The sequence below is a fragment of the Haloferax mucosum ATCC BAA-1512 genome (genome assembly GCF_000337815.1).
Taxonomy (GTDB): domain Archaea; phylum Halobacteriota; class Halobacteria; order Halobacteriales; family Haloferacaceae; genus Haloferax; species Haloferax mucosum.
This window is the reverse complement of the sequence record NZ_AOLN01000010.1, coordinates 173,015-221,793: the sequence shown is the minus strand read 5'-3', so window position 1 is coordinate 221,793 and position 48,779 is coordinate 173,015. Positions and strand designations below refer to the sequence as shown.

Annotated in this window: 44 protein-coding genes; 25 read left to right on the top strand and 19 right to left on the bottom strand. The window is 57.8% G+C overall.

What is annotated here, in order from left to right; translation table 11 throughout:
• Positions 1 to 350: 350 nt before the first annotated feature.
• A complete protein-coding gene (locus C440_RS06640) occupies positions 351 to 1,043 on the top strand; it encodes a metal-dependent transcriptional regulator (RefSeq protein WP_152417850.1) in 693 nt (230 codons plus the stop codon).
• Between the two features lie 214 nt (positions 1,044 to 1,257).
• On the top strand, positions 1,258 to 2,031 hold the full coding sequence (locus C440_RS06635; protein WP_008319536.1) for a hypothetical protein: 774 nt from the start codon (positions 1,258 to 1,260) through the stop codon (positions 2,029 to 2,031).
• Positions 2,032 to 2,225: 194 nt separating this feature from the next.
• Here C440_RS06635 and C440_RS06630 read toward each other — a convergent pair whose 3' ends face one another.
• The 5 genes from C440_RS06630 to C440_RS06610 all read right to left on the bottom strand — a co-directional run bounded on the left by C440_RS06630 (position 2,226) and on the right by C440_RS06610 (position 7,800).
• The gene (locus C440_RS06630; protein WP_008319535.1) at positions 2,226 to 2,738 is read right to left on the bottom strand and encodes a DUF7519 family protein; all 513 of its coding nucleotides are present in this window, start codon (positions 2,736 to 2,738) and stop codon (positions 2,226 to 2,228) included.
• Positions 2,728 to 4,875: a DUF7269 family protein gene (locus C440_RS06625; protein ID WP_008319533.1), complete on the bottom strand. Its 2,148-nt coding sequence runs from the start codon at positions 4,873 to 4,875 to the stop codon at positions 2,728 to 2,730. Before C440_RS06625 ends, C440_RS06630 begins: the two co-directional genes overlap by 11 nt.
• Positions 4,872 to 5,717, bottom strand: coding sequence for a DUF4129 domain-containing protein (locus tag C440_RS06620; RefSeq protein ID WP_008319531.1), 846 nt, complete (start codon positions 5,715 to 5,717; stop codon positions 4,872 to 4,874). The genes C440_RS06625 and C440_RS06620 overlap by 4 nt, the downstream gene beginning before the upstream one ends.
• Positions 5,718 to 5,877: 160 nt before the next feature.
• Positions 5,878 to 6,450 carry a hypothetical protein gene (locus C440_RS06615; RefSeq protein ID WP_008319529.1) on the bottom strand — a complete coding sequence of 191 codons (573 nt, stop codon included), beginning with the start codon at positions 6,448 to 6,450 and terminating at the stop codon, positions 5,878 to 5,880.
• Positions 6,451 to 6,576: 126 nt separating this feature from the next.
• A complete protein-coding gene (locus C440_RS06610) occupies positions 6,577 to 7,800 on the bottom strand; it encodes a hypothetical protein (RefSeq protein ID WP_008319527.1) in 1,224 nt (407 codons plus the stop codon).
• A gap of 967 nt (positions 7,801 to 8,767) precedes the next feature.
• On the opposite strand from C440_RS06610, the gene C440_RS06605 reads away from it, so the two are divergent.
• Together C440_RS06605 and C440_RS06600 are read left to right on the top strand one after the other, a co-directional pair.
• Positions 8,768 to 9,784, top strand: a complete 1,017-nt coding sequence (locus C440_RS06605) for an ABC transporter ATP-binding protein (protein ID WP_008319525.1) — start codon at positions 8,768 to 8,770, stop codon at positions 9,782 to 9,784.
• Entirely contained in the window at positions 9,777 to 10,559 is a 783-nt protein-coding gene (locus tag C440_RS06600; protein ID WP_008319523.1) for an ABC transporter permease family protein, read from the top strand. Before C440_RS06605 ends, C440_RS06600 begins: the two co-directional genes overlap by 8 nt.
• A gap of 131 nt (positions 10,560 to 10,690) precedes the next feature.
• On the opposite strand, the gene C440_RS17345 is transcribed toward C440_RS06600, so the two are convergent.
• Complete coding sequence (locus tag C440_RS17345; RefSeq protein ID WP_152417849.1) at positions 10,691 to 11,119, bottom strand: hypothetical protein; 429 nt, start codon at positions 11,117 to 11,119, stop codon at positions 10,691 to 10,693.
• Positions 11,120 to 11,374: 255 nt separating this feature from the next.
• On the opposite strand from C440_RS17345, the gene C440_RS06595 reads away from it, so the two are divergent.
• From C440_RS06595 to C440_RS06585, 3 genes are all read left to right on the top strand, one after another.
• Positions 11,375 to 12,706, top strand: coding sequence for a hypothetical protein (locus C440_RS06595; protein ID WP_008319522.1), 1,332 nt, complete (start codon positions 11,375 to 11,377; stop codon positions 12,704 to 12,706).
• Positions 12,707 to 12,814: 108 nt separating this feature from the next.
• On the top strand, positions 12,815 to 13,144 hold the full coding sequence (locus C440_RS06590; RefSeq protein WP_008319520.1) for a DUF7521 family protein: 330 nt from the start codon (positions 12,815 to 12,817) through the stop codon (positions 13,142 to 13,144).
• A 105-nt stretch (positions 13,145 to 13,249) separates the two neighbouring features.
• Positions 13,250 to 13,957: a hypothetical protein gene (locus C440_RS06585; protein ID WP_008319518.1), complete on the top strand. Its 708-nt coding sequence runs from the start codon at positions 13,250 to 13,252 to the stop codon at positions 13,955 to 13,957.
• Here C440_RS06585 and C440_RS17340 read toward each other — a convergent pair.
• A complete protein-coding gene (locus C440_RS17340; RefSeq protein ID WP_161605919.1) occupies positions 13,954 to 14,841 on the bottom strand; it encodes a hypothetical protein in 888 nt (295 codons plus the stop codon). The two genes, C440_RS06585 and C440_RS17340, sit on opposite strands and share 4 nt — an antisense overlap.
• 74 nt (positions 14,842 to 14,915) lie before the next feature.
• On the bottom strand, positions 14,916 to 15,101 hold the full coding sequence (locus C440_RS06575; protein WP_008319515.1) for a hypothetical protein: 186 nt from the start codon (positions 15,099 to 15,101) through the stop codon (positions 14,916 to 14,918).
• An 89-nt stretch (positions 15,102 to 15,190) separates the two neighbouring features.
• Between C440_RS06575 and C440_RS17495 the strand changes: the two genes are divergently transcribed.
• The 7 genes from C440_RS17495 (at position 15,191) to C440_RS06545 (ending at position 22,190) form a co-directional block, all read left to right on the top strand.
• The gene (locus C440_RS17495) at positions 15,191 to 15,361 is read left to right on the top strand and encodes a hypothetical protein (protein ID WP_161605918.1); all 171 of its coding nucleotides are present in this window, start codon (positions 15,191 to 15,193) and stop codon (positions 15,359 to 15,361) included.
• A gap of 492 nt (positions 15,362 to 15,853) precedes the next feature.
• The gene (locus C440_RS06570; protein WP_152417847.1) at positions 15,854 to 17,383 is read left to right on the top strand and encodes an ABC transporter substrate-binding protein; all 1,530 of its coding nucleotides are present in this window, start codon (positions 15,854 to 15,856) and stop codon (positions 17,381 to 17,383) included.
• A gap of 76 nt (positions 17,384 to 17,459) precedes the next feature.
• A complete protein-coding gene (gene nikB, locus C440_RS06565) occupies positions 17,460 to 18,410 on the top strand; it encodes a nickel ABC transporter permease (protein WP_049915461.1) in 951 nt (316 codons plus the stop codon).
• A 59-nt stretch (positions 18,411 to 18,469) separates the two neighbouring features.
• The gene (gene nikC, locus C440_RS06560; protein WP_008319508.1) at positions 18,470 to 19,294 is read left to right on the top strand and encodes a nickel transporter permease; all 825 of its coding nucleotides are present in this window, start codon (positions 18,470 to 18,472) and stop codon (positions 19,292 to 19,294) included.
• A complete protein-coding gene (locus C440_RS06555) occupies positions 19,291 to 20,436 on the top strand; it encodes an ABC transporter ATP-binding protein (RefSeq protein ID WP_008319506.1) in 1,146 nt (381 codons plus the stop codon). Before nikC ends, C440_RS06555 begins: the two co-directional genes overlap by 4 nt.
• Complete coding sequence (locus C440_RS06550) at positions 20,433 to 21,611, top strand: oligopeptide/dipeptide ABC transporter ATP-binding protein (RefSeq protein ID WP_008319504.1); 1,179 nt, start codon at positions 20,433 to 20,435, stop codon at positions 21,609 to 21,611. Before C440_RS06555 ends, C440_RS06550 begins: the two co-directional genes overlap by 4 nt.
• A 48-nt stretch (positions 21,612 to 21,659) precedes the next feature.
• A complete protein-coding gene (locus C440_RS06545) occupies positions 21,660 to 22,190 on the top strand; it encodes a hypothetical protein (RefSeq protein ID WP_049915453.1) in 531 nt (176 codons plus the stop codon).
• 22 nt (positions 22,191 to 22,212) lie between these two features.
• On the opposite strand, the gene C440_RS06540 is transcribed toward C440_RS06545, so the two are convergent.
• Positions 22,213 to 23,154: a hypothetical protein gene (locus tag C440_RS06540; RefSeq protein ID WP_008319499.1), complete on the bottom strand. Its 942-nt coding sequence runs from the start codon at positions 23,152 to 23,154 to the stop codon at positions 22,213 to 22,215.
• A complete protein-coding gene (locus C440_RS06535) occupies positions 23,151 to 24,416 on the bottom strand; it encodes a PQQ-binding-like beta-propeller repeat protein (protein ID WP_083894001.1) in 1,266 nt (421 codons plus the stop codon). The genes C440_RS06540 and C440_RS06535 overlap by 4 nt, the downstream gene beginning before the upstream one ends.
• A gap of 129 nt (positions 24,417 to 24,545) precedes the next feature.
• On the opposite strand from C440_RS06535, the gene C440_RS06530 reads away from it, so the two are divergent.
• The 3 genes from C440_RS06530 to C440_RS06520 are packed head-to-tail and all read left to right on the top strand — an operon-like array spanning position 24,546 to position 26,754.
• Positions 24,546 to 25,430 (top strand): ABC transporter permease subunit, encoded by an 885-nt coding sequence (locus C440_RS06530; RefSeq protein ID WP_008319496.1) that lies wholly within the window; start codon positions 24,546 to 24,548, stop codon positions 25,428 to 25,430.
• Positions 25,427 to 26,182, top strand: a complete 756-nt coding sequence (locus C440_RS06525; RefSeq protein WP_008319494.1) for an ABC transporter ATP-binding protein — start codon at positions 25,427 to 25,429, stop codon at positions 26,180 to 26,182. The genes C440_RS06530 and C440_RS06525 overlap by 4 nt, the downstream gene beginning before the upstream one ends.
• Positions 26,179 to 26,754: a hypothetical protein gene (locus C440_RS06520; protein ID WP_008319492.1), complete on the top strand. Its 576-nt coding sequence runs from the start codon at positions 26,179 to 26,181 to the stop codon at positions 26,752 to 26,754. The genes C440_RS06525 and C440_RS06520 overlap by 4 nt, the downstream gene beginning before the upstream one ends.
• A 68-nt stretch (positions 26,755 to 26,822) precedes the next feature.
• Here C440_RS06520 and C440_RS06515 read toward each other — a convergent pair whose 3' ends face one another.
• The 3 genes from C440_RS06515 to C440_RS06510 form a co-directional block, all read right to left on the bottom strand.
• Complete coding sequence (locus C440_RS06515; RefSeq protein ID WP_008319490.1) at positions 26,823 to 28,397, bottom strand: pyridoxal phosphate-dependent decarboxylase family protein; 1,575 nt, start codon at positions 28,395 to 28,397, stop codon at positions 26,823 to 26,825.
• Between the two features lie 235 nt (positions 28,398 to 28,632).
• Complete coding sequence (locus C440_RS17695) at positions 28,633 to 28,809, bottom strand: hypothetical protein (protein ID WP_008319487.1); 177 nt, start codon at positions 28,807 to 28,809, stop codon at positions 28,633 to 28,635.
• A gap of 479 nt (positions 28,810 to 29,288) precedes the next feature.
• A complete protein-coding gene (locus tag C440_RS06510) occupies positions 29,289 to 29,813 on the bottom strand; it encodes a hypothetical protein (protein ID WP_008319486.1) in 525 nt (174 codons plus the stop codon).
• Between the two features lie 142 nt (positions 29,814 to 29,955).
• Between C440_RS06510 and C440_RS06505 the strand changes: the two genes are divergently transcribed.
• The 4 genes from C440_RS06505 to C440_RS06490 all read left to right on the top strand — a co-directional run bounded on the left by C440_RS06505 (position 29,956) and on the right by C440_RS06490 (position 33,371).
• The gene (locus C440_RS06505; protein ID WP_008319484.1) at positions 29,956 to 31,350 is read left to right on the top strand and encodes an ATP-binding protein; all 1,395 of its coding nucleotides are present in this window, start codon (positions 29,956 to 29,958) and stop codon (positions 31,348 to 31,350) included.
• A 69-nt stretch (positions 31,351 to 31,419) separates the two neighbouring features.
• Entirely contained in the window at positions 31,420 to 32,106 is a 687-nt protein-coding gene (locus C440_RS06500) for a helix-turn-helix domain-containing protein (protein WP_008319482.1), read from the top strand.
• An 86-nt stretch (positions 32,107 to 32,192) separates the two neighbouring features.
• Complete coding sequence (locus C440_RS06495) at positions 32,193 to 32,990, top strand: alpha/beta fold hydrolase (protein WP_008319479.1); 798 nt, start codon at positions 32,193 to 32,195, stop codon at positions 32,988 to 32,990.
• Positions 32,991 to 33,155: 165 nt separating this feature from the next.
• Positions 33,156 to 33,371: a hypothetical protein gene (locus C440_RS06490; protein ID WP_008319477.1), complete on the top strand. Its 216-nt coding sequence runs from the start codon at positions 33,156 to 33,158 to the stop codon at positions 33,369 to 33,371.
• Positions 33,372 to 33,880: 509 nt separating this feature from the next.
• On the opposite strand, the gene C440_RS06485 is transcribed toward C440_RS06490, so the two are convergent.
• From C440_RS06485 to C440_RS06470, 4 genes are all read right to left on the bottom strand, one after another.
• The gene (locus C440_RS06485) at positions 33,881 to 34,603 is read right to left on the bottom strand and encodes a hypothetical protein (protein ID WP_049915449.1); all 723 of its coding nucleotides are present in this window, start codon (positions 34,601 to 34,603) and stop codon (positions 33,881 to 33,883) included.
• Between the two features lie 2 nt (positions 34,604 to 34,605).
• Positions 34,606 to 36,546, bottom strand: a complete 1,941-nt coding sequence (locus tag C440_RS18040) for a hypothetical protein (protein WP_008319474.1) — start codon at positions 36,544 to 36,546, stop codon at positions 34,606 to 34,608.
• An 88-nt stretch (positions 36,547 to 36,634) separates the two neighbouring features.
• Positions 36,635 to 37,981 (bottom strand): hypothetical protein, encoded by a 1,347-nt coding sequence (locus C440_RS06475; protein WP_008319471.1) that lies wholly within the window; start codon positions 37,979 to 37,981, stop codon positions 36,635 to 36,637.
• Complete coding sequence (locus tag C440_RS06470; RefSeq protein ID WP_008319470.1) at positions 37,978 to 38,955, bottom strand: hypothetical protein; 978 nt, start codon at positions 38,953 to 38,955, stop codon at positions 37,978 to 37,980. Before C440_RS06470 ends, C440_RS06475 begins: the two co-directional genes overlap by 4 nt.
• Before the next feature lie 67 nt (positions 38,956 to 39,022).
• On the opposite strand from C440_RS06470, the gene C440_RS06465 reads away from it, so the two are divergent.
• The 3 genes from C440_RS06465 to C440_RS06455 all read left to right on the top strand — a co-directional run bounded on the left by C440_RS06465 (position 39,023) and on the right by C440_RS06455 (position 42,039).
• Positions 39,023 to 39,808, top strand: coding sequence for an ATP-dependent protease La (locus tag C440_RS06465; protein WP_193788393.1), 786 nt, complete (start codon positions 39,023 to 39,025; stop codon positions 39,806 to 39,808).
• A gap of 56 nt (positions 39,809 to 39,864) precedes the next feature.
• The gene (locus tag C440_RS06460) at positions 39,865 to 40,227 is read left to right on the top strand and encodes a hypothetical protein (RefSeq protein ID WP_206537075.1); all 363 of its coding nucleotides are present in this window, start codon (positions 39,865 to 39,867) and stop codon (positions 40,225 to 40,227) included.
• 63 nt (positions 40,228 to 40,290) lie between these two features.
• Positions 40,291 to 42,039 (top strand): hypothetical protein, encoded by a 1,749-nt coding sequence (locus tag C440_RS06455; protein ID WP_008319463.1) that lies wholly within the window; start codon positions 40,291 to 40,293, stop codon positions 42,037 to 42,039.
• Between the two features lie 49 nt (positions 42,040 to 42,088).
• Here C440_RS06455 and C440_RS06450 read toward each other — a convergent pair whose 3' ends face one another.
• Both C440_RS06450 and C440_RS06445 read right to left on the bottom strand, forming a co-directional pair.
• Positions 42,089 to 44,470: a VirB4 family type IV secretion system protein gene (locus tag C440_RS06450; protein ID WP_008319460.1), complete on the bottom strand. Its 2,382-nt coding sequence runs from the start codon at positions 44,468 to 44,470 to the stop codon at positions 42,089 to 42,091.
• Positions 44,471 to 44,477: 7 nt separating this feature from the next.
• Positions 44,478 to 45,632: a hypothetical protein gene (locus C440_RS06445; RefSeq protein WP_008319459.1), complete on the bottom strand. Its 1,155-nt coding sequence runs from the start codon at positions 45,630 to 45,632 to the stop codon at positions 44,478 to 44,480.
• Between the two features lie 1,800 nt (positions 45,633 to 47,432).
• Here C440_RS06445 and C440_RS06435 point away from each other — a divergent pair.
• On the top strand, positions 47,433 to 48,629 hold the full coding sequence (locus tag C440_RS06435; RefSeq protein ID WP_049915447.1) for an ABC transporter substrate-binding protein: 1,197 nt from the start codon (positions 47,433 to 47,435) through the stop codon (positions 48,627 to 48,629).
• The last annotated feature ends 150 nt before the right edge of the window (positions 48,630 to 48,779 follow it).

Here is a 48,779-nt window from a genome sequence, read left to right as displayed (position 1 = left end):
GATAGAGAACTCATTCACAGATTCGAACCAGGGTATAATATGACCAATTAAATTAGACATGGCTAATTAATATCTTTGGTAGATATTATTTTATATTTTGGTAGAGAATCAATAGCCAGCAAGAGACCTATGGAAGGACAACAGAGACACAGCGCTCCGGACGCGAGCAGGAGTAACAGAGCTTCGATACTTCCAAACGTCGAAAAGCGGCATGCGTGTTTAGAGAGATACTGTAGGCGGTCTATCGTAAGAACCAGTCACGTCAGTTTCGCGGCCAGCAGACTCCTTTCGGGTCGGACGAACGCCGCACGAAAAACACGGAACTGTCCGCTACCGGAGCCAGGTAACTGATGCCACCCAAGAGCGCCGCAGAGACGACTTTGCGCGAACTCACCGTTGCGATGGAAGATGCCGTCGTCGGAATCTACCGACTCCAAGAGACGACGGGCGAACGCGTATCGACCTCGGAGTTGGCCGCAGAACTCGACGTCGAACCGCCGTCGGTATCAAGTATCTTTTCGAGGCTAACGGACCGGGGGCTGATAGACCGGGAACCGCACCGACCGGTTGCGCTCACGGAGTCCGGAAGAGAAGTCGCACTGCGACTCGTCCGGAACCATCGCCTCCTCGAAACGTTCCTCGTCGAGTGTCTCGGCTACGGTTGGGGAGAGGTCCACGACGAGTGTGATCGCCTCGAACACCACGTCAGCCGGCGGTTTACGACCTCGCTCGAATCGTTCCTCTCCAACCCGAAAGCCGACCCCCACGGCGACCCGATTCCAGACGCGAATCTCGACGTACCCACCGAACGAGAGATGGTGCATCTCGATACCGTAGACGAAGACACGACAGTCACGATTCAGCGTATCTTGGCAGGAGACCGCGAAACACTCGAATATCTCGCAAGTAGGGGACTCGAACCGGGCGACACGATTACCGTCGAAGAACGGACCCCAATCGGGCTACTCGTCGTTTCGACGGCGACTGGTCAACCACGATTGCCCACGGAGACGGCACGGCAAATCATCTGTTCGAGTAAATAATTAATCTGACTATACAGACCAATTATACATATTTGGTTTTTGATTTTAGGAAACTATGCGATAGTCGATAGTTCGTGGAAATTGTATTTCCCGGCTCTATACACAGTTACTGGGATACTAGATAGAGAACAATATTTGAAAAATTGTAAATGTTCAGAATAGTAAGAATTTCTAGAATAGTTATTTATCATACACAATAGAATGTATAACTGGTATGACGCCACTGACGTTCAAACACGCAACGGCAATCGGATCGATGGAACGCGCCCTCGAATATAGAGACCGCGTCGCGGACAAAAGCTACTTCGAACGCGTTCGGTTCGCAAACAAGGTGCTCGGCGGGGACTGGATTTTCCGACTGGCTGACGTGGTAGGTATCGACGAAATCGAAGCAAAGCGACCGACGTGGAGTCGGTTCTACGTCGAAAACGAGTACGGCACGAACCTCCCAATCGACCCCCGGGCACCCGAAACCGAAGAGTATCTCGGGATGAAAGGAGGCGCACAGGAACTCGGGTTCTACTGCGGGATGGGGTTCGACGGCTACGCCGACGCGCTCTCGACGGCTCGAAAAGTCGATTCGGACAGCGTTGACCTCCAGTACGGGGACTATCACCTGCAGTATCTCTCCGAGGAAACGCTCCACGAAGAGAACGTCTTCGAAGATGACGAAACGATCGAACCCGAGGCGTACTACCGAATCTACGGAGAAACGCTGAACCAACTGTTCGAAAATTTCGAGGAGATCACGGAGCGCATCCAAGGATACGACGACGGCGAGCATATCGACGAAGAGCTACAACGACGAATCGTGAACACCGCGGCGGGGTCGAAGATATACCTCTGTGGTGCTCACCGTGGATGCGGGTCACACCACTCGGTCAAAGAGGCGACTGCGTCCCGTCTCGACTCCATTATCACGTTCCTCTACGCGCGCTCTCTCGCGCGAGTCGAACAACCGCTTTCGGAACACAAGAGACGACGATAAACGCGAGACGACGGAGCGATAGTAGCGTTTGCGAGTCAGTTCACACTCGACCGACCGCTGTCGTTCGATCGGATGCGTCACCAGTTGCAAACGCTACGATAATCGCTGTCATCGACAGCCCGACGAGAGTACCGCGAGAGACTTCACGCCTTTTTGTGAATTATTGAACCATACTGACGACGAAGCCGGGCGTGTTACTCGCCCTGTAACGCTATCGACAACGCGACAGAGCCGACGAGCAGAGCGAGGAGCGCGAGGACTGACTGGGTCCCCGTTGCAGTGAGAAACACCGCGTAACCGACGCTCGAACCGAGCGCGAACACGACGGTACTGCTGACTGCGTGTAACAGCTCGATACGGAGCGTCGGAGCCTCGCTTCCGACCTCCGCCACGATGCTGAATCCGTTGCGACCGACGTCCCACGAGACGAGAGCGAAGCACGCGGCGGCGAGGAGAAATCGCGGGGCGACCCCGAGCATCCCGGCGAGCACAATCGAACCTGCGAGGAGCGCCGTTCCCAACGCGTGTGTGCCGCGAGACCCGCGGGTGAAGCCGACGAGGGCGACGACGGCTCCGAGTGCGCCAGCCGCGAGCGTGTACGTCGAGACAGCAGTGAGGACGAGCGCGACGGTGGCCGAGAGAAGCGCGACGCTACTGCTTACGAGCGGCGGCGCGTCGTCTGATATCCATGGGACCCTACGGGCCACGACTCAGCACCTCCGCGAGCGATTCGGACGGGCCCCACTCGGTGACAGGAATACCAGCGCCCCGGAGGTCGCTACACCGGAGTCGCCGCGTGAGCGACGCGTACCCGGTGCCACACGAGAGCGGCGACATCGAAGCCGTTGGGTCGGGGCTGAGAACTGAAATCGTACGTCCATAGGCGTCGAGACGACGTGCGACGGAAACCGCTTCGTCGTCAAAGAGCGGTGAGATAAACAGAATTTCCGCGTCTACGGGTGCGCGCTGGTGAATCTCGCGGACTACTTCGGTCGCATCGAACGTGGCGGCAGGCGCGTGCCACGCGAACGCGGAATCCGAGTCCGACCCGGAGCCAGAAACAGGAGAGTGGGCGGAACCGAAGCCGGAGCCGGAGCCGGAGCCGGGGTCGCCGGCCAACGTCTCACGAATGCGGCGTCGGTGCGCGTCGCCAGTGTTCGGCGACAGCCAGCAGGCCCGCGGCGAAAGCGCGGTGAGACCGACCGGAATGTCTTCCGACAGGTAGTGCGACGCGAGCGACAGACCGACAGTGGCACTCCGTTGGACGAGTGGCCCGTCACAGCCGTTCGCCGCGAGATAGGTCTCGGCGCGGGCGTCGATGAGGAGGAGAACCGTCTTGCGACGTCGTTCCCGGAAGTCGATGGTCGTGAACTCACCCGTCTTCGCCTTCCGTTTCCAGTCGATTCGAGAGAGTGGGTCGCCCGGCCGGAACTCACGAACCGAATGAAACGTAACGCCCGCTCCGGTCGTCTCTGACAGTGCTTGACCCGAATGGGCCGTCGTCTGTTGCCGAAATCGGGTCTCGGCGAGAGGTGTTTCGGGTCGGCGACAGACAACCGTCGTTGACGAATCCGAACAGAGCGACTCGCGCTTTTGGGTCCCGGACACGTCGCGGGTGACCAGAAGGGCGGGGTCGAACGTGTGGACACCATGCGCGGCTTCGACGGTGTACGAAAGCGTCACCTCCATACCCGGTCGAAGCGCGGTGGTAAAGCGCGGCGACCCCTCCGAGACGGTCAACCCGGCGGGAACGCCGTCGATGAGTCGGAGGTCTGTGAGCGTCACGTCGCCAGTATTCCGAATCGAGACGGTCACGTCGATTTCCTGTCCGGCTGTGGGGTCAGTGTCGCTGACGGTTCTCGTGATAGCGACCGTCTCCGGCGGCAAGGAGGCTATTCGTGAGTAGCCAGAGATGGTGGCTCCGAACAGCGCGAGGAGAAGTAGTGCTGGGCGCAGTGTGATGATTCCGAGACCGCCAGCTACGAGCGCCGCCGCGGTCACTCCGCTCGTCCCACGTGTCGATTCTTGGATGGGCCGTGTTCGCTCGGCGTCGGCATGGTCCGCATCGTCGAAATTCTCGGCATCGTCAACACCGCCAACATCGTCGGTACCGACAGCGTTCTCAGGGGAACCCGAGTCGGACGATACGGATGCGTATTGACGTGTCGTCACGGGTGGAGCGTCGTCGAGAGAGGCTTTCGCGGCGTCGGCAAACACAGGAGCGACGGGGGTGTCACCGGCCCGGGTTGCGAGTTCGGCGACAGCGTGTCGCGCCCGTTGAGCGAACGGCGGTTCACCACTCCAAAGCGAGCGAAGTCGCTGTCGAGGCGAGAGTGACGGAACAGCGTCGTCGGTGAAAAACGCCGCCGCAGACGGGTCGTCGGTCCATCTGCCATCGTCCAGTCGCGCTTCGATTTCCGCGCGAGTCACCTGTTCGCGCCGCAAGAGGATAGCGGTCGCCATCTCGCGGAGTTCGGAACGAAGTTCGAGACGCGCCGTCGGTTCGTCTTCTCGCCGGTCGGTCCACGAAATCGCGTCAAGCCGCCGTGCGAACGTCGCGCCGGGGTGTTCGTACCGCGGGCGGCGTTCGGGCGACGGGGGTTCGGTCGCGGCGGTCGGTCGAGTCCCGTCTGACGTTGACAGCGACGGAATATCGACACCGTCGCCGACGAGAGAGACGACCGCGAGCACGACGGTGAGAACGCCGATGAAAGCGACGGGCGCGGTGCGTACGACACCCGTCGGAGAGACAGCGTTCCCGAGCGCTGGCGACACGAGGAAGAAAACGCCCACGAGGCTCGACGAGAGACCGACGAGGAGAATCGCGCGACGAGACCCGCTCATGGTTCGGGAGGGGATTGCGGAACGTCGGATTCGACGGGTAGGAAGGCGGAATCGGATTCGGCGGAGGAATCGGCACCGTCGAGAGAATCGGCATCGGTGGAGGAACCGGCATCGTCAGGAGACCCGGATGCGTCCGCGACATCGCAAGCAGACGCCTCATCCGACGCGGACTCCATAGCCTGTCGAATCGACGCGAGTGCGTCCCGGGCGAGTCGTTCGCGCTCGTCGGTTGGGGACTTTCCGCCGTACCGGACAGCGCAGAACGCATCGGTTACCGACTGTACCGCGGGTTCGGGAAGGCCGGCTGTGACCGCAGTTCGCGCCAGTTCCGTGGGGGTTTGCGGTTCGGTGCCGGCGGGGTCAAGGAGGGAGACCATCGACTGCCACGCACGATAGACGTCGTTCATCGGCGGTGCATCGTAGGGAGACCCGACTGGCGTACTCGGCTCCGGTTCTGTGACCCGGCTGACCGCTTCGTCGTCAGCCGTGACGGAAACCGCGGCGTCACCGCTCGTGAGCCTCCACGAGACGAGTATGCCACCAGCGACGAGGAGCGCGATACCGAGGCCGAGTCGGACGATGACGCTACCAGACTGTGCTCCGCTCTCTGTGAGTCCGTCCGTCACGTCGGTGTCAGGCAGTGCGAGCGAGATGAGCGGTCGTCCACCGGGGCTGTTCGTCTGTGTGGCGCTCTCTTCCTGTTCGTGAAGCGTTACGGGAGCGCCCGGAGTTGTCTGCGTCGTTTGCGCCGGGCGCGCGGATTCCAGCGTCCCTGCGGCGATACCGAGCACTGCGAGTGCAAACACGGTGATAAGGAGGGCGAACACGTGGGACCGGTTCATACCTGAATGGCTCGACTAACAGGTCCGCGTGTCGGTGTATAAGCATTTTCAACGCGAATGACGCGGTCGGACAGCGAACCGACGAGACCAGCCGACGGGCAGGGAAAGTCGAAAGTGGCCCGTAGCGACGAGAGACGGAACTGCCGGAAGCAAGATTAGCTTAGTCCGAATATTCGGCGAGCGTGTCGTCCAATTGCTTCCAGACGAAGGCCGCGGACGCGTCGGACTCTCTGTAGAGATGTGTATCTACCACCGCGTCGTCTTCACGCGGGTGTGCGACTGCGAGAAACACCTCGTCGCCGTCGGGGTTTTCGATTCCGTAGCGCATATCGGTCGTTTCGAGCACGTCGATAAGCGTCTCTTCTGCCTTCGCTCCGACGACGCCGACGGGAACGCCGGACTGGACGCGTGCGCCGAGCGTCTCCTCGTCGTAGGCCGGGTCGGTCCCGACGAGAACGACTGTCCCGTCGTCCAACGAGGTGGTTGTCGAAATCGACGATGGCGACGACGCTATCGGAACGTCGTCTCCGACAACGACCACCTCGTCGGTGACGTGCTGAATCTCTGATTCGGGGACCGTCTCCGGTTCTGTGGCCGTCCCAGATGTTGTCTCCGTCTCGGGTTGGGAAGACGGGCGAAGAGCAGAACAACCAGACAGTGCGGAAGCCGAGAGGGAGATTCCCGCCGCTTCGAGGAGGCGTCGTCGTGAGACGACGCTATCGTCAAGCACCATACACTAAATACCATGTCTTGGTGCTTTAAACTAGTGTTCTAAATGGTAGAATATAGTTATAAAAAGTGCGCGGAGGGCGAGGTCGAATCAGGGTGCGACAGCGATACTGTGCCGTGAAAAGACGACTTAGACCGACCAGTTGCCGCTACCGGTGAGTTTCTTGTTGTCCGATATCGCGCCGCCGAGGTGGTACCACCACCAGACGCTCTTGTAATCGTACCGAAGCGTGTCCGTCGAGAGGTCAGTCTTCGCCTGGTAGCCCGGATGGCCCTGGACACTGTGTAGAGCGGGGGACGACCCCTTCGAGATTTTCCACTTGTGTCGGACGGATTCCGTCGTTGGCATGTCGTCTTCGACGACCCTGACGTTCGAGCTAGTGCTCGACCAGCCCCAAGACGCATTGGCGACGCCCTCGCTGTCAATGCCGACGCTGATGGATGTCGTCGTACTTCCCGGGGTCGTTTCGGGACCGTGTTTTCGGAGTGTCGCGTTGTTGAAATCGATTTTCCGCTTCATCGAATCGTTCTTCCCGTGACCGTCGATGTTGTCGTTGTTCTTGCTCGCGGAAATCGTCTGATTGACTCTGAACGAGAAGTAACGGTTGTGGTCACCGTCGGCGACCGCGCCGGTGACTCGTTTCTCGTAGGCACCCCACTTTCCGTGGATGTCTTCGACGTGGCTGTCGCCGAGGCACGTCCAACCGGAGGACCCCGGGCATTTCGGTGCGAATCCACCTCCCAGTTCTTGGGTTCCAACGCCCACCTTGTTCCCGTTTTTGTCGTACTTCCCGAGAAGTCGGTCAACCGCGGAGAGCATTCTGCGCGTTGCGTCTTTGGACTCCCGGTCGGCGATACCGACCGACTCTTCGGTCTTGCGGCGATAGACGTGCGTATCGAGTACGCCTTTGCTTCCACGCGGATGCACGGCCGCCATATACGTCCCGTCTTTCGGGTCGTATTCGAGCCCCCACGAGTAGTCGATGTCGTCTGCACTGGACGCGTCACCGTCTTCGAACCCGGAGGCGACGTTCGAACGACCGATTCCCGTCAGCAGTTCCGCGAGCGTGTCGTTCGCGTTGTTACCGAGGAAACAGAGCGTCGCACCGTTTTCGAGTAGCTGGACCTGCTTTTTTCTGGACTCTCCGGTTTCTGCGGCGAACAGTCCGACATCGACGCCGGACTCGACAGCCGAAACCGAACGCTTCGACGGGACGCCGAGTTGCACGTCACCGCCGGTGTACACCGTTTTGTTTTCGAGAGACCCACCGGGAGTCTTCGACTGTTCTGCCGCCGTGACACCGCTGGAGAGTACGGTTGCGGCGCTTCCACCGGCGGCGAGCGATTTGAGCATGCTTCGACGACCAAGATTCAGCAGTTGGTCAGTACCATCATTTGACATGGCGATTAGTGTTAGATAGACAACACATATGGTATTACCGACGGTACTATTAATGCAATCTATCCGAAATAATGGAGTCTACCCACTGAGACGCGCATTCGAATACAGTCAACTACCAGTTTGGGTTCTGGAGCAGTAACTGAACTGTGCGAGACGAGTGAGGGAACGGAGCGAGTGGGACCGACAGATATCGAGAGACGTAGGGCAGACATCAATACGGGTGTAACTGCCACCGAGCCAACTATATCACCAATTGTAACCCAACGTCCGAGAACGACGACGGACACGGATTCCGAGTCGAGTGTAAATCGGCTACGCAGTCCCGAGTACGCGTCTGAGTATCAGGACTACAGCCAGTATGAGTGCCGCCCAAAACAGAAGTGAGACGAACAATCCAACATCGCCGACTGAAGAAGGAAATTGCAGAAGCATAATGATGTTTTAATCACACTCTCTATAAGTATTCTCGTTCCACCCGTCCGGAAGAGAACAGATTGTCGTGTGGAGATGAGTCGGAACAGATTCCAAGTCAGGATTCCAATACGTTCTAATTAGTTGCCAAAAAGGTCGTGTATGACGACCGCCAGCTCGCCTATCGCGCCGGTGCAGAGTGATACCGAAACCGAAGAAGTCCGTTACTTGGGTCGTTACAGGGCGGAATTGCGGGATTAATCCTCGGATACGTCGCGTTGGGCGTCAGGTTGGGGTTACGGGCACCCTTATCTCCATCCTCGTAGCCGTTCTATTCGCATTCGGATTAGCAACGTATCTGTCCTACGGGGTGCGGACACGGGTTTACGGCGGTTCGTGGGAAAGAGATAGCCACAGCGTCGGAGACTCCGGCTTCTGAAAAGAGTCGAGTCGGGTGAATCCAAATTTTTTAATAATTCTTGAAATATGGTACGGTCAGAATACATACATGGTCGCAGAGAGAACACCGAAATCGAGGCGTGAGCCGCTCATCTCGGTCGAGGGACTCAAAAAAGAGTACTCGTCCGGCGACCAGACGGTGACCGCCGTCGATGATATCTCGTTCAGTATCGACCGCGGCTCTATCGTCGGCATTCTTGGCCCGAACGGTGCCGGAAAGACGACGACGATAAAGTCGTTATTAGGACTCGTCGAGCCCGATGCTGGCAAGGTGCTGATTGACGGCTCGGAGGTGAGTGAGGAACGGAAGCAGGTCTACAGCCGCGTCAGTGCGATGCTGGAGGGTGCCAGAAACGCATACTGGAGGCTGACCGTCGAGGAGAACATGTCGTTTTTTATGAGCCATCGCGGCATCAACCCCCGGTCGAACACCGACAGACGGCGACGGATTCTCGAAGAACTCGGCCTCGCTGACAAAGCGAACGTTCCCGTCCGAGAGTTGTCACGGGGGATGAAACAGAAAGCCGCGCTCGCGTGCGTTCTCGCACAAGACACTCCGGTTTTATTTTTAGACGAGCCAACGCTCGGTCTCGACGTCGAAGCGACGCGAGCACTCCGCTCCCATCTCGCCGCGCTCGCCGCAGAAGACGGGCGAACCATCATCATCAGTAGCCACGAGATGGATACGGTACAGGAACTCTGCGACCGCGTCATCGTGATGACGAACGGACGCATCGCCGCCGACAAAGAAACGCAGTCGTTCACTGACCTCTTCCAGGCGCAGGCCTACGAAATCGAGGTCGAAGACGATATCGAACAACCGGCGCGAACGGCCATCGAACGACGGTTCGATACCGCGGAATTCGCCGACTATCCTTCGAAAACGGAACTGACGGTCACGCTGGACCACAAACGAGAGGTGTTCGACCTGATGGACACGTTCCGAGACCACGACGTCGTGCCGGCGAAAGTCAATCACGCCGACGTGGACCTCGAAGAGGCATACCTGCAAGTGATGCAGAACAACACCGAGAGAGCGGTGATGGAGGGACCGACCAATGGGTGATATCCGAACGGCGGCGCTTTTCACCCGCGCCTCGCTCGTGAAGTCGCTCACGGTGATGAAGCGGTATCACGTGAACACCCTCGGGCGACTCGTGACCATCTACATGTTTTTCGCCATGATGGTGTTCGGCGGGCGAGCTGTCGCACCCAACCTCATCAACGACTCTCTCACGGGCATCGTCGTCGGCTTCTTTATTTGGACCATCGCGGTCGGGTCGTACTCGGCTGTCGCGTCCGATTTGAGCCGCGAGGCGCAGTGGGGAACGCTCGAACTACTGAGCATGTCACCCATCGGGTTGGGTTCAGTGGTGGTCCTCAAATCCCTAGTCAACATGTTCATCAGTTTCATGTTCGGGTTTGCAGTGCTCGTACTCATGCTTCTGACCAGCGGAGCGCAGATTTCCGTCGATCTCGTGAGCGTCGTCCCGCTCGCAGTTCTCAGCGTGCTCCCGGTGCTCGGTATCGGCTTTTTCATGGGCGGACTCGCGCTCCTGTACAAACGCGTCAGCAGTATCTTCAACATCATGCAGTTCGCTCTGTTGGCGCTTATCGCTCTCTCTCCGCAGGTCAATCCATTGGTGAAATACCTCCCGCTCACTCTCGGGAGTGCTCTCATCACCCAAGTCATGGAAGACGGGACGTCTATTACGGCGCTTCCAGTCTCGTCGCTGGTGACCCTCTGTGTCGTCGCGGGGGCGTACCTCAGCGTCGGTTATCTCGCGTTCTCGTATTTCCAGCGTCGCGCGCGACAGCGAGGTGTATTAGGACACTACTGAACCCGCCCGAATTGGGATACATGACCCTGTTGAAATCCTCAAAGTATGGTGGGAACGGCGTGCTGAATATAGAGGTGTATTGGCGAGACAAAAGGAGAGAAAGTGGCATCCTGTCTTCGACAAAAATGAGGTTATCTCTCTGTCCAACCTGTTCCGTCGAGAGCGACGTCTCCATCTGACTTGATAATGAACGCAGTCTCACGAGTGTCTGCACCTGACGAATTATACCCCATACTCGTATGTCCTCCATCGTAACCACCGACCACTACAATAGACTCTCCTTGCGCTCTCGCAGAAATCTCTGTAATGTGTTTTTGTTCATCAGGTTCCAATGAATAGAATTTTCCAAACGCAGTACGGCCATCGGCCCACACCCTAATTTCAAATTGGACTCTTTCCGAGAGCGTATTCCACAGATGAATTTCAGTTAGGCTCACTTGTGCTCCATCGGTGTTGGTAGGCTCGGACTCTGACGCCGACCCTGTAAGTCTCTTCTCAGAAACAGGACATCCGGTAAAGAGACCTACTGCGGACATTGCGAGGAATCCTCTTCTCTTCATGGATTCCCATGAGACATTGGTGAAACAAATTCTTTGAGAAGTAAAATTTTTCTGTCGCTTCGGAGTAATGACGGTCTTCTCATCGATACATCACTTGGTAGACTCACGCTCTCTATTCCCCCACAATCTCAATAAAAGTGTCATCGACATAGAATTCCGACAGAACCAGATACATAAATCATTCGACGGTGTGTACCCGACTGCAGTTCATCGTGAGAACAGATAGGTGAGGGGAGTCAACTCGAATCCGAACCAATGTGTCCCCAAACAGATGAGTCGAATCGTGAATACGGTCGTCGGTCGGTTCTCCGACGAAGCGTCGGTGCCCTCGTCGTCGGTCTCACAGGGGCAACGAGCGGCTGTCTATCCGGTCTTCCACCGGTCGGGCCGAAACAGCACTTCGGAAGACTCGACGTACCTCAAGCCGACCCCCCTCGGTACCGGCGCTGGCTCCCCGCACCGTCGGTTGCCGACGGTCTCGACGACGAGCACTACGGATTCCTCTTCAGGCGGCCGTCAAAACTGGAGTACCCCGCACCGATTCGATTTATCGTTCCTCGAAAGCGACTACTCAGAGAGACCGACTATTTCGGTATCGACTACGACTCGTACGGGACGATTCTTGAAACTCCCTTCGGGACGGTCATCGAAGCGGATTTCGACCGCCAAACAGTCGTCGACACACTCGCCGAGGGCGGCTATCAGAAGGCAGATACGTACACGGGTTACGACGTGTTTTCTCGTTCCGACGTACGTCGCCGCGCGGCCGTTAGCGACGACGCAATCGTCTGGTCGAACGAGAACCACCACGAGAGAGCGAATATCGAGTTAGTCGTCGATGCCGAAGCGGGAGACGTACCTCGGTATCACGAATCGAACGACGATTTCAAACGCCTCAGCGAGAAAATCGGAGAAAGTCGGATGGTCGAGCTAACCCCTCCGCTGGAGGGTGCTCGATACTGGATGAGTTGTGAGGCCTTCCGATTCGACGAACAGACTGCATACCACGTTCGGTCGTTCCTGTTTCCCGACGGAACGACCGTTCCCAAAGAGCGACTCAAAGAACGTGGCATCGGCGGAACGGTACTCACGCGTGAAGTCGAGAACTCGGACCTCAGGTTCGACGGGCGAATGGCGACGTTCGAGGGGCGAATCCCGCCGAAAGCAGGCGTCCATCCCTCGAACGTCAAACCCTCGTATCCGCCACAGGTCACGTGGGGCGTCACCTACGAGACCGACTCCGAGAGCGCGGTCGTCCGTCACGAGGTGGGCGAGTCGGTCCCAGCAGAACGCATCTCTCTCGCATTCGACGTGGCACGAGACGCACCGGGTGTGGGACACACCAAGCGGGTTGAGGGACCACTCTTTACCGATAGCAAAACCGTTGAACCCGGTGACACCGCAACGGTTGACCTTCGTAATCCGCCGGCGGTGAGAGTGAAGCCACCGCTTGAGGTAGACGAAGACACTCCCGACAGCGATTGGGAGACGCGTCCCGCGACGCTGTTGAAAGTAATTCTTTCGGGTGAGGTTTCGTACCCGTTGTTTTGCATAGCGTTACCCGACTCAGGAGGCACACAACGATGAAGAGTAGTGGTGCACTCGGCGGTAGTATCGAGAGAAGAGACGGTTCCGATGGTACTGGAGGCAGTCCGAACCCGAACACACGTACCGCGTTTCGGAGCGGGGTGTCCTATGCTCGAAATTAAATCGGCCGCCAGTCTGCTCACCGGCGTCGCCGCGGCATCGTCGGCGATTATCGGCGTCTACATCGGCTACCAAGCGTACCGTGGCCTGCGCCGAAACGACGAACCGGCGATGCGATATCTCTCCGCCGGAATGGTCATTCTCTTCGGCGTGACGTATCTCGTCGCCGTCGTCGGGCAAGGGTTACTGTCGTTTTTCTATCTGACAATCACGTATCAGTGGGTGTTCCGATTGGTCGTCCGCCTCCTCCAACTCGCCGGACTCTCGCTCATCGCTTACTCACTGCACATCGCAACCAACAGTCACCCCCAAGGGTAACCTCGCGCGGCTGTCCCGGTGACACTCACTCACTGAGGCCGCAACTACAGTTACGGCAGTTCGGCGAGCGTAATTGTATTAGGCCAGACACGTGTATGGACTCACATGGAAGTAAGCACCTCTACAGTCCGGTCTGCGGTTGGAACCGGACTGGCGTACCTCGTCGCAGCACTTGCGTTCGTCAACCGAATGGGAAAACGACTCGTCGTTTTGTCGGGGACTCTCCTGAAGCGACTGTGGCAGGGTACCCGCGACGTAACCGTAGTGGGTCTAAACCGAACGAGAGAGTTATTCTCCGGGCCAATCAAAGATATCGTTACCGGACCGGTGAGACGTATCCTGTTCGGTCGCCGACTAGACGTGTCGTTGGTTGCACTGCTGGTCGCGCCGATACTCGCGCTCGCGGCGGCGTGGTGGGTTGGTTCGACGTTCGGCTACTACGCGCTAGAAGAGTGGGCCCTCGGGACGTGGGACGGGACGAACCCGACGGCACTGGTGTTCCTCGGCGTCGGCTTCCTCCTCGCACTCGGTGCAGTGAGTTCGGCAATCAACAATGGCATCGTTCCGACGACGATACTCGTCAGTGCGCCGATTTTCGGCGCGGCGGTCACGCGGTACGGAACCGAAGTCACGTACTACTGGGGACCGACGGTGGTTTCGGTGCCCAACGCCGTCGGCGTGGCGACGCTCATCGGACTGGGGGTCGGAACGCCCATCGCACTCTGCGGGTGGATTCTCGGGATTGCGGTCCGGTACCTCGTTCACTTCGTTGGACACCGACCCGACGGCATCTCACAGTTGGGAGAACACTAAGTCGGGGCTGTGGACTCCTCGGACGAGCCGGGTACAATCGTGTGCAGATATTCGACGGCGACATCGAACATCGCTTCGTCCGTGAATACAATTTCTGTGGGAGGGTCTGGTAAGAGCCATTCGAGTACTTTCGTGAAGATTTGGTCGAACTTACGTGGTGGACTGTACGTTCCCCACGAGAGAAACAGCGTTCGAGACGCCGTCTCAACGGCTATTTCGTCTAGGGATATGAGGTCGTACGAAACGTGAGTTACTGTGGTGTCTCGCTGTCGCTTGGATAACGCAGACAGGTCACGAGGAGAGTCGTATCGGAAGAGGTTGCAACCCCTAATTTCGTACCAATACTCGCCGTCCCGCCACAACGCGATGGTCTCTTCCTCGCAGACGATGGCACTAGTGTTCGCCAACTCCCGATGTAACTCAGCGAGGACGTTACGACGGTCTGGGAGGTTGAGCCAAGCGACCATATCGGTAGTCCGGGTGGTGAAATGAGATAGCCACTCGTCATCACGCAAGACTGTGAGACTCGTAAATGGAAGCGAACCGGAAGGAGACGAGTCGAATATATGATCGAAAACAGCCACGACATCCGGTAGTGGCGCAGACAGCGTGATGCTATCTCGGTGAGGGTCGTCTCTAGCGATGGTGCACACTACAGAGAAAGGTTCGAGCGCGCTTTCATCGAGAGTTGGACCGTCGTGTTGCACGGTGATTTCAACCGTCGTCCCGCGTGGAGAGAGAACTCGCCAAGAGCTTTCGAGGATGTCACCGATATCGGTTGAGGAGCGTGCTCGGACGACGTGTGTTGAGTCTTCGAGACTGTGTCGAGTCATGACGGTTATTCCCAGAGTGTGGAATTTTTCCGGAGTCAGTTGCGGGACCATCAACGACGAACAAAACGCACAGCCACCGCGACGACAGATGCCAGCTAATAGTTCGTTTCCGCCTCAGGACCGAGTTATGCCGCGTGTCCGACTCGCTTCAGAATCTGCGGTGTGACGACGAGTTCGAGGACCGCAATCCCGACCATGAGCCATCGAACGGTGCTATCCTCGACGACCGTGAAGGCGATAAGGAGGATAACTGCAGTACTCACCAGACCGATACCGTAGTGAACAAGCGGATTGGAAAGTGGGGAACCCATACCCCAAGGGAATTGTAGGAAAGATATATTTGTTATCATATCATCTATCGAGACTGCTAAGTGGCTCAGCTATCTATCGAGACGCTGTAATGAACGTGCAAAAGGCGATTCTCGTCGAGTTGTTCTCGCTGTTACTCGTCCTGTTCGGCGGGTTTTATTGGGTACAGGAAAGTGGAAATAGTTTTCAACTGTTCGTCAATCTTGGACTCGCCGTCGGCGTGCTAGGAGTCGTCATTGGATTCATCGGCGAAGACGACTAGGTCATTTCCGCCGTCGAGGATTCGCCTCGCGCCGAATAACGGGCGTGTATTCGAGTAGAGACGATGCAGTTCACACCGAGCCGTCCACGTAGCCATGCGTTAGACATGACTCAACCGGCAGTAAACACGGAGGGTGGTGCTCCGCTCGCGCTCCATGCGCTCGGTGTACCGAACGGCGAACGTGCGCCGTAGACTGAAACACTGATTTTGGATGCACCCGCGATATTCGAGTCCACAGCCACGATGTCGATAAACTAACCCGGCGACCGCGGTTCTACCGACGAACATTGGCAGTTGTGAACGCGACTGCGATTGACCGCAGTGCTTCAGAACGCTCGATAACACCGTCGTGAGAGATATACTCCCAACGATATCTTACGGTTGCCCGCCGAAACCGCATTAACAAACACACTTTCAATAACCAAACCATAATTGTTTTCTAAGCGGCATCAAGTGTGCGAGGTATGATTGTGTATTTCGTGGAGGGCCTCGATGCGTAGGCCGTGTTCGAGGCGACAGTTCCTCGGTGGTCTCGCCGTGGGAACTGCGGGTCTCGTCGCGGGGTGCAGTAGTTCGCAAACCGAATCGGACGCGAACGACGCTTTCACCGTGGCGCTCGAGCGCGACCCGACGCGCGAAAAGTGGGACGTGTACAACGGCATCACACCGTATTTCACGCACGTATTCGAACCGCTCGTCGGCGTCACAGACGAGATGCAAACCGAGCCATTGCTCGCAACCGAGTGGGAAGCCGTCGACGAGACCACGTGGGAGTTCTCGCTTCGAGACGGTGTGACCTTCCACAACGGCGACCCGCTGACTGCGAGCGCAGTCGTCGATTCGTTCACCCGTGTCTTCGAACAGTGGTCGTGGGTCCCCGGCTGGATTGGCGTCGAACCCGACGGCGTGACGGTCGTCGACGAAGGGACGGTCAGGTTCCAGACGACTGAGCCGTTTCCGGCGTTCCCCGGGACGATTTCGCACAACTACTTCGGCATCCAACACCCCGACGCGACTGACACACCGGTCGGGACTGGACCGTTTCGGGTGACGAACGTCGAATCCCAGAAATCGGTGACACTCACCCCATACGAGGGCTATCGAGACGATGCCGAGCGGCCCTCGGAACTCACGTTCAAATGGATTGAGGACCCCAACACGCGGCTTCTCTCCCTCGAAAAAGGCTCTATCGACGTGGCACAGACGATTCCGAAGAGCAGAGCGACGTCAGTTGACGACGCCTCGGAGACGGCAATCGAAACGCAACTGACACCCTCTGCAGGACTCGTCGCGGTGAACCTCTACAAATCGCCGACAGACGACGAACTGCTTCGACAGGCGCTCAACTGGGCCGTCGATCAAGCGCAACTCGTGAAAAGCGCCCTGAACGGAATCGGAAAACCGGCTCGAGGCCCGATTTCGTCTGTGATTCCGTGGGCGGTCCACGACGACCTGCCAACCTACGGGCCCGACAGAGACAAAGCGCGCGACCTCGTCGAGCAATCGGGGTACGACGGCGAAACGCTCTCGATACTGGTCAACAGCGAAAACGCTGACGACGGAACGGTTGCACAGATACTCAACGGCTGGTTCTCCGACATCGGCGTCGAAAGCAAGATACGACAGGTTGACCCGGCGTCGTTCAACGACACGTTCACCGCCGGTGAGGCGCACCTGACGCTCGTCGGATTCGGGTCGAACAGCGCCGCCTGCGACTATCTCATTCGGGCGATGTTCCACTCCGACGGAAGCGACAACCGGAAGCTACACGAGCGAAACGGAACCGGCGTCTACAACCCCGGTCCCGAAGTCGACCGCCTCATCGAAGACGGGTACCGAGCCGAAACGATGGCAGAAAAGCGCGAGCACTACGGCGAGGTACAGAAGCGCGTCGTCAACACCGGCGCCATCATTCCACTGTACTACAACGAACACGTGCTCGGCCGACAGTCGAACGTCTCTGGAATCGACGGCCACCCAATCGGCAAAATGCTCGGTTGGTCCACTCTCGAGCGAAAATAAAACATGCCCGAAGACGAGCACGCACCGGTGCAAAAACGCCCGCATTTGCCGGACAGACCCGGTCGGCAGAACGCCCATGAGTAGTCGGTACGTCTGCAGACGGCTGGGAGCGATGGCTGTCGTGCTTCTCGGCGTCTCACTTCTCACGTACGGGATGATATTCGTCACGCCCGGCGACCCGGCGCGGACGATACTGACACAGCAGATGGGTGGACAGACTCCCACGCCAGCGGCCGTCGAGCAGTTTCGGGCGGCGAACGGACTCGACGACCCGTTTGTCGTCCAATACGCTCGCTGGATGGGCGGCGTGGTACAAGGCGACCTCGGCCAGTCGTACTACAGCGACCAGTCGGTGAGTGCGATGATCGTCCAGCGGTTGCCGAACACGATCGAACTCGCGGTCGCATCGATGCTCGTCGCGGTCGCAATCGCGGTCCCCGCCGGCATCGTAAGCGCGGTCAACCCCGAGAGCCGAGCCGACTACGCGGCGCAGTTCGGGTCACTCGTCGGCGTCTCGATGCCGAACTTCTGGCTCGGATTCCTGCTCATTATCGTCTGTTCGCTCTGGCTCGGCATCTTCCCCGTCGCCGGCGCGGGCGGCGTCGAATATCTCGTCCTCCCGGCGCTGACGCTCGGGTCGGGGATGGCCGCCGTCATTACCCGGTTGGTTCGAACGGCGATGCTCGACGCGCTCGATGCCGCGTACATCCAGACGGCGCAGTCGAAGGGACTACGCGAACGAATCGTCGTCTACAAACACGCGCTCCGAAACGCGCTCGTCCCCGTCGTGACGATTATCGGACTCCAGTTGAGCTACGTCCTCAATGGTGCCGTCGTCGTCGAGGTCGTCTTCCAGCGGCCGGGACTCGGGACGTTGCTGGTGGACGCGATTTTCGCGCGCGACTACCCAATCGTTCAGGGTGTGACGCTCCTCATCGGCGTCATCTTCGTCGTGACGAACTTCGCGGTCGATTTGACGTACCGCCGGCTCGACCCTCGAATCGACCTCAAGGGTGACACGGCGTGAGCCGAGAACCAGCCCCCAAGGCGGCACCCGCCGGCGGGCGTCCGCGATGGCGCGATGCGATGCCATCGAACCGACTCACGCAGGTCGGCGCTGGAATCGTTCTCGCGTTGCTCGTCATTGCGACGTTCGGGCCGACACTATCCCCGTACGACCCGGCCGAACAAGACTTGCAACACCGACTTGAGGCCCCGTCTGCAGAGCATCCGCTTGGTACCGACCAACTCGGCCGAGACGTGCTCACGCGACTGCTCCACGGGGCGCGGCTCTCGCTCGGCGTCGCCGCCGCTGTGACAGCCGTCAGACTCGTCGTGGGGACGCTCGTCGGACTCCTCGCTGGCTACGCCGGCGGGTGGGTCGATGAGGCACTGATGCGACTCGTGGACACGCTTCTCGCATTCCCCGGTATCATCCTCGCGCTCGTCATCGCCGGGATTCTCGGCCCGAGTCTCGTGAACGTCATGCTCGCGTTGGCAGTCGTCGGGTGGGCGTCCTACGCGCGACTGGTCCGAAGTAGCGTGCTCTCGCTTCGAGAACGCGAGTTCGTGACCGCCGCGCGCTTGCTCGGCCGGTCGCGGACGCACGTCGTCGCGCGTCACCTGGTTCCGAACGCAATCGCCCCGGTCGTCGTGCTCGCAACGCTCGATATCGGCGGTGTCATCCTCGGAACCGCCGGGCTTTCGTTCCTCGGGTTGGGCGCGCAACCGCCGACGCCCGAGTGGGGGACGATGCTCGCATCGGGTCGCAACCACCTACGCGAGGCGTGGTGGCTCGTCAACGCCCCCGGCGTCCTGATAATGCTCACCGTCTTCGGGTTCAACCTCCTCGGCGATAGTCTCAGAGACGCACTCTCGCCGACGCAGTCGGCACAACTCGGAGAGCTATGACAGACCCACTACTCCGTATCGAAGACTTACACACGCAATTTGGCACCGACAGCGGAACCGTCCACGCGGTTGACGGCGTGTCCCTTACCGTCGAACGCGGAGAAATCGTCGGTATCGTCGGCGAAAGCGGAAGCGGGAAGTCCGTCACCGCTCGGTCGATACTCAGAGTCGAAGACCCGGGACGAATCGCCGCCGGAACGATTGCGCTGGACGGGGTGGACCTGACCGACGCCACAGATTCAACGCTTCGGCGAATTCGAGGCGACAGCGTCTCGATGGTCTTTCAGGACCCCGCAGAGACGCTCAACCCGGTTTTTTCCGTCGGCGAGCAGGTCGCCGAGGCGGTCCGGATACACGACACGGACGGGTCACAGCGACTCCTCGACTACCTCAACGTCCCGCTGTTCCGGAATCGCTCGGCGTGGACGGATGCGCACGAACGCGCCGTCGAGTTGATGGACCAATTGGACATCCCGAACCCCGAACATCGGTCCTCGGGGTATCCACACGAGTTTTCCGGCGGCATTCGACAACGTGCCGTGCTTGCGATTGCGCTTGCGAGCGACCCAGATTTGCTGGTCGCCGACGAACCCACGACCGCACTTGACACCACGACCCAAGCCGAAATCCTCGATCGACTCCGAACGCTCCGCGACGAGCGAGAACTCGGCATACTACTGATTTCACACGATATCGGCGTCATCGCACAGACCTGCGACCGAGTGATTGTCATGTACGGCGGGAAAGTGATGGAGTCCGGACCAGTCACAGACGTGCTGACGACGCCGGAACACCCCTACACCCGGGCGCTCCTCGCGTGTTCGACGCGGAACGTCGATGCCGACGAGCGAGTCACCGCCCTCGAAGGCCGCCCGCCCGACCCGCTCGGTGGTCACGACGGATGCCCGTTCGCCGAGCGATGCGACCACGTAACGCCGGCGTGCCACAACGGAGACGTGCCGACGATAGAATGCGGCGAGAACCACCGCGTCGTCTGCTCAGAAGCACCGTTATCGGATGATTCAGCGAAAATCGAGAGGAAGACGGAGACGACGATGTCGGCGGCAGAGACACAGCCGTCGGAACCACACACGGAGGTGAACCGCGAGAAAGTCGCGCCGAACGACGAGGGAACACGATGAGTTCGGGCGAAACACGAGATGCAAACCGAGAGCGGACTGATGGCAGTGCCGCGGACACCGCACCTGTCGTCGAACTCCGAGACGTCGAAAAGGCGTTTGCGACAGAGCGTTCGATACTGAACCGGGTACTGCGGCGAGACGAAAACGCGGCCGCAAGGGCGGTTTGTGGCGTCTCGCTGACTGTCGGCCGAGGCGAAGCCGTCGGTCTGGTGGGCGAGTCCGGGTGTGGCAAATCGACGCTCGCAAAACTCGTCACCGGGCAGTTAGAGCCGGACAACGGAGCGGTTTTGCTCGATGGAACCCCTGTTGGAGACTATACTGAACGGTCGGGAACACAATGCCGTCGTATCGGGGTGGTCTTTCAAAATACCCGCGAGAGCTTCGATTCACGATGGACGATTCGGCGGTCGATCGAAGAGTCTCTCGGACCGGCCGCGTCGGAAAATGACGTTCGGACCGGCGGGGTCGAATCACTCCTGCGGAGCGTCAACCTCGACCCGAAGGTCGCCGGTCGGTATCCGGGCGCGCTTTCGGGTGGGCAACTCCAGCGCGTCGCTATCGCGCGAGCACTCGCCCACGACCCCGACGTTATCGTCCTCGACGAACCCGTTTCCGGTCTCGATATGGCGACGCAGGCGACGCTCCTCAACCTGCTCGACGACTTTCGACGGGAGTTCGGCGTCGGCTATCTGTTCATCTCGCACGACCTCGACGTGGTCCGCTATCTCGCTGACCGACTGGCAGTCATGTATGCCGGCGAAATCGTCGAGCGCGGCCCGGCACAGTCGGTGTTCGAACGGCCGAGCCACCCCTATACGGAGGCGTTAGTTCGCGCCATCCCGAGCGATAACCCGATGGATGCGCCGCCGGAACCACTTCCGGGCGACCCGCCGAATCCGGAAAACCGACCGTCGGGGTGTCCGTTTCATCCGCGGTGTTCGTACGCGGACACTCGGTGCGAGGAGTCGCATCCGGCGTTTACCGACTCCCGGAGCGGAGCGTCTCGGTGTCACTACGTCGAGGCGGTCGAATCAGCTGAATCCGGAACCGAAACGTCCGAACCGGTCGAAGCCAGGGACGAAACGTCCAAACCGGTCGAAATCGGGGACGAAAGGTTCGAATCGACCGAGACCGAGACCGAGGAGGCCAACCCAGTCGATTACGGTGCGAGATAGGGACGATGAAGTGTCAGTTTTATTTTCATGGCGACCACGGTATCGGCTATGGTCTCTCGAACGGCGACCGTTCTCGCCGCACTCGTCCTCCTCAGCGGTCTCTCTATCGTCGCTGGCGCGGTAATCGACTCGCCGCCGAAGTTGACGGTCGAAAACGACGATAACACGACGTACCGAGTGAAGGCGTACACCGTCGAAAGCGCGGAGAGGGCGATGGTCACGAACTTCATGGTCACTACAGAAGACGGCGAGCGAAGACGCGCGACGCTGTCACGGTTAGTCTGGCCCGGCGAGTTTCGAAACGTGACGCTGGCCGACGAGGGCGTTCCGAGACAGCAGATTACCGTCGAGCACGGCGAGACGGTAACGACCACAGTCGAAGCGTGGACGCCGGGTAACGTCACGTTCTACATCGTCGAGGACCTCAAAAACAACGAATCACACGTCTATACCAGAGTCAAGACCTGCACCAAACGCGAACAGGAACACAATATGCACTTCGAAGAGAGCATCAGCGGGAGTTCGACGTGTTCATCCAGCATGGGTTGGTTATTCACGAGTGAATCGCTGACTATCTGAACGCGTCTCTCACCGCGGCGACCTACTCGGCCGGTCTCTTCTCGGGAAATTCGTCTCTCGCTTCACAACGTTGGACGATGACGGCGAGCGAAACGGCTTGAACCGGAGCCACGAGGGCCGTCGTCAGGAACCCGCCCGCGACCGCAACGTGCCCCAGTCCCCACGCCGAAACGGCGAACATAGTAAAGAGCCAGAAAATCGTCCACCCGTGGCCCCGAGACTGTCGCACGCTTTCTCGAAGCGCCGTCGTGGGGCCGTATCCGGCGGCCAAAAAACCGGGGAAGAGGAACAACCGAACCAAAGACAGAAACAGGACGACGAATAGTAACAGGCCGAACAGGAGCGTTTCGACGGTGAAGTTCAGTGACGTGAGTAGCTGAGAGATACCGATACCGCCGACAAATATCCCGAGATACCACGTGAACGAGTCGGAGTGACGCTCGGAGTCGAGGGCGCGCGTAATCGTCAGCCAGCCGGCGGTCCCGACAGCCACCACGACGAGCAGTTCGAGCGCGACGGCGGCGAAGAGATACTCGACGCGAAGGTTGACGAGTGCGTCGAGGTCTCGTACGGTGCGGGCTGTCCCCTGCGGAAACACGTTGTACCGAAGCGAGAGGCCGCCCTGTCGAAGCCAGTTTGGCTCCAGCGCCGGAATCGGGTCCCACGTCCGAAGCCGGTCCGCAAGCGCGACGAGGAGACCGGCGACCACGAACGGAACGAAGAGAGACGGGTCACGCGCGATGCGGTCTTTCGTGGCCTTGAGGATGCCACCAAACCAAATCGCCGTGGGGTCGGGCGTCCACGCGTCTCGTGTCTCGACCGGACCCACCGAATCCGTCGGGCCTGCCGGGGCGGTCGCGTCTATCGAGTCTGCGCACTCCGCCACGTTCGATACGTCCGAAGGTTCGGCCGCGACAGTCGGCTCGGAATCGCCACTCGGTTCGTCGCTGGGTTCGTTCGTCATCGCGCTTCCTCCAGGGCGATAACGCGATTTCTATTAGCCGCATAGAGGGTGCCGTCACCGACAACCGGCGTCGAAATCGGAATCTGTGAGGGCCGGTACTCGAATAGTCGGTTGCCCGACTCAGCATCGATTGCGACCAAAGAGTAGGTAGACTTGACCGCGTACACGACTCCATCGGCGACGACGGGCGTCGTCTCCCCGTCGAACGGTGTCTGCCAGCGGGGTTCTCCCGTTTCGAGGTCGAGCGCGTGCATCGATTCGAGTTCGTCGGCGACGAAAATCGTCTCGTTTGCGACTGCCGGCACGCTTCCGGTCACGTTCGAATCGAGATACTGTTTCCACAATGCCGTCCCGTCGTCGGGGTCGAGTAACCAGACGGCCTCGCGGGACTGAATCACAAGCCCCGCATCGGTCGCTACTGGGGAGGTAAGTATCCGTTCGCCCAGTTCGCGTTTCCAATACTGCTCTCCGGTCTCGGCGCGATAGGCGGTGACTCGATACGGCCAGTTGGTCACGAAGACCAAGCCGTCTTTCACCGCGGGTCTGCTGAAAGCGGAGCTCATCGAATCGTCTTCGTTGTTGGTGTCGCGCCATAGCACCCGTCCATCGTCCGGGTCGAGCGCCGCGACCGAATCTAGCTCCGGAAGCGCGGCGTAGATTGTTCCATCGGCGGTAACCGGTGCGCGAGGGGTCGCGGGTCCGAAGAAACCGACCCCGCTAGCCTTCGGCCCGCGCCATCGCTCGAAGCCGAACGAGTGCTCGAAAAGCGGAACCGATAGGTCGAAGCCGCCGCCAGCGTTCAATCCGAAGATAGCCGTCGGCGACGTGGCCGCGAGCGTCGCGGTCGTGTAGACCGAACTGTGAACGCGAGCAGGAGTCGATTGGTACGGGCCGGGATGCCCGAACTGCCGTTCTCCGGTGTCGGTGTCGAGTCCGAGCAGGCCGTTGCCGACTGCATAGAGGGTGTTTCCGAGTCGAATCGGAGGAGTCGTCCCGAGGAACCAATCGGGCGCGTCGTGAGACCACGCAATCTCGACATCGCGCTTTGGTCCCGACGCTGTGGGGTGGTGACCAGTCCCGGCGGAGTCGCATCGGCCCATCGGCCACTCGGGGACCGGTTCGGTCGCAGACCCCGGAGAGAGGTCAGGTTCAGACTCCGTTTCCGACGTTGACTGCGCGCCGCGAGAGAGAGTCGGGCGAGTAAGTAGCCCAGTGAGCGCGACGCCGGAGGCTTCGAGAAATCGACGTCTAGAGGGAACCATCAGCATAACTGTTCAGCACAGTGTAAATAATTCTTGTCTATACGTCAACCGGGAAGAACGTAGCTCGGCGAGGAAGGTGAAGGGATAGATGGGGGTACGTTTTTACCACATCTGTTTGTCAATTTGGACATGCAGTGGTCCCCTCTCGCTCGCAGAGAGTGTCGAACGGTACTCACCTCGAAAGGCGCGTGGATACTCACCGCGCTCATCGTACTGTGGGGTTTTCGGCCCACGTACACGGGGTGGAACGCAATCGGACAGAATATCACCATCGGGTACATCCAACTGGGCGTTAATCTACTGCTCCCAATCGGTGCGCTCCTCCTCACCTACCAGTCGCTCATCGGTGAACGAACGACTGGGAGCATCAAATTCCTCATCGCCCTCCCGCTGAAGCGGACCCAAATCCTTCTCGGGAAGAGCGTCGGCCGGTTCGCCGGGATCGGCGCAATCGTGGGTGTCGCAGTGCTCCTCATCAGCATTATCGGTGTCGTCGAACACGGCACGTTCGCTGTACTCCCGTTCGTCGGCGTCGTGCTCGCAACGGCGTTGTTGCTCGCCGCGCTGGTCTCACTCGGCGTGTTGCTCTCGACGGCCGTCGATAGCACGGTGTCGGCCGCGGCGAGCGTGCTTGGATACATATTCGTGACGCTCTTTTGGAGCACCGTCGTCTCGAAAGTGTACACGGCGATTACCGGTGTGCCGGTCGATCCGTACGACGCGCCGGCGAGCGGGCCGCTTTTTTTCGCCCTCAGGCTCACGCCAGACGGCGCGTACAACGTCCTGACGAACTGGTTGCTCGGCGTCGGCAACTCGGCCGAGCAGTTCCACACCGTCTACACGAAACTCGCTCCCGGTCAGTTCATAAACGCCTTCGTCGTGGAGGCGGCGTTCGAAAGCGGCACCGCACCGTGGTACCTCCATCCCGCGCTGAGTATCGTTATCCTGCTCACTTGGATAGCTGTCCCGATGGCTCTGTCCCGTCGCGTCTTCAACAACGGTGATGTGCTATGAGCGAAGACGTACCTGTAATCGAAACGAAGAGGTTGACCAAGCAGTACGGCGACGTTCGCGCGGTCGATTCGCTCGATCTCGCTATCGAATCCGGCGACGTGTACGGGTTCCTCGGCCCAAACGGGGCCGGAAAGTCGACGACGATTGGTCTCCTCCTCGACTACCTGCGGCCGACAGGGGGAACGATACGCGTCTTCGGAAAAGACCCGCAACGAGCGCCGGTCGAGATTCACAACCGAACCGGTGTCTTGCCGGACCGATTCGGACTCTACGACGGTCGGTCCGCGCGACAGCACGTCTCGTTCGTCGCCGAGACCAAGCAGGTGGACGACGACCCCGAAGCGCTCCTCGAACGCGTCGGGTTAGCGAACGCAGTCGACGACAACGCCGGGGAGTTTTCGAAAGGCATGGAACAACGACTGGCACTCGCAATGGCGCTCGTCGGCGAACCGGACCTGCTCGTCCTCGACGAACCATTCAACGGTCTCGACCCACACGGCGTTCGTCGAGTTCGAGAAATCGTTCACGAGGAGAACAACAGGGGTGCGACGGTGTTCTTTTCGAGCCACGTGCTCGGCCAAGTCGAACTCGTCTGTGACCGTATCGGCGTCTTGCATCGCGGCCGATTGGTCGCAGAAGGGACCGTTGACGAACTCCGGGACGCGGCGGGTGCCGACGACGATGCGGTGATGGAAGACGTGTTTGTCGAACTGACCGACGCGCCCATCGAAGCGGGAGGTGAGTCCCGATGAATCGACGGACGTTTTTAGCCGCGAGCACGCTTTCGATAGCCGGACTCAGCGGTTGTATCGCAGACACGGAATATCGGATAACCGAGACGACTGCGAGCACGTCCATCGACTCGCTCGACTTCTCGGTCGTCACGGAAGAGTCTGACGTGACTATCGAACACCCCGCAGAGTTGGTCTTTACGCTCGAAAACACCGGTGACGACCCCATCAAAATCAAAAACTACGGCGTGTGGCCGTTCGGCGTGGTTGGTCTCGTCCAGACACCGGACTCGGACGAATACAGCGGTTCCACGAGGCTCTCCTCGCAGTCGTACGAGACGAGCGACCGCGTCGAAGTCAATCCGAGTGGGATGACGATCGATGGAGACCAAATAATGCAGACGCTCGAATCGGGAGAGCGCGTCCGCGAAACGTATCGGCTACACGGAGAAGAAATCTGGAGCGAAGGCACGTACTACGTTGACCCGAGCTTCCCCAATCGTCAACCGAGCTACGCGATAGACGACGATTGGAAGACGTTCGAATACCAAACCGAGGTCCGTATCGAAGCAAAAGAACGCCTCCCGTTCTAGCCGACGGCGAAACCGAGTCGGCATCGCAACCGAGAGGCGGGTGAGTCGCGGCGAGCGGCGCAACCGGCTCAGTCGGATGTCTCGAACCGGTCGGTGAGTTCGGCTGACGCCACATCGAGCGTATCCCGGCGGGCGCGGTCTTCTCGTTCACCGAGTTCGCGGAAGGTTTCGAACACATCGTCGATGTCGTCGCGGGTTGTACGGTGGCTACAGATAGAGAGTCGTAGAACAGTCCGGTCGTAAATTGCAGTCGTCATCACAAACGCGAGACCGCGCTCTCGAATCTCGTCGGCGATGCGCTGATTGAGCGTGTCGAGATAGTCGTCGATGGCATCCCGTTTTTCAGGGTCCGACCGAAGCGCCTGCTGGAGGTCGTTCGGTGCGTAGCGGAAGGAGTAGATGTACAGGTTCGGTTCGTGAAGCGCCTCGAAGTCGGCCGCCGACCTGACGAGAGCGTCGAGGTGTTCGGCGCACGCGACGTTTCGCCTGAGGAGCGCCCGATAGCCCGACACACCGTAGTGTTTGAGACTCATCCACACTTTTAGCGCGCGAAAGCCGCGAGACATCTGTGGCCCGAGTTCGTAGTAATCCAGGCCCTCGTATTTTGTCGGCAGTTTCCCTTCGAGATAGGCGGCGTCCATGGCAAACACGTGTGCCAATAACGACTGGTCACGGACGAGGAGACACCCACACTCGTAGGGGACGTAGAGCCACTTGTGCGGGTCGAGTGTAACCGAGTCCGCACGCTCGATGCCGCGGTACTGCGGGCGTTTCTCGGGGAGTACCGCGCCGACAGCACCACAAGCGCCGTCGGCGTGAAACCAGAGGTTCTGCTCCTCGCAGACGCGGGCGATATCTTCCAGCGGGTCGATTGCACCTACGTTTATCGACCCGACTTGTGCGACCACACAAAAGGGGATAGCACCGCTGTCTCGGTCCGCTTCGACGAGTCGTTCGAGGGCTTCGACATCCATAGTGAAATCGTCGTGACTCGGCACGAGGTGAACCGCGTCGCTCCCCAGTCCGAGAAGTTCCGCGACCCGATAAATCGAAGAATGGCCCTCGTGGTCGGCCACATAGAGCGTAAACCGGCCGGCCCGGTCGTCGGTCTGTATCCCTCGCGTCTTCGTATCGTACTCGGCCGTCTCCCGAAGGCCCGTGAGAATGCCAGTGACGTTTGCCATCGTGCCACCACTTGTGAATAACCCGCCGCAGTCTGGGTCGTAGCCAATCAGTTCGGCGAGCCATCGAATCGTTCGACGCTCGACTTCGGTTCCGGATGGAGCGGGTTTCCATCCACCGGTATTCATGTTGACTGACGCCGCGAGGGCGTCGGCAAGAACGCCCATCATCGTCCCCGACCCCATGACGAATCCGAAATATCGGGGTGACGTGTTGTGCGTTGCCGTCGGAAGCACCTTGTCGGACCACTCGTCCAAAATCGCGTCCGGAGCCTGCCCGGTCTCCGGGAGCGTCTCATCGAATAACTGTTCGACGTCGGTCGGCGACTGCCCGGGAAAGACGTCCAGTTCGTCGAGCGCTTCGAAGTACGCCGCAATGGTATCGACCGCACGATACCCGAGCATCCGAAATTCGTCCGGGTCCATGTCGACGTCGTCCGGGGCAGGTGTGTCGGAGTGCATATCAAGACCACTGCATGCTAGATAATAACTATCAGCAAATATCGGGAAGACGAAGCAAATGTAGTCTCGGTATACCAGCTGTATTCGACGAGTCAAGAGTAGCTACTTCGGAACTGAGACACCAAACAGCAGACTGGCGAAGTAACGACTAAGGCAATAGCTTACAGCATGACTTAGAAGCCGCCGTTCGAACCGAAAACGAAAGTCCAAAAAGAAAATCCGAGTCGAATCCGGGTTACTCGTGAGACTCCGCAAACGCACCCGCAAATTGGTCTCGCATCTCCCGGCGGAGGAGTTCGCTCATCGCTTCGTAAACGACTGGTTCGGGATAGTCGTCGAAGAGATCAACAATATCGTTGGCGCAGTCAGATTTGAGCGAAGCAAATTCGGCACTCCACGGCGGGTTGTTCATAGCCACCACTATTTCCCCACCTCGACTTATGCCTTTTCATTGAAATGATGGACGGTCAAATTCTCAGTTGTGGATAATAATTGCAGGCCGGCTTTCGAGTAGAGAACCACAACTAGTGACGACAAATTCGACAGAGAGACCGAAAGTGGCTGGAAACAGAGTTACGACGAATTCTCAACGGTTGCGTTACGAAGAGCCGTGAACCAGGAGTATAGAATTGTTCGTGCAAGATAGTACCATCTCGTGCTATTGTAATTTTTTCGATAACACAAGACTACCAGGACCAATATTCGCAGTACGGAAAGACGAAGCGAGACGAGCGAGGGGCGAAACGAGAAAAACGAGACGCGGTGAAACACGACAAAGCGAGAAGAGCAAAAGCCGGGAACGCGAGACAAAGCAAAACGAGGTAAGATGAGAGAAGTCGAGTCGGGTAGGGGAGCCGAGTCGGTCAAGTCGAGTCAGAGACTACAGACTGGTCACTCGGCTTCGGTGACAAACTCCTCAATCGATGGCTCTGCATCGCCGGACGGAGACGGTGAAATTTCTTCGAGACCACAGGACCGACAGTAACAATTCTGGTTCTCGGAGAGGGTCCAAATGGGAATCCCCGCAACGGCGTACTCCTCTCTGAACCGACGAAGCAAGCCTGTTGAGACGCGCGACTCGCACCGAACACACGTCTCCGTTCTCCGCTCTTCAGCACCGAAGACGCGGCTATCGACCGTTTGTGCCCGTCCGAACGTGGACACACTGTGGCGACGATTCAACCAGCGACGGAGTCGTGGATTCACGAAGACACCCGCAGAGAGACAGACGAACGTGAGAGCGAGCACGGTGAACGCCCCAACCAGGTCAGGGACCCCAGTGGCGTCAAAGAGCATCGTGAACGAGCGAAGGAGGCCGATCAAACCGATAAATAACAGAATCCACCCGACTATTTCGTACATCAACTCGGAGACGGTATCTGCCAACTCGACGATAGTGGAGGGCTGTTCTGACATCTCGTCCGTACTGATTCGACCGTCCCACAAAATGTTGTCTTTCTCACCATTCGAGTCGTGTTGTAGTCTTCTAAATCGTGGTTAGTAAAATCACGATTTAGCTATTCCGAAGGATTATCTTCCGTCCCCGCGAAGGCCAGCTATGAGCCATCCGCGTTTCGTCAACCGAAGCGACGAACTCGCGTTGTTGCGGTCGCGGTTCGACCGCGATACAGCGGAGTTCCTCGTCGTGTACGGGCGACGGCGACTCGGTAAGAGCGCGCTCGTCCGCGAAGCGATTCGAGAGCGCGACGATGCGGTCTACTGGCAGGCAACCGAGGAAACATCGGACGTGCAACTGTCGAGTTTCGTCGAAACGGCGCGCGAGACGTTTCCCGTCGTCGAAGATATCAAGCGGGACTGGGAGGCACTTTTGCGAGCACTCGGGCGGCAGGACGCAATCGTTGTACTCGACGAGTTTCCATACCTCATCGAATCGGACGACGCACTCCCTTCGAAACTCCAGCGCGTCTGGGACCTCCACCTCGAATCGACGGGAGTGACGTTGGTGCTCGTCGGGTCGTCGATCAGCGTCATGGAAGAGAAAGTGTTGAGCGGCGGAAGTCCGCTGTACGGACGACGAACCGGGACAATCGACCTGCCACCGCTACACCTCACCGACGCACAGGAGTTCTATCCCGATGCCGACCCGGAGACGATTGTCGAGACGTGGGGCGTCTTCGGCGGAACGCCGTACTACTTGCGCGCGCTCGACCCCGACGCGTCGTTGGCCGAAAACATCCAGTCGCAGATTCTGTCCGAACACGGCGTCCTCCACAACGAACCAGAGTTCCTGTTGCGCACGGAGTTCGGCATCCGAGAGCCACAGACGTACTACACGATTTTGCGGGCGATTGCCACCGGGAAACGCGAAACGGGCGAAATAGCGGATTTCGCCGGCGTCGGTTCGAACTCGCTCGGGACGTACCTCGCAAAGCTTCGGCGACTCCGCCTGATTACGCGAGACATCCCGATAACCGAAAATCCCAACGCGACGCGAAAGAGCCGGTATCGACTGAACGAGCCGCTCTTTCGGTTTTGGTTCCGCTACGTCTACGGTCAAGAGGGGCCGCTCACACAGCTCGGCGACGACGCCTACGACGAACTGGTCGCACCGTCCTTTTCGGAGTATATGGGTGCGATGTTCGAAATCGTCTGTCAGCGCGCGCTCCCGCGACTGGTTCCAAAGACGTACCGCGGCGTCGGCTACTGGTGGCACAAACAACACGAACTCGACGTCGTCGGGCTCGCAGGTGACGGAACGCTCGTCGCCGGAGAGTGTAAATACACGACCCGGCAGATGCACGAAGGAGACCTCGCCGACCTCGAACGAAGCGCGTCGCAGGTCGCGTGGACGCCTCCGGGCGGTGGTGACCCGTCGTACCATTACTGTTGTTTCTGCCGGTCCGGGTTCTCCGAGGGGTTGCAAGCGACCGCCGCAGAGCGCGACGACATCTCACTTTTCACACCGGCCGACATCGTGAAGTCACAGGGGTAAGTTGGAGCGGTGCGAACGGGACGCTCACGAATCACCACAGTCATCAATGCGGGAGGGCGACCGGAGTCTATGGGTTTCGTCGCCGAATACGAGATTACGTGCGAGTCGTTGCCGCTCGTCGCAGTCGCGGCGGCAGTGCCCGACGCGACGCTCGAAGTCAGGATGCAACCGAATCACGGCGGATACACGTTGTTCATCGTCCACGTGACCGGCGGCACAGTCGAATCGGTCGAGAACGCCTTCGAGTCGGCGCCGTTCGTCGGCGAGTACACACTCGTCGGGCGAACAAGAGAGACCCGACGCTACCAAATCGAACCGGCGGTCAGCATGGACGAACAACTCGGTGAGTGTATCGACGACCTCTCGAACTTGCGGGCGCTCGCCGCGACGGAGTCGCTCATCGACCGTATCTGCGTCACGCAAACCGGCTGGATTCAAAGCGGGTGGTTCGCCGACAGGGAAACCGTCGAGGAGTTTCGGGCGTTCTGGCACCGAAACGGCGCGTTCACACTCCGACGACTCACCCGAGACGACGAGGCCGAAACGCCAGGAGCGGGACTTACCGATTGCCAACACGAAGCGCTTCGAACCGCCTACGAGATGGGTTACTTCGAGATTCCGCGACAGACATCGCTCGACGAGGTTGCAAACGAACTCGGGATTACCGCCTCTTCGCTCTCCGAGCGCATTCGCCGCGCACAGACGCATCTTATCGAGACGAATGTCGGCTTGACGTGGCCACCGTTGCCCGAATGAGCCGCGAGCGGAGACCCCGTATATAAACGGCCGAACAGCTGAGAGACAGGGTTAGCCGAGACGAACTCGAACTTGTAGGTCCAACGATGGACCCGAAAACAGTCACATCGGCTGATGGAACCGAGATTGCGTACGAACGAACTGGAGACGGACCACCGATGCTACTCCTTCACGGAGCGTCCGCGACGCGGCGAAGTTGGGACACAATCCGACCCCATCTTGCCGAGGAGTTCAGTCTGTACATCCCGGACCGACGGGGACGCGGAGACAGCGGCGATAACGGCGGCGACGGCTACAGTCTCGACCGGGAAGTCGCAGACGTGCGCGCTCTCGTCGAAGCCGTCGATGGGACGCCGACGATATTCGGTCACTCCTTCGGCGGACTCGTCGCGCTCGCGGCGGCACCGACGCTCTCGCTCGACCGACTCGTGTTGTACGAGCCCGCGCTATTGGTCGGTGAGCACAGAGGCGACGACTTAGCCGACCGAATGCAAGCCCGGCTGGACGCTGGAGAGCGACAAGACGCACTGCGGCTGTTTATCGAAGATGCAGGAGGAGTTCCGACCGTCGAAACGTTGCCTTGGTGGCCCGAAGAGGCGAACACGCACCTCACAGAGACCGTCATCCGGGAAAACTACCAAGTCGAAGCGTACGAACTCGACAGCGAGCCTAACGTAGACGTGCCGACGCTCGTGGTCTCCGGGGAACGAAGTTCGAACCGACTCCGAGACGCGGCGAGCGAGGTACACGAACGCCTACCCGAGAGTCGCTTCGTCGAACTCGATGGAGTAGGACACATCGCAACCGAATCGGCCCCGGAGCGCCTAGCGACGGCGGTGAAGTCGTTCGTACGAGAGACCAAACCGGACGTGAAGGATACGTAGAGAACGAAGGATAGGAACGCTACCGACAGGAACAGCGGCACGCGTATCGACAGGGGATAAATAGAGCTAAAAAACAGGATGGTTCGGCGGTGGCACGGCGCGTACGAGTTGTTTCGACACCCACATTCTTTACCCGGGGTGCCGTGCGGGACGGTAGAAGATTCGATGACTCCGGAACAGGGTGGACACACGCCACTATCTCCGCAAGCAAAACGAGCCTTCGAGCATCTACAGCCGCTCATCCGCGAACACGACTCGGGAATGCCCGTGGCAGACGCACGTCAGCAGTTACAAGCCGCCGAGCAAGACGCCGACGCTATCGACGAACTCCTCAACAAAGGCTATCTGTACGAAGTCGAAGGGCGCGTTTACGTGACGTGATTCGACGGCTATCTCTCGGTGTGTGTCGTTTACAGAGTATCCGCCAAGTTTGACCTTTTGAACGATAGTAATGTCCATTTATTGCAAAGCAGTTCGGGCTGGAGAGCCGTTTTTTCGCTGAGATAGAAACCAATAATTCGAAAATTATTGTGGATAATCCAGTGTGTTAGAACCGACAATAGCTCTGCTCGTATCTCCGTTTAATCGGACTAGAACACATATTTCAACACAACTTCATGGAGACGCACCAATAAAATTCACAAATTAGGGTATAAATTACTATCTCAGACAACATAGGAACAACAATCAACTACCAGACACTATTATGACACACAGTATTGAAATTTTTCCAACATACTATCTCAGGAATCGTCTATCTTGACTGCTGGATGGTCGGGCTGTTGGCTCTGGCTCTCCCGGAATTCGAGCCGCTTCTGCTGGTCATCCGTGAGGTTCATGAACTCCTCTTCCGTGAAGTCCTCACTCGTTTCGATGTAGTATTGACCGAATTAGTTATCGCCAATCCCGTCGCCGTTGATGTCGAGCTTCCCAATCCCCTCAACTTGGTACTCTTCCGGTGGCATCTCACCCATATGAAGATATAAATCCCGAATCTGGGCGACAACGTGACCCACAACCAAGTCTTGCATCTGTGTTTCGTAGTCGAAGTAGTCTACGAACTCCATATTCGGAAGACAGCAACTGATGAGTTCGTCTTCCGGGTAGTCTGGTTTCGGGCCGTAATCGTCCGCCGTGTTCCCTCCCGTAAGATGACGAACGAGAACGGGCGAGATATCCAGAATTTCGCCATCCCGGAAGCGATATATCTTAAACGCTTTGACCATCTCCGGGTCGAAGTCCGAGTCAGTGATGAACTGACCGGGGTCTCGAAGTGCCTCGTAGAAATCCCGGAATTCCCGATGAAACTCATCCAGTGGGTAGTTCACGAGCGCTTCAAGCCCAGCCTCCAAATGTTCTATATCCCACATCGGAAGTAGAATATCCGCATCTGGAAACTCTTGTTGGGCCGCATACCTCGCCCGGACCTCCACTTGGCTCATGATACGTTGTTCTTCCTGCGTCCGGTCCTCGCGTTTCAGAGGGTAATCCTTAGTCGCGTGTTGTCCAATTGAACCATCCCATTCGACAGAGATAACATGTCGATTATTATTCTCATCGAAGACTTCGAATCCACAGTCTTCGTCGTCGTAGCCGAGGAGGTTAGCTTCCATGTTCATTCGTATTTCTCGTGGTCTTTTGATGCATTACTCGAGCTATCGGTACTGTCGCTACTACTGTTTCTAATGCCAAGGCGGTCTGTTACTCCTTCACCAACTGATTTAAGCCCATCTCCAAAGACGGCCCCGACGTGATTGAGTCCACTACGAGCACCATTGTTGAGCGTCTCTTTCGCGGTACTCGCAACGACACCTTTCCCAGCAATTGTCACCGCACCAGCCAGAGCTGAACCACCGATGCTGGCTGTGGCAAGGCCTGAAGCCCCGAGAACAGCACCAACTGCCATCCCCGCCGCCGGACTAACCATCTCTTTGAGCATCTTGCTTGCCGGACTATCGGGCTGATGGTCACGGAATTCGAGCCGCTTCTGCTGGTCATCCGTGAGGTTCATGAACTCCTCTTCCGTGAAGTCCGTGATGCTGAGTTCGCTGAAGTCCTCACTCTTCTCCATGTAGTGCTGCCGAGCACGCTTGTCTCGCAAGTCACGCTGTGCATCGGTCGGGTCGTCAGCATAGAAACGGAACCCATCAGATGTGAAGCCATCGGTTTCGGCAGCGGCATCGCGCCGAGCGTCCACCATAGTGTACTCGTCGGTGGTGCTGGTCTCGCCCGTCTCCATGTCGTGAGCGGAGTACCCCGGTTTGTCCGGATCGGTCTCTATGTCGTCGAAGCCAGGGTGGTCGAAGCCCCCGAAGTCATCGAAGTCCACGTCGTCGGAACCGTCGGCCACGCTCACGTTATCGAGGTCGTTCCCGCCGCCAGCGGCAGCAGTCATCATCGGACCCGAAGGGTCGGACGGTATGCGCTGGGCCGCTTGCTGTCCAGTCTCCCTGGCCTGGGCGACGACGCCGCCAGGATTGGTGCCACCACTGCCCATCCCACCCGAAATCGAACCGCTCCGCAAGTTCGAAACCGCATTCTTCGAACCGCTCAGTGCCTGCCCCGGACTGGGAGTCGGGAGATTCCCGAGTCCAGCCCCGGACAACCACTGCAACAGTTGCATATTCGTCAACAACGCCACCGAGGCAACCGTAAGAAGCGGCATCAAAAGCGAGATAACCTCGTGGACCGGACTGGATGCGAACGACGCATCGACGCCCGCCGCGGTTACCGCTCCGCTGAACGTGCTGAGCGTCCCCGACGTGAACTTCATGCCGACCGCGAAGATACCGGCGATGAGGACGCCACCCGGGATGAGCATCCCCGTCGCCTTGAACAACTTCTCCGAGAGATTCTTCGCGTGCTTGAGTGGACCAGCGTCGGCAACCCAGAACACGATGAGAAGTGGGAACAACGCGTAGGTGAAGTAGACGAGAATCTGCCGGGCGACGAGCATCACGAGCAGAAGTATCTGCGAGACGACGACGACCAACAGGATGACGATGCCGAGAACGAGCATGACAGACGGTGGAACCGTCCCTTCGAGTCCCCCGGCGGGGTTGTCCGAAAGGGAGACAGTGAGGTCAACCCCTTTCAAGAACAGGTCGATGCTCTCGTTCGATATCGTGAACGCCCACGCGAATACCCCCTTCGAGAACAACGACGACTCTCCCGGCGGGTTCACGACCAACAGAGCCATGAGCGCCGCGAAGGCCCGAGATATGAACCGGTACGGGTCAGTCTGTTGGTTTTGTGGGAACAGTTGGAAGACACCGAGGTACGAAAGCCCATAGAGGGTGAGAAGCGTGAAAAAAAGCACCGTCGAGAGGTCGTATATCTCGGAGAGTTTGGTCAACTCGTTCGGATGCAGTTTGAGCATTTCGGAGACGACGCTCGAAAAGAGGAGTTCGACCAGTGTGAAGACCGCATTCAGTATCCGTCTGTTGAACCACTTGAGGACATCTTTGATACCGAAGTCGATGACCAGTGGGAAGGCGGCGGCCGCAACGCTATCGGTAAGCCGTCTACCGAGCGCAACTGCGGCCCCAGCGAGCATCTATCAGCCGTTTTTTCTCACCCTATTTAATCTTTTATTGACAGTTGGATGCGGAGGGGTGCTGTCATGTTACATTGACTCAAACGGTTCAGCGTCGCCGCTCTTCTTCATCTTCGTCTTCCGCCGCGGGTGCGTGTCGGTTGGTGTTCGCGGCGACCGGAGCGGGTTCGAGGTCAGTTGCAGTGTTCTTTAGTCGAGAGGTCGTCTGTTTGACTTTCTTTTTCGCGCCCGCTTTCGCCTTCGACGCACCCATCTGCGCCGTCGATTGTAATCCCTTCCGTAAGCCCTGTTTACCGACCTGTTTGGCGGCAGTTTTGGCTCCCTGACTGGCGACGGACGCCGACAGACTCGCCCCGCTCGTTGCCACCGCCGCACCCGCTTGTGCAACACTCGAAAGTGCACTTCCCACGGAGCCAAGCATCTGCACGAGCATCAACGACGGTAAGCCAAGGACGACGATGACGATGAGCGCTTTCAGGAGGAAGTTCATCACGACGTCTCCCGGGTTCGGAGTGGCGAAAACACCGTTGGCAACGGGAGCACCGTCAGTGGTGGTACTCGACGGAACCCCACCAGCGAAAAACGGACTGGTCTCCGTGAGCAGTCCCATCCCCACAGCAAACACTGCGGAGATAATGACACCGCCCGCGATGAGCGTGATACACGTCTGGAACATCTTCGACGAGAGTTTCTGTCCGTACTTCATCGGGCCGCTGTCGGCTATCCAGAGCGCGATGAGCGCTGGGTAAAGAGCGTAGGTCGCAATGACGATGACCTGCCGCATCAACAGAAGGATGAGGAGAACGAGTTCGGCAGTGAGTATCGTCCCACCGATGAGATAGCCGGCTCCCAAGATGACGAACGGCGCACCAAGCGCGTTCGCAATCTGGTCACTCTGAAACGAGATTCCCGTGCCGAGTTCGTCGAGATAGAGGTCGGACAACTCGTTGGCGACGACGAAGGCGGCCGCGAACGCACCTCTATCGAGGAGGTTCGGACCCCACCCGGGCGGGTTCACAATCCAGATCGACGTCGTGGCCGCGAGCGCGCGGGCGGCAAAGCGAATCGGGTCCGTTCGCTCGGTGCTGGGGAACAGTTCGAACAGACCGAGCATCGCGGTGCCATAGAGGGCGACGATAACGAAGAAAAAGAAGATTCCAAGCTCGTACACGCCCTCGACGGCGCGAAGGTGCTGTGGGTTGAGATAAATGAATTCTCTCAGAATGTCGGAGAGGAGACCGACGATGAGATCGAACAGGCCGAAAAAGAGTTGGTTGATGACGTCTTTGATGGGACCTTTGATGCCGACGAGGAGGAAGAACGCGGCGTGGTTCCGTGTGTGTCCTCCGGACGCGGCACTGTCGGCTGTCTCTGAACGGGAGGGTTCACTGAGAGGCGACCGGATACGGTTGGTGGTGTCGGTTGTTCGGGTCATATGAGTTCTATCACGAGTTGGAAGCCGACGAAGTCGATGATGAGAAGCGGCGTGACGAGGAAGAAGAAATCTTTGAGCACGGTGGGGAGCGGGTTGGAGGCGGCAAAGGCGGCGTCTGGAGCGGTGGCATCGAGTGATTCACCACCGGCGAACGAACCATCGGACGGCGGGTCGTATGTACCCAGTCCGGTCAGGAGCGTGCTCGTCCAGATGAGCGCGGTGACGAAAAGACCGTACAGCATGAGTTTCGCACTGGTGGTGATGAATTTCTCACCGAGGTCGTTAAGACGACTCCACGGCCCGACTTCGACGAGCTTGAGGCCGAGGAGGAGCGGCAGGAGCGCGTACGTAGTGAAGATAATGAGCATACGAGCGACGAGCAGTAAGATGAGACCGACGCCGGCGATGAAAAGCAGAATCGAAGCGAGGAGTCCCCACTGAAACCCGACGAAAATCGTCATGGAGTCCATGCTCTGTCGAATCATCGAAACGCCGAGGCTTGGGTCGTAGGAAGATCGATAGTAGACTCCAGCGAGCGTATTTGTGAACGCGGCGAAGAACGCGATGAGTTCTCTGGAGACGAAGACGACGACGAAGTACTTCGTCGTCTGCTCTAAGTGGTACTGCAGGTCGGCGGCGTCGGTCCCCGGAAAGTACTGTGATATGAGGAGTATGTAGAGAAACGAGAGACCCGCGAGGACCGCGTACGCGCCGAGCGATAGCTTCCAGATGGTGTCGAGGATGGGGACTGTGGCGGGGTTCGGATAGAAGAGGAACGTTTCGAACCCGAACGAGAAGATAATCGTGAGCGCATCGAGAATCCCTTCGACGGTGTTGACGAGGAGCCACTTGATTGCACCGCGGATGACTTCGGAAACGTCGGGAATGCTGATCTGGACGAGAGCCATGCAACTGGCGGCGACGCTCCACAGGCCGTGTGCCTCGTCGATGAAGCGGGGAGAGCGGCTACTCATCTGAATGAAAGCTTCTACAGCGTACTGGAAAATGGAAATATAAAACATATTCTATCCCAGGGACAACGTGGGTATCTACCGAGAGATGGAAGCGAGAACTCGCGCACTTATCGTCTTACTCGTCGCACTCGTGCTTATCGACCTCAGTTGGACGGCCGCCGTCGATCACAGGAGCGCGTCGATCGAACGTCGCATCGAAGGTGTCGAACAAGACCAACAGGAGATCGCCGTGTTCGCGGGTGCGAGCGGAACGACAGCGAGCGGAACGCAGGAACACGTATCGCTGTACGCATACGACAAGGGTCGAGGAGAAGCGATAGCCGTTCCGGCACGAGTCGCATCGGTGCCGACAGACGGACTGTACCTCAATGTCGATGGTGTCTCGCACACGGCGGCAGTTCAGCAGTCGATGCGAACCGCGTGGGAGACCGCCGAAGCGAGCAAGCATCCGCCACGGTATCGAGGGGCGGTCGTTGACGTGTCGCCGCCGAAATCGTGGGAGATAGTCGGTGGGGGAAGTGCGGCACTGTCGTTAGCACTCGGGTTTGCGGCCACAAACGAGTGTGTCGAGTTAAACGAGAGCGTCGCGGTCACCGGCGGGTTATCGAGCGACGGAACCGTCGTACAGGTAGACCGAGTACTGGAGAAAGCGAAAAATGCGCGACAGCGGAATGTGACGACGTTCCTCGTTCCGGCCGGACAGGGGGTCGCAGTCGATGGTATCGAGATAGTTGGAGTGTCAACGTTTCGTGAAGCCGCAACGTACGGCTTGAACCAGCACCCATCCTGTATCGGGAACACGACGGAGCAAAGTACAATCGAAGCACCCATCGAACGTCGTGTGCCAACATAATACACTGATTTTGACATTTCGCAACATATTAGTGTGATTGAAAATATCGGTTGCATATGACAGATTTGCAGAGACAGCACGGCGTAGCGCGAGTGCTCAAAATAGCGATGGTCTTCATGTCGGTGCTCCTCGTCTGTACGGCACCGGTCGCCGCCGACGACGACGGCGATAAGGCCAAGGGTGAACTCAAAAAACAGATGAAGGATGTCGGTAACTTCCTCGCGGCAGTCATCGCGTTCGTTGCGGTGCCGAACGGCGCATTCGGCGTCTTCCAGTACATGACCGCCGGAACCGACACCGAACAAAGTGACAAAGGAAGAACACGGATTCGAAACTCGTTCATCGGCGTCGCCGGTGCGGCCGCCGTCGTTACCGCCGTCCGATTCCTTACTGGACTGCTCGGCGTCGGCCTCAGCTAAGTCACGAGTCACACCGTGACCCGCCCAAGAACGACTCGAACAATACGCGTACTTTTTGTTGCGTTGCTCCTGTGTACGCCAGCGATAGTCTCGGCGAGCGGTGTCCTCAGCGACGAACAAGCCCGCATCTTCCACTCCGACGACCAAGAACAAAACCCGGCGAGTATCTCGGGAGACGTCGAGTCGGGGACAGCCTACGCGAAAGTGTCTGACATCACGTACCGAACGACGAAACCGCAATACAAAATCGACGGGACGTCGCTCTACGAGTATCAACGTGATAGCCTCGATAGACTCAGCACGGACGAGCGGTCGTCACGGACGCTCCCGTCGTCCGAGACGAAAGACAGCGGGGTAATCAGAGACGCCCACGTCACACTGCTGGGGGTCCACGGCGGTGCGCAACCTCGATTGGGAACGAATGGGCACAGCCAACAGAGCGACTATCCGCTTCTCATCGGTTCTCGGGGCAAGGTCCTCAACTACGCCGACTACCGAATCAGTCCGAGCATGCCACCTGAAAACCACTGTACGGACCCGGACTGGGAATACTCCCACAGAGACATCGACGGTGACAACGAAACAGAACGCGTACGCCGAGACGGCTTCAAGACCTGTTACCGGTACGAATTACACCACAAAGTCGATCGGTGGGTGACAATCGAAGGAGAGCGATTCGACGAGGGAGGCGACACGATCTCGTACAGAGGTCTCTCTTCGAACGACAAGCAGACGTTGACAGTCCACGCTGAAATCACGGTCCGAATCGCACGGACTGCAATCGAGAAAGACTGGGACGACATCGGTGGTTGGGACGTGTTCGACGTGGACAGAGACAGAAATCACCGATTCGAACAAACCGAGGTCACCGACTCGACGGAGGTCCTCGTCACCGATGCCGGTTCGCTTGACGTTCAACAGACGGTCATCGAAGTGGACAACGAGACGAAACATCTCGTCCTCACACTCGACGGTCCACACGGGCCCGACGGAGTCAATCGTAACCAGCTATTGAATCGTCGGCTGTGGAGCTACCTTGCGCTTGGCGACGACCAATACGTCACAGGAACGTGGGGGACCTACTCGGTACGGCAGTATCACCGAACGACGAAACACACGAACGACGACCGAGACGTTGACCACGACCCCCCGCACGTCCCACGCACGTACCTCGTCGGCGTGGACCGGAACCCGACGGTGACGTCCACGGAATATTCGACGACCGAAGCCTCCGTTATCGGCTTCGAGGGCTACAACGTCAAGACGTCCCAAATACCGCAGAAACACGTTTCAATCGAACCCAAACAGCCGGTCGCATACCGACGAATCGTCATCTCCAACGCGCCGAAAACGGTCACGTCGATGGTCACGATTCACGGCCAAGAAATCGATGTTGACGTCACGAACAGGATTCAGTACAGACAACCGGAGATAGCCATCGAACACGTGCACGGAAAGCGTGTCCGAATCCACGTTGAAGACCCGAAAACGGGAGAGCCATTGACCGGAAGACGCGTCTATCTCTACGGCGGCACACCAGAATCGACGAGCGCTGATGGCTACGCCGTGACGAACGAAAACGGCGACCTCTACGCGTCTCGGACGGGCCCGTTTATTCGCGCACGAACGGAACGCGACGACTGGCGAACCACCGCTGGCGACGTCTTTTACGACAAACACACCGCCAGCAAAACCTACCTCCCGGAGGTCATCTTACTCGAACGCACGTACGACCTCGTTTCGACCGTCGCACTCGTCTCTCCCCTCATCTTCCTGTACTTCTACATCCGTCACTTCGGGTTCTTCGAGTAGAACCCTACAACTGTTTTTGTCAAATAGAAGAAGTAGTCGGAACAGCGAATCAGGACAGCGAGCTAGACGGGGTGACGTCGAGAATCCGCTTTACCGCCCGGCGCTCGTCCTCGGGGATTGCGTCCCAACCCACCATGTCGTTGTCGTAGAGGAACGCCCACACGTTCATGTCGCCGTCGATAACGTGGTGCTCGAAGTCGTTCGACAGAACTCGCATGCGCATCTTCCCCTTACCGGTGACGTACAGGAGTGACTCGGAGTAGTTCGCCGAGTTTCCGGCCTGCGCCTGCAGGACGAAGTCCCGCTCTCGCGGCGTCAGGTTCAGCGCCTCAATGGCATCGTCTCCGATGTCTTGGTGTCGCATCAACGCCCGGGTGTCACACTGGTCGTAGATCTCCTTGGCTTTCTGGTTCGCCATGAACTCGTCTACTGTCTGGCTGATGAGCGTCAGTCCACTTCCGTAGTGACGACTGTGGCGAGCAAACAGGTTCAGCATGTCTAAGGCCTGCTCGTGGCCGAGCATGTAGTGAGCTTCGTCGATCATGACGACCATCTTGCCGGTGTTCGCCTTCGCGCGCTGGAAGAGCCAGTCCAAGACGATGTGCATAATGAGTCCCTCGTTCGAGCCGTCGGCGACGCTCGACAGGTCGAACTGGACGACACGGTCTTGGAGCCTCACGTTCGTTTTTCCGTTGAGGTTACTGCGCTGGCCGCCTCGGTTGAACTCTTCGAGACCGAGAAGGACACTGTGTGCGTAGTCCGCGAGTCGGTCAGCCTGCTCTTTGCCTTCGATCGTCGTCTCGGTATGAATCGTCGTGATTTCGGGCCGTACGTGTTCGGGAACTTCGAGGAAATCACTCGGCGGCGTCCCGTTTGCCATCTGTTCGAGTAGGTCGAGAACGTCCTGAATGACCGGGCTTTCGTGGTGGTGCGTACTGATGTCTTTCGTAATCCCGCGTTCGAGGTAGGCGTATCGTATCGCGCGGCGCAAGACACCCTCTTCTTCCTTACTGAGTTCGCGTTTGCCTTGGAAGTGTGACTCGAATAGGCCCATTACACTTCGTATCTTGTCGTCGTATGGGTCTCCTTCGACGGCGCTGGTGTCGTCAACCTGTTTGATTTCGAGCGGGTTGATTCGAGAACGACTGTCGATAGTGACGCGTTGGCCGTCAACGGCATCGACGACGTCGCTAAAGCCGCCAACTGGGTCGATAATCAGCACCTCGGTTTCGGGGTCCATCATCAGCCGCCGCCACATAGAGAGTTTTGCGAGGTACGACTTTCCGGACCCAATCTTCCCCGAGATGAGCATGTTGTGGCCGGACTGTTCGAAACGATCGACGACGATAGGCGCATTAGTCGATAGCTGGAAGCCCATCAAGACACCGCTGGCTTGAACGATAGAGCGGTCGGTGAACGGGAAGGTCGTTCCGAGCGCATCTAAATCCATGATTTGCGTACTCCGGATGGTGTCTGTTGCGAGCGGTGCCATCGTCTGTTGGGACTGGAGTTGGCGGTCGTAAAGCGTCGTGACTTTTGTGTTGACCTGAGAGAGTAGCTGTTTGAGTTCCTGTGTTCCCTCGTTTAGCGTCTCTTCGTCTTCAGCGAGAACCTCGAAGTACACCCCGAAATCGAACAGTTTCGTCGAACCTTCGGTCAAGCCGCTACGCAGGCGCTCGACGTGCTGGAGTTGCTGTTCTTCTTCGATAGTGTTGAGCTTTCCATCGTTCTTCTTCCGTCGAATCTGAGAGGTGAGTCGCGTCGCACGGACGTTCAACTTCCGTTTCATCTCTTCGGCGTCCCGCGGGAAGATGTGGTAAGAGACCCGGATTTCGGCACCGTTCGTCGAAAGCCCGCTCGTAAACAGTGCATCGAGCCAGCCCGGAGAGACGCGACTCGGATAGCTCGAAATGATAAGTGAGCGAGCGTACTTCTCCGTTCCTTGTCCACCTATCCGTTTAAGATAGCTCTCCGACTCGATGATACGCTCGGGGGAAATCGAAAGGTTCGCCGTCCGAGACCGCTCGGTTCGGTCGGGGATAACGCCCGTTTTTCCGCTCTGTTCGCGCTGTGTGTCTTCCTTTACCGACTTGATTTCGTCCGCGAGTCGCTCTTCGGTTATCTCTTCGCCAGCCTGCTGGATGCGTTTTGCCGCCTCCGCGACGACTTCGTCGTTGACGCCCGTCGCGTCGGCGCCGCTAGACACGCCGCCACTGAACGGTAATACGCCACCGATGCTGAAGCTCGATGACGAGCGGGACGAAACTGCAATCCAGATCGTACTGAGAAGCATGGCACACCCGGCAAAGAGACCGAACGCAGGCCAAATTCCATACGTTTCGATTACCCAACTCAATCCGAAGAGGTCGTAGATCGTCCGAGTCATCGAGGCGATACTGTCAGCCTGGAGCGTCGTGATTGTGAAAGCCATTCGAGAATTACCTGCTATTTTGGGGAGTCGTGTCGGGGGCGTCCGTGCTTTCGGCCGAGTAGGGACCCGTGGGGAACGAACCGTTGACCGGCTGTTCGTTGTTGTAGTAGTGATAGAGAACGCTCATAACAGCGTCTCGGTCGGACAGTCTCGTGGTGCGGATGTCGAGACGGTGGAGACTGCTCGCAACGCGGTCGAGACGCGAATCTAGTTCCCGTAAGCACTGTTGTGTGCTGACACTAGATTCGGTTCCGTCGTGGAAGAACTCTGCGACCGGTTCGAGCGGTGAAAACGCGTCTGCGGCCGCCTGTAACAGACCGCTGTCTTCGTTCCGAAACTGATTGATCTGTGTTTCGGAGATCGGGACGACGACGTAGAACTGCCGTTGTTTCATATCGTTCCGCTTGATGAAACGGTCGAGCCAATCCGGGTACACCTGGCGACCGAGAGTCACCAGTTGGCTATCGGTCGAGTGGGTTCGACCCGCCGCAGTGACGTCCTTCAGTCGTTCGACGTGGTCAGAGATGTCGAATGTCGTCGGGTACGACACTATCTGAATGGGAAAATCCAGTGTTGCGAGGAACGCAGATTTGTACGTCTGGATGATCTCCGTTTTCTTTTCGGCCGTGTGAATTGACCACGACCGAGGGCTGATTTCCGCGATACCGACGAACTCGTCTTCGCCCGTGACAACCATCCCAGCGCCATTAACACTGTTAGGAAGGAACTCGTCGTGGGCTTCGAGAACGAACTCGAAATCAAGCAAATCCTGTGCGTAGTTCGGAATCGAGAGGCTCCCTTTTTCCGTAGTGTCGGAACGCTGTGGTGGCTCAAGTGTTCCGACGTGTGCATCGGTGAATGCGTCACTATCATCGTCACCGGGCTGAGCCTCGTCACTTGCAGGGGATGGACCGTCGGTCGGCTCCGAACGAAGGCCCTCCTCAACATCGGCTTTTGGCTGTGTTGGGGAGTCTACGTCTTCGGTACCGCCCGGTAGGTTCTGGTCGACTGCGTGGACGCCCTCGAAAGCACCCTTGCTCTCGTGCTCGTCAGAGGTATCATCTGAGCCGGCGTCCGCCGGTGTCTGTTCTCGATTCGTCGATGTCGATACGGTTTCTTCAGAGTGAGGCGCGGAAGTATCCGCAGTGCTATCGTCAGTCATCTTGCGTTGTGGGAGTGCTCTGGTTCGATTTAGAGTCCGTAGGTTCCGACTGGTTGGAGTCCGAAACAATTTGGTCCGAAGTGTGGACGACGTCTGCATAGACGATTGTATCACGGTCTCGGATTCGGGGTTTTAGGTAGTACGTGTCGGGCATGATTCTACGTCTCAGGGCCGCAGGGGCCCATTCGAGAGGGGTCTGTCCATCGGGTGTTCGGAGAACGATGGCAGCGACGCCCAACGTAGACAGGAGGACAATACCGAGAGTCGCAAAAAGCGGTATCTGCTTGATGAATAGGCTGGGGAAGATAACAACGAGCGGGACCGAGCCCAGAATCACGAGTTCGTCGAAGGTCAAGCCAAGGAAGACGTCAGTTCGGAGGATTTCTCCCGGAATTGGGACTGACTTCATTGTCAGCTTAGCTCTCTTCTCACTCAACAAAACAGTAGTGGAAACGAACCAGTTGCGTGTGCGAAGAAAATATGTATAGCAACAGTAGACCGCGAGGGAGAACCGGAGTGACGGCCGGTTCGCGGGGCTTCGAGTACGAGAGTAGATGTGTTTTCAATCCCAATTACAATAGTACGGCCGTAACGGTTATCTATCTGTAATTAGCTCCGCGAACCGAAACAGGCGTAGAATCAAAACTTAGTCCCTATATGACTGGTTCATAAATGGCACTTAAGTAAGAGCGGAAAATAGAAACCATGTGAGAAATGTGAAATATAGACAATATTATTTTTGGGAATTAATCAGCAGAGAAGTTATATTTATAATTCAAGTAACAATATACAGATTTAAAGTTGAATTGAGTATATTATTAGAGTATTCGTGATAAAATCGGTCGAGGTAGTAGATTTGATATCTGCAGTAAAGATAGCCACACAGTGTCGGTTAAGAGAATTGGGAGTCCAAAGATAGATTGCGACGATAGACGGATAAAATGCTTATTTTGGTCTTGTGACGAAGGCTGATGCCGTTACAAAGTCAAAATCACAGCGTAGTATCGTTGTAGGCCAAGTATTGAATACGAAAGGATAAGCATCAGAGTGGAATTATCCAGACAAAATATAGATTATAATTTATCATTAGAGTTTGAAACAAGTAGTGTTGCGAAGTTCGTTACACATCATGTATTCGAACTCCTCAGTTCAAAATGAGGTTAGAGCAACCAGACGAGATACCCAAAGCGTCGGGAGCACAGCGAAACAAACCGATTACGAGACGATTTCGGAGTCAGTCACTATCTCTAACCGATGAACGCAACCGCGACACTCCGTCGTCTCCGAAACCGTTCGGAGCGACGCTGTGCTCGGTCGGTACGACGATGTACGCGTCGATAGTCGCAAAGACGGTCACGAAGAATATGGCGCGGCGGCCCAGAAGTTCCCGGTCCCTTCGAGATACGTACTGACGGCACCGAGACCGCTCACATAGCTCACGGCGAACAGAACGGTGAGCCTCCCGAGCGCGCGTTTCCAGCGACGAAGGGAGACCTGCCCGAGGCCTGCGAGTAGCGAAGACAAGGCCCCGGCGATTGACAGTGTACAAGCCCGACGAGTCGATGAACCATCCGTGAGGCAATCATGTGAGTGTCCACGAGTGGCCCATACAATTCGTGAAATGCGATAGCGTCCAACGACCGCAAGGGCTCGACGGACGAACACCACTAGGGAAGTCACTAACTAGACGGTGCCTACGGTAGATAGTGTTACAAATAAATCACGGGGAGAGTGAGACAGACCCACCCGTACTGGTCAAGAATCGCAACATATAACCTATTCTTAGGCCAGCCTAAAAATATGCAAAACAGAGACTCCTCGGACAGCAGTCAACGTCGCAGAGATGTACTGAAGGCTGGTTGCGGTATCGTTGGCAGTGGGATACTTGCTGGTTGTCTCGGCACCAGTGACGACTCATCGTCGGGTAACACCGCGACTACGACACCACCGGACGAGCGGGCGACGACGGAAAGTGACAATCCAACACCGTACGAAGTGACCGTCAAACCAGCCGGAACACATACCTTCGAGACGGTACCCGAAACCTACGCGAGTTTTCCCGGGGCCTGGATGGATATGGCGATGTCATTTGGTATCAAGCCATCCGCGATGATGTCCCTCGAAGAAGAGCAGTTAAAATACTACGAAGCACTTCCTGAGGTTGCTATCGACCTGGGTTCCGTAGAGCAACTGTTTGACTCCGAAAGCTCGGGGTTCGACAAGGAAGTGTTCTACGAGGTCGATGCTGATGTACACCTGATGGACCCGCGGGTTCTCAAGCGGTACTCAGGGTGGACTGACCACGACCTAGAAGAGATAGAGCGCGACATTGGTCCAATATTGGGGTCGATGATCCGCTTCCCGTACGGACGTGACCCGTACTACACACTGTACGAAGCCGTCGAGAAGGTGGCGAAAATATTCCAGCGGCAAGCACAGTACAATGCATGGGTGACCCTCAAAGACGAGGTGTTTGCCGAGATACAGTCGCGTCTCCCGGACGACAAACCGACCGTCGGTGCATTCATCATCGACTTCGACATCGAAGGAAAGAACCTGATGGCGGCGAACATCAACGCGGTCCGAAACGATGGTAGGTCCTTGCGTAAGCTTGGTGTCAACAGTGCGTTCAAAGGAGAGTCTTACGTCCCGTACAAGAAAATCGGCTACGAGGAACTCCTCGAAGTTGACCCAGAATACATTGGACTCATCGATAATCTGACGACGGCAACTAGCGACTCCTTCCAGCAAACCCTCGAAGCAGCCAAGAACCACGAAATTTTGAGTGAGTTGACTGCGGTCCAAAACGAGAACTTCGTCCGGTCGGCCGGGACGAACATGGGGCCGATCATCGATCTCTTTTCGGCAGAGGCAGTCGCGATGCAGTTGTACCCCGACGAGTTTGGCGAGTGGCCTGGCTCGATTGGAGACGTCCCCACCCAACACCAGTTATTCGACCGCCAACGGGTCGCTGATATTATCAATGGAAGGGTGTAGGTCGCCGCAAGGCTGTCGGTTGACCAAACAAGAAAGCCCAGAACAGCACAAATCGGGGTAGTTAGAATGTCTGCTTGTTGAAAAGGTTTCGCGTCGTTTGGCCGATACCGCTACTTTCACCCGTAACGACCGCGATTTTGCCAGACAATC

What these genes read in the sequence shown, in the direction of transcription:
- C440_RS06600 (WP_008319523.1), top strand. Translation starts at nt 9,777, where the DNA reads ATGGGTGATATCCGAACGGCGGCGCTTTTCACCCGCGCCTCGCTCGTG.
- C440_RS06545 (WP_049915453.1), top strand. Translation starts at nt 21,660, where the DNA reads ATGGTCTCTCGAACGGCGACCGTTCTCGCCGCACTCGTCCTCCTCAGC.
- C440_RS06585 (WP_008319518.1), top strand. Translation starts at nt 13,250, where the DNA reads ATGGAAGTAAGCACCTCTACAGTCCGGTCTGCGGTTGGAACCGGACTG.
- C440_RS06640 (WP_152417850.1), top strand. Translation starts at nt 351, where the DNA reads ATGCCACCCAAGAGCGCCGCAGAGACGACTTTGCGCGAACTCACCGTT.
- C440_RS06515 (WP_008319490.1), bottom strand. Translation starts at nt 28,397, where the DNA reads ATGCACTCCGACACACCTGCCCCGGACGACGTCGACATGGACCCGGAC.
- C440_RS06445 (WP_008319459.1), bottom strand. Translation starts at nt 45,632, where the DNA reads ATGACTGACGATAGCACTGCGGATACTTCCGCGCCTCACTCTGAAGAA.
- C440_RS06595 (WP_008319522.1), top strand. Translation starts at nt 11,375, where the DNA reads ATGTGTCCCCAAACAGATGAGTCGAATCGTGAATACGGTCGTCGGTCG.
- nikB (WP_049915461.1), top strand. Translation starts at nt 17,460, where the DNA reads ATGAGTAGTCGGTACGTCTGCAGACGGCTGGGAGCGATGGCTGTCGTG.
- C440_RS18040 (WP_008319474.1), bottom strand. Translation starts at nt 36,546, where the DNA reads ATGCTCGCTGGGGCCGCAGTTGCGCTCGGTAGACGGCTTACCGATAGC.
- C440_RS06590 (WP_008319520.1), top strand. Translation starts at nt 12,815, where the DNA reads ATGCTCGAAATTAAATCGGCCGCCAGTCTGCTCACCGGCGTCGCCGCG.
- C440_RS06620 (WP_008319531.1), bottom strand. Translation starts at nt 5,717, where the DNA reads ATGAACCGGTCCCACGTGTTCGCCCTCCTTATCACCGTGTTTGCACTC.
- C440_RS06535 (WP_083894001.1), bottom strand. Translation starts at nt 24,416, where the DNA reads ATGGTTCCCTCTAGACGTCGATTTCTCGAAGCCTCCGGCGTCGCGCTC.
- C440_RS06510 (WP_008319486.1), bottom strand. Translation starts at nt 29,813, where the DNA reads ATGTCAGAACAGCCCTCCACTATCGTCGAGTTGGCAGATACCGTCTCC.
- C440_RS17495 (WP_161605918.1), top strand. Translation starts at nt 15,191, where the DNA reads ATGAACGTGCAAAAGGCGATTCTCGTCGAGTTGTTCTCGCTGTTACTC.
- C440_RS06635 (WP_008319536.1), top strand. Translation starts at nt 1,258, where the DNA reads ATGACGCCACTGACGTTCAAACACGCAACGGCAATCGGATCGATGGAA.
- C440_RS06505 (WP_008319484.1), top strand. Translation starts at nt 29,956, where the DNA reads ATGAGCCATCCGCGTTTCGTCAACCGAAGCGACGAACTCGCGTTGTTG.
- C440_RS06550 (WP_008319504.1), top strand. Translation starts at nt 20,433, where the DNA reads ATGAGTTCGGGCGAAACACGAGATGCAAACCGAGAGCGGACTGATGGC.
- C440_RS06485 (WP_049915449.1), bottom strand. Translation starts at nt 34,603, where the DNA reads ATGGAAGCTAACCTCCTCGGCTACGACGACGAAGACTGTGGATTCGAA.
- C440_RS06540 (WP_008319499.1), bottom strand. Translation starts at nt 23,154, where the DNA reads ATGACGAACGAACCCAGCGACGAACCGAGTGGCGATTCCGAGCCGACT.
- C440_RS06575 (WP_008319515.1), bottom strand. Translation starts at nt 15,101, where the DNA reads ATGGGTTCCCCACTTTCCAATCCGCTTGTTCACTACGGTATCGGTCTG.
- C440_RS06610 (WP_008319527.1), bottom strand. Translation starts at nt 7,800, where the DNA reads ATGCTCAAATCGCTCGCCGCCGGTGGAAGCGCCGCAACCGTACTCTCC.
- nikC (WP_008319508.1), top strand. Translation starts at nt 18,470, where the DNA reads ATGCCATCGAACCGACTCACGCAGGTCGGCGCTGGAATCGTTCTCGCG.
- C440_RS06625 (WP_008319533.1), bottom strand. Translation starts at nt 4,875, where the DNA reads ATGAGCGGGTCTCGTCGCGCGATTCTCCTCGTCGGTCTCTCGTCGAGC.
- C440_RS06460 (WP_206537075.1), top strand. Translation starts at nt 39,865, where the DNA reads ATGACAGATTTGCAGAGACAGCACGGCGTAGCGCGAGTGCTCAAAATA.
- C440_RS06470 (WP_008319470.1), bottom strand. Translation starts at nt 38,955, where the DNA reads ATGAGTAGCCGCTCTCCCCGCTTCATCGACGAGGCACACGGCCTGTGG.
- C440_RS17695 (WP_008319487.1), bottom strand. Translation starts at nt 28,809, where the DNA reads ATGAACAACCCGCCGTGGAGTGCCGAATTTGCTTCGCTCAAATCTGAC.
- C440_RS06475 (WP_008319471.1), bottom strand. Translation starts at nt 37,981, where the DNA reads ATGACCCGAACAACCGACACCACCAACCGTATCCGGTCGCCTCTCAGT.
- C440_RS17345 (WP_152417849.1), bottom strand. Translation starts at nt 11,119, where the DNA reads ATGAAGAGAAGAGGATTCCTCGCAATGTCCGCAGTAGGTCTCTTTACC.
- C440_RS06500 (WP_008319482.1), top strand. Translation starts at nt 31,420, where the DNA reads ATGGGTTTCGTCGCCGAATACGAGATTACGTGCGAGTCGTTGCCGCTC.
- C440_RS06570 (WP_152417847.1), top strand. Translation starts at nt 15,854, where the DNA reads ATGCGTAGGCCGTGTTCGAGGCGACAGTTCCTCGGTGGTCTCGCCGTG.
- C440_RS06615 (WP_008319529.1), bottom strand. Translation starts at nt 6,450, where the DNA reads ATGGTGCTTGACGATAGCGTCGTCTCACGACGACGCCTCCTCGAAGCG.
- C440_RS06525 (WP_008319494.1), top strand. Translation starts at nt 25,427, where the DNA reads ATGAGCGAAGACGTACCTGTAATCGAAACGAAGAGGTTGACCAAGCAG.
- C440_RS06435 (WP_049915447.1), top strand. Translation starts at nt 47,433, where the DNA reads ATGCAAAACAGAGACTCCTCGGACAGCAGTCAACGTCGCAGAGATGTA.
- C440_RS06530 (WP_008319496.1), top strand. Translation starts at nt 24,546, where the DNA reads ATGCAGTGGTCCCCTCTCGCTCGCAGAGAGTGTCGAACGGTACTCACC.
- C440_RS17340 (WP_161605919.1), bottom strand. Translation starts at nt 14,841, where the DNA reads ATGGTCCCGCAACTGACTCCGGAAAAATTCCACACTCTGGGAATAACC.
- C440_RS06520 (WP_008319492.1), top strand. Translation starts at nt 26,179, where the DNA reads ATGAATCGACGGACGTTTTTAGCCGCGAGCACGCTTTCGATAGCCGGA.
- C440_RS06495 (WP_008319479.1), top strand. Translation starts at nt 32,193, where the DNA reads ATGGACCCGAAAACAGTCACATCGGCTGATGGAACCGAGATTGCGTAC.
- C440_RS06490 (WP_008319477.1), top strand. Translation starts at nt 33,156, where the DNA reads ATGACTCCGGAACAGGGTGGACACACGCCACTATCTCCGCAAGCAAAA.
- C440_RS06555 (WP_008319506.1), top strand. Translation starts at nt 19,291, where the DNA reads ATGACAGACCCACTACTCCGTATCGAAGACTTACACACGCAATTTGGC.
- C440_RS06450 (WP_008319460.1), bottom strand. Translation starts at nt 44,470, where the DNA reads ATGGCTTTCACAATCACGACGCTCCAGGCTGACAGTATCGCCTCGATG.
- C440_RS06605 (WP_008319525.1), top strand. Translation starts at nt 8,768, where the DNA reads ATGGTCGCAGAGAGAACACCGAAATCGAGGCGTGAGCCGCTCATCTCG.